The 57,671-nt window shown below is 72.0% G+C and carries 46 protein-coding genes and 1 pseudogene (2 of these 47 only partly in view); 35 read left to right on the forward strand and 12 right to left on the reverse strand.

Annotation, left to right across the window (positions count from 1 at the left end):
- Positions 1-376, reverse strand: the 5' end (the start) of a protein-coding gene (locus PYR91_RS26155) for a nitrate- and nitrite sensing domain-containing protein (RefSeq protein ID WP_279783773.1). Its footprint begins 2,084 nt before the window's first position; 376 of the gene's 2,460 nt are visible here — the first part of the coding sequence; its start codon is at positions 374-376; its stop codon lies off the left edge, out of view.
- Positions 377-597: 221 nt separating this feature from the next.
- Between PYR91_RS26155 and PYR91_RS26160 the strand changes: the two genes are divergently transcribed.
- Genes PYR91_RS26160 through PYR91_RS26170 form a run of 3 tightly spaced genes read left to right on the forward strand, consistent with a single transcriptional unit; the run spans position 598 to position 2,607 of the window.
- Entirely contained in the window at positions 598-1,596 is a 999-nt protein-coding gene (locus PYR91_RS26160) for an EamA family transporter (protein ID WP_279783775.1), read from the forward strand.
- Complete coding sequence (locus tag PYR91_RS26165) at positions 1,593-2,210, forward strand: GntR family transcriptional regulator (protein ID WP_279783777.1); 618 nt, start codon at positions 1,593-1,595, stop codon at positions 2,208-2,210. Before PYR91_RS26160 ends, PYR91_RS26165 begins: the two co-directional genes overlap by 4 nt.
- A 46-nt stretch (positions 2,211-2,256) precedes the next feature.
- Positions 2,257-2,607 carry a hypothetical protein gene (locus tag PYR91_RS26170; RefSeq protein WP_279783779.1) on the forward strand — a complete coding sequence of 117 codons (351 nt, stop codon included), beginning with the start codon at positions 2,257-2,259 and terminating at the stop codon, positions 2,605-2,607.
- Between the two features lie 15 nt (positions 2,608-2,622).
- Here PYR91_RS26170 and PYR91_RS26175 read toward each other — a convergent pair whose 3' ends face one another.
- Positions 2,623-3,414 carry a crotonase/enoyl-CoA hydratase family protein gene (locus PYR91_RS26175; RefSeq protein ID WP_279783781.1) on the reverse strand — a complete coding sequence of 264 codons (792 nt, stop codon included), beginning with the start codon at positions 3,412-3,414 and terminating at the stop codon, positions 2,623-2,625.
- A gap of 237 nt (positions 3,415-3,651) precedes the next feature.
- On the opposite strand from PYR91_RS26175, the gene PYR91_RS26180 reads away from it, so the two are divergent.
- Genes PYR91_RS26180 through rfbD form a run of 4 tightly spaced genes read left to right on the forward strand, consistent with a single transcriptional unit; the run spans position 3,652 to position 8,070 of the window.
- Positions 3,652-5,115, forward strand: coding sequence for a sugar transferase (locus PYR91_RS26180; RefSeq protein WP_279783782.1), 1,464 nt, complete (start codon positions 3,652-3,654; stop codon positions 5,113-5,115).
- Positions 5,115-6,182, forward strand: a complete 1,068-nt coding sequence (locus PYR91_RS26185; protein ID WP_279783784.1) for a glucose-1-phosphate thymidylyltransferase — start codon at positions 5,115-5,117, stop codon at positions 6,180-6,182. Before PYR91_RS26180 ends, PYR91_RS26185 begins: the two co-directional genes overlap by 1 nt.
- Entirely contained in the window at positions 6,179-7,147 is a 969-nt protein-coding gene (rfbB, locus tag PYR91_RS26190) for a dTDP-glucose 4,6-dehydratase (RefSeq protein ID WP_279783786.1), read from the forward strand. The genes PYR91_RS26185 and rfbB overlap by 4 nt, the downstream gene beginning before the upstream one ends.
- Positions 7,144-8,070, forward strand: coding sequence for a dTDP-4-dehydrorhamnose reductase (gene rfbD / locus PYR91_RS26195; RefSeq protein ID WP_279783788.1), 927 nt, complete (start codon positions 7,144-7,146; stop codon positions 8,068-8,070). Before rfbB ends, rfbD begins: the two co-directional genes overlap by 4 nt.
- A gap of 181 nt (positions 8,071-8,251) precedes the next feature.
- Here rfbD and PYR91_RS26200 read toward each other — a convergent pair whose 3' ends face one another.
- Together PYR91_RS26200 and PYR91_RS26205 are read right to left on the reverse strand one after the other, a co-directional pair.
- Positions 8,252-9,499, reverse strand: a complete 1,248-nt coding sequence (locus PYR91_RS26200) for a hypothetical protein (protein WP_279783790.1) — start codon at positions 9,497-9,499, stop codon at positions 8,252-8,254.
- Between the two features lie 119 nt (positions 9,500-9,618).
- Complete coding sequence (locus PYR91_RS26205) at positions 9,619-10,779, reverse strand: glycosyltransferase family 4 protein (protein WP_279783923.1); 1,161 nt, start codon at positions 10,777-10,779, stop codon at positions 9,619-9,621.
- 119 nt (positions 10,780-10,898) lie between these two features.
- Here PYR91_RS26205 and PYR91_RS26210 point away from each other — a divergent pair, with 119 nt between their 5' ends.
- Genes PYR91_RS26210 through PYR91_RS26225 form a run of 4 tightly spaced genes read left to right on the forward strand, consistent with a single transcriptional unit; the run spans position 10,899 to position 15,193 of the window.
- Positions 10,899-11,999: a DUF1972 domain-containing protein gene (locus PYR91_RS26210; RefSeq protein ID WP_279783791.1), complete on the forward strand. Its 1,101-nt coding sequence runs from the start codon at positions 10,899-10,901 to the stop codon at positions 11,997-11,999.
- Complete coding sequence (locus PYR91_RS26215) at positions 11,957-13,288, forward strand: hypothetical protein (RefSeq protein ID WP_279783793.1); 1,332 nt, start codon at positions 11,957-11,959, stop codon at positions 13,286-13,288. Before PYR91_RS26210 ends, PYR91_RS26215 begins: the two co-directional genes overlap by 43 nt.
- Positions 13,266-14,300, forward strand: a complete 1,035-nt coding sequence (locus tag PYR91_RS26220; protein ID WP_279783795.1) for a hypothetical protein — start codon at positions 13,266-13,268, stop codon at positions 14,298-14,300. The genes PYR91_RS26215 and PYR91_RS26220 overlap by 23 nt, the downstream gene beginning before the upstream one ends.
- Positions 14,300-15,193, forward strand: a complete 894-nt coding sequence (locus PYR91_RS26225; protein WP_279783797.1) for a phosphotransferase — start codon at positions 14,300-14,302, stop codon at positions 15,191-15,193. Before PYR91_RS26220 ends, PYR91_RS26225 begins: the two co-directional genes overlap by 1 nt.
- On the opposite strand, the gene PYR91_RS26230 is transcribed toward PYR91_RS26225, so the two are convergent.
- Entirely contained in the window at positions 15,190-16,098 is a 909-nt protein-coding gene (locus PYR91_RS26230) for a sulfotransferase (RefSeq protein WP_279783799.1), read from the reverse strand. The genes PYR91_RS26225 and PYR91_RS26230 overlap by 4 nt on opposite strands.
- A gap of 94 nt (positions 16,099-16,192) precedes the next feature.
- Here PYR91_RS26230 and PYR91_RS26235 point away from each other — a divergent pair, with 94 nt between their 5' ends.
- The 7 genes from PYR91_RS26235 (at position 16,193) to PYR91_RS26265 (ending at position 28,139) form a co-directional block, all read left to right on the forward strand.
- A complete protein-coding gene (locus tag PYR91_RS26235; protein WP_279783800.1) occupies positions 16,193-17,458 on the forward strand; it encodes an O-antigen ligase family protein in 1,266 nt (421 codons plus the stop codon).
- Positions 17,459-17,531: 73 nt separating this feature from the next.
- Positions 17,532-19,166, forward strand: a complete 1,635-nt coding sequence (locus PYR91_RS26240; protein WP_279783802.1) for a hypothetical protein — start codon at positions 17,532-17,534, stop codon at positions 19,164-19,166.
- Positions 19,167-19,172: 6 nt separating this feature from the next.
- Positions 19,173-20,915: a right-handed parallel beta-helix repeat-containing protein gene (locus PYR91_RS26245; protein ID WP_279783803.1), complete on the forward strand. Its 1,743-nt coding sequence runs from the start codon at positions 19,173-19,175 to the stop codon at positions 20,913-20,915.
- 204 nt (positions 20,916-21,119) lie between these two features.
- Positions 21,120-25,328: a LamG-like jellyroll fold domain-containing protein gene (locus tag PYR91_RS26250; protein WP_279783805.1), complete on the forward strand. Its 4,209-nt coding sequence runs from the start codon at positions 21,120-21,122 to the stop codon at positions 25,326-25,328.
- 107 nt (positions 25,329-25,435) lie between these two features.
- The gene (rfbC, locus tag PYR91_RS26255) at positions 25,436-26,044 is read left to right on the forward strand and encodes a dTDP-4-dehydrorhamnose 3,5-epimerase (protein WP_279783806.1); all 609 of its coding nucleotides are present in this window, start codon (positions 25,436-25,438) and stop codon (positions 26,042-26,044) included.
- Positions 26,045-26,190: 146 nt separating this feature from the next.
- Positions 26,191-27,408 carry a class I SAM-dependent methyltransferase gene (locus tag PYR91_RS26260; protein WP_279783808.1) on the forward strand — a complete coding sequence of 406 codons (1,218 nt, stop codon included), beginning with the start codon at positions 26,191-26,193 and terminating at the stop codon, positions 27,406-27,408.
- Positions 27,409-27,410: 2 nt separating this feature from the next.
- Entirely contained in the window at positions 27,411-28,139 is a 729-nt protein-coding gene (locus tag PYR91_RS26265) for a class I SAM-dependent methyltransferase (protein ID WP_279783810.1), read from the forward strand.
- Positions 28,140-28,467: 328 nt separating this feature from the next.
- Here PYR91_RS26265 and PYR91_RS26270 read toward each other — a convergent pair whose 3' ends face one another.
- Together PYR91_RS26270 and PYR91_RS26275 are read right to left on the reverse strand one after the other, a co-directional pair.
- Positions 28,468-29,577, reverse strand: a complete 1,110-nt coding sequence (locus PYR91_RS26270; protein WP_279783812.1) for a DegT/DnrJ/EryC1/StrS family aminotransferase — start codon at positions 29,575-29,577, stop codon at positions 28,468-28,470.
- 33 nt (positions 29,578-29,610) lie between these two features.
- Entirely contained in the window at positions 29,611-31,029 is a 1,419-nt protein-coding gene (locus tag PYR91_RS26275) for an NDP-hexose 2,3-dehydratase family protein (protein WP_279783814.1), read from the reverse strand.
- A 217-nt stretch (positions 31,030-31,246) separates the two neighbouring features.
- Here PYR91_RS26275 and PYR91_RS26280 point away from each other — a divergent pair, with 217 nt between their 5' ends.
- Positions 31,247-32,596 carry a nucleotide sugar dehydrogenase gene (locus PYR91_RS26280; RefSeq protein WP_279783816.1) on the forward strand — a complete coding sequence of 450 codons (1,350 nt, stop codon included), beginning with the start codon at positions 31,247-31,249 and terminating at the stop codon, positions 32,594-32,596.
- A gap of 5 nt (positions 32,597-32,601) precedes the next feature.
- A complete protein-coding gene (locus PYR91_RS26285; RefSeq protein ID WP_279783817.1) occupies positions 32,602-33,615 on the forward strand; it encodes an NAD-dependent epimerase/dehydratase family protein in 1,014 nt (337 codons plus the stop codon).
- A gap of 169 nt (positions 33,616-33,784) precedes the next feature.
- On the opposite strand, the gene PYR91_RS26290 is transcribed toward PYR91_RS26285, so the two are convergent.
- Complete coding sequence (locus tag PYR91_RS26290; RefSeq protein WP_279783819.1) at positions 33,785-34,501, reverse strand: class I SAM-dependent methyltransferase; 717 nt, start codon at positions 34,499-34,501, stop codon at positions 33,785-33,787.
- 400 nt (positions 34,502-34,901) lie between these two features.
- Between PYR91_RS26290 and PYR91_RS26295 the strand changes: the two genes are divergently transcribed.
- From PYR91_RS26295 to PYR91_RS26310, 4 genes are all read left to right on the forward strand, one after another.
- Positions 34,902-36,188, forward strand: coding sequence for a nucleotide disphospho-sugar-binding domain-containing protein (locus PYR91_RS26295; RefSeq protein ID WP_279783821.1), 1,287 nt, complete (start codon positions 34,902-34,904; stop codon positions 36,186-36,188).
- Between the two features lie 105 nt (positions 36,189-36,293).
- Positions 36,294-37,166 carry a glucose-1-phosphate thymidylyltransferase RfbA gene (gene rfbA / locus PYR91_RS26300; protein ID WP_279783823.1) on the forward strand — a complete coding sequence of 291 codons (873 nt, stop codon included), beginning with the start codon at positions 36,294-36,296 and terminating at the stop codon, positions 37,164-37,166.
- A 60-nt stretch (positions 37,167-37,226) separates the two neighbouring features.
- Positions 37,227-38,354 carry an NADH:flavin oxidoreductase/NADH oxidase gene (locus PYR91_RS26305; protein WP_279783825.1) on the forward strand — a complete coding sequence of 376 codons (1,128 nt, stop codon included), beginning with the start codon at positions 37,227-37,229 and terminating at the stop codon, positions 38,352-38,354.
- Between the two features lie 420 nt (positions 38,355-38,774).
- Positions 38,775-39,953, forward strand: coding sequence for an acyl-CoA/acyl-ACP dehydrogenase (locus PYR91_RS26310; RefSeq protein ID WP_279783827.1), 1,179 nt, complete (start codon positions 38,775-38,777; stop codon positions 39,951-39,953).
- 104 nt (positions 39,954-40,057) lie between these two features.
- Here PYR91_RS26310 and PYR91_RS26315 read toward each other — a convergent pair whose 3' ends face one another.
- From PYR91_RS26315 to PYR91_RS26325, 3 genes are all read right to left on the reverse strand, one after another.
- Positions 40,058-41,104 (reverse strand): 2-oxoacid:ferredoxin oxidoreductase subunit beta, encoded by a 1,047-nt coding sequence (locus PYR91_RS26315; RefSeq protein WP_279783829.1) that lies wholly within the window; start codon positions 41,102-41,104, stop codon positions 40,058-40,060.
- 4 nt (positions 41,105-41,108) lie between these two features.
- The gene (locus PYR91_RS26320) at positions 41,109-42,962 is read right to left on the reverse strand and encodes a 2-oxoacid:acceptor oxidoreductase subunit alpha (RefSeq protein ID WP_279783831.1); all 1,854 of its coding nucleotides are present in this window, start codon (positions 42,960-42,962) and stop codon (positions 41,109-41,111) included.
- A gap of 467 nt (positions 42,963-43,429) precedes the next feature.
- A complete protein-coding gene (locus PYR91_RS26325) occupies positions 43,430-44,926 on the reverse strand; it encodes a polysaccharide deacetylase family protein (protein ID WP_279783833.1) in 1,497 nt (498 codons plus the stop codon).
- Positions 44,927-45,144: 218 nt separating this feature from the next.
- Here PYR91_RS26325 and ndhC point away from each other — a divergent pair, with 218 nt between their 5' ends.
- The 4 genes from ndhC (at position 45,145) to nuoH (ending at position 47,671) form a co-directional block, all read left to right on the forward strand.
- Positions 45,145-45,516, forward strand: coding sequence for an NADH-quinone oxidoreductase subunit A (gene ndhC / locus PYR91_RS26330; protein ID WP_279783835.1), 372 nt, complete (start codon positions 45,145-45,147; stop codon positions 45,514-45,516).
- Between the two features lie 85 nt (positions 45,517-45,601).
- A complete protein-coding gene (locus tag PYR91_RS26335) occupies positions 45,602-46,117 on the forward strand; it encodes an NADH-quinone oxidoreductase subunit B (RefSeq protein WP_279783925.1) in 516 nt (171 codons plus the stop codon).
- On the forward strand, positions 46,114-46,725 hold the full coding sequence (locus tag PYR91_RS26340; protein ID WP_279783837.1) for an NADH-quinone oxidoreductase subunit C: 612 nt from the start codon (positions 46,114-46,116) through the stop codon (positions 46,723-46,725). The genes PYR91_RS26335 and PYR91_RS26340 overlap by 4 nt, the downstream gene beginning before the upstream one ends.
- A complete protein-coding gene (nuoH, locus tag PYR91_RS26345; RefSeq protein WP_279783839.1) occupies positions 46,718-47,671 on the forward strand; it encodes an NADH-quinone oxidoreductase subunit NuoH in 954 nt (317 codons plus the stop codon). The genes PYR91_RS26340 and nuoH overlap by 8 nt, the downstream gene beginning before the upstream one ends.
- Before the next feature lie 39 nt (positions 47,672-47,710).
- Here the strand turns inward: nuoH and PYR91_RS26350 are convergent, their stop codons facing one another.
- Positions 47,711-48,976: a helix-hairpin-helix domain-containing protein gene (locus PYR91_RS26350; protein ID WP_279783841.1), complete on the reverse strand. Its 1,266-nt coding sequence runs from the start codon at positions 48,974-48,976 to the stop codon at positions 47,711-47,713.
- 182 nt (positions 48,977-49,158) lie between these two features.
- Between PYR91_RS26350 and PYR91_RS26355 the strand changes: the two genes are divergently transcribed.
- The 7 genes and pseudogenes from PYR91_RS26355 to htpX form a co-directional block, all read left to right on the forward strand.
- Positions 49,159-50,103, forward strand: a complete 945-nt coding sequence (locus PYR91_RS26355) for an NADH-quinone oxidoreductase subunit I (protein ID WP_279783843.1) — start codon at positions 49,159-49,161, stop codon at positions 50,101-50,103.
- Entirely contained in the window at positions 50,100-50,639 is a 540-nt protein-coding gene (locus tag PYR91_RS26360) for an NADH-quinone oxidoreductase subunit J (protein WP_279783845.1), read from the forward strand. The genes PYR91_RS26355 and PYR91_RS26360 overlap by 4 nt, the downstream gene beginning before the upstream one ends.
- Before the next feature lies 1 nt (position 50,640).
- Positions 50,641-50,973 (forward strand): annotated as a pseudogene (gene nuoK / locus PYR91_RS36425) (NADH-quinone oxidoreductase subunit NuoK); the annotation flags it as partial.
- Positions 50,974-51,197: 224 nt separating this feature from the next.
- Positions 51,198-53,153, forward strand: a complete 1,956-nt coding sequence (locus PYR91_RS26370) for an NADH-quinone oxidoreductase subunit L (protein WP_279783849.1) — start codon at positions 51,198-51,200, stop codon at positions 53,151-53,153.
- Positions 53,150-55,132: an NADH-quinone oxidoreductase subunit M gene (locus PYR91_RS26375; protein WP_279783851.1), complete on the forward strand. Its 1,983-nt coding sequence runs from the start codon at positions 53,150-53,152 to the stop codon at positions 55,130-55,132. The genes PYR91_RS26370 and PYR91_RS26375 overlap by 4 nt, the downstream gene beginning before the upstream one ends.
- A gap of 112 nt (positions 55,133-55,244) precedes the next feature.
- Complete coding sequence (locus PYR91_RS26380; RefSeq protein ID WP_279783853.1) at positions 55,245-56,753, forward strand: NADH-quinone oxidoreductase subunit N; 1,509 nt, start codon at positions 55,245-55,247, stop codon at positions 56,751-56,753.
- 102 nt (positions 56,754-56,855) lie between these two features.
- Positions 56,856-57,671: the 5' portion of a zinc metalloprotease HtpX gene (gene htpX, locus PYR91_RS26385; protein ID WP_279783854.1), read on the forward strand. It continues 39 nt past the right edge of the window; 816 of the gene's 855 nt are visible here — the first part of the coding sequence; the start codon lies at positions 56,856-56,858; its stop codon lies off the right edge, out of view.

A 57,671-nucleotide genomic window follows, 5' to 3' on the forward strand; every position in this document is an offset into this window, starting at 1 on the left:
GCCGGGTGAAGCTGCGGGCGTCGACCCGCGCCCGGATCTCCGGGAGCCTGCGCATGACCGTGACGAACTCCTCGACGCGCCGCACCAGCGGGGCGCTGACGGACTCGCGGACGGCCGGGGTGAGCGCCAGCCTCTCGAGGTTGGCGCGCGCCTGGTCGGTCTTGACGCGCTGCTCCTCAAGGGCGGCGTGGTCGGCGCCGGTGGAGCCGAGGTACAGCAGGGAGAGGTAGCGCTCCTGCTGGATGTGCGTGGTCGCGGCGCGCGCCGGAACGATCATGTCGTCGTACACGGACTTGATCCGCAGCAGCTGGACACCGCTCTGGATCGTGATGGTCGCGGCGAAGGCCCAGATCCCCACGAGGGATACCAGTGGCACCAGTACCAGGGTCAGGATCTTGAACTTGATGGATCTCGTATGCCCGCCCATGAGACCTCGCAGGGGGTACCGCATTGTTACACGCGGGTTATTGGTGGCGAAACAGTACCAACGGTGAAGACGTGTAGGTAGTGCCTGTAAGTAACTAAACAGGTGCAGTTCAGAGTAGGTCCAGCGCTTTTGGGGTGGCGCGGACTGTCTGGTTGTCAGACAATATCTTTATGACAAACGTCATACCTAGTACCAATGGCCGGGGCCCGCTCGCCGTCGTCGCGGCCGCCGTCCTGTGGGGCACGGCCGGAACCGCGGGCACGCTGGCTCTGGCCGGTCCCGGCGATCCGGTCGCGCTCGCCGCGGCCCGGCTGGTCATCGGAGGTCTCGTCCTCCTCGTGGCCGCCGGCCCCGCCGTGCGGCGCCTGCCGGCGCGAGGCCACCGCACGGCGCTGCTCGCCGCCGCGGCCGCGGTCGCCGCGTACCAGCTCTGCTTCTTCGCCGCCGTCGGGCGCACGGGCGTCGCGGTGGGCACGGTGGTCGCCATCGGCAGCGGGCCCGTCTTCACCGGCCTGCTGTCCTGGCTGTACGACCGGCGAAGGCCGGGCCGCCGCTGGACGGTCGCGACCGCCGCCGCCGTGGCCGGCTGCGCCGCCCTGGTCTCCGGCGGCCAGGCCGTCGGCGTCGACCCCGCCGGGGTGCTGCTCGCGCTGGCCGGCGGGCTGCTCTACGCGTTCTACGCGGTCACCGCAGCCCGGGCGATCACCGCGGGGGCGCCGTCGGGCGCGGTCATGGGCGTGCTGTTCGGCGGCGCGGCGGCGCTCATGCTGCCGGTGCTGCTCTGGAGCGGCCCCGCGTGGCTCGCCGAGCCGCGCGGCCTGCTGACCGCCCTGTACCTCGGGTGCGCCACCACCGCGCTGGCCTACCACCTCTACGGTCGCGGTCTTCGCTCGACCCCGGTGGCGCGGGCGGCCACGCTAGCCCTGGCGGAGCCCGCCGTCGCCGCGCTGCTCGGCGTCGCGGTCCTGCACGAGCGGCTGACGGCCGTCTCCTGGGCGGGGCTGCTCCTGCTCGGCGCCGGCCTGGTCGCGGTGGCCGTCCCCGGCCGGCCGCGCCCGGAGTCCTCCCCTCCCGGGCCGCCGCCGGGGGACGGTGCCGGCTCCCCGTCCGAACCCGAGACCGGCCGGGCGCGACGCTCCGTCGCGAAGGGGGCACAATCGTCGGCGTGAAACTGCGTCCCGTCTCCACGGTCGACGCGCTCGCCGGAGAGCTGCGCCGGCGGGTGCTCTCCGGCGAGATCGCCCCCGGCACGGCCCTGCCCGAGCAGGAGCTCTCGGCGCTGTACGGCGTCGCGCGCCCGACCGTGCGCGAGGCCCTGGCCCTGCTCGTGCACGAAGGGCTGCTCCGGCGCGAGCGCAACCGCAGCGCGTACGTGCCCGAGGTCACCATCGCCGACCTGGACGACCTCATGTACGTCCGGCGCCCGCTGGAGGACCTGATGGCGGCCAGGCTCGCCGGCCGCCGGGTGGCGGCCGCCGACGCCGCGCTGGCCCGCATGGCGGCCCTGCCGCCCGAGGCGCCGTGGGCGGACGTCGTGGCCGAGCACATGGCCCTGCACGAGCAGCTCGTCCTCGCCGTGGGCAGCCCCCGGCTGGAGCGGCTGTACGCCGTGCTGGCCGCCGAGACGCGCCTGGGCCTGGTGCGGCTGCGCCGCGTCTACCCCAACAGGGAGACCCTGGTCGGGGAGCACCAAGCCCTGCTGGACGCCATCGCCGAGGGCCCGCCGGAGGCGGCGCGGCTGGCCGTGGCCGGTCATTTGGATCACACATGGGGCGCTGATTAGCGGACTCTCTTGCATGGAGTGCTCGTGAGTCGTCACAATCGCGCCCATGCACGGCAACTCAGTGCCGGATTCATATGTCTACGTCACCGAAGAGGGCGTCACCCGCCACTACGCCGACGGCAGTGTCGAGGCGCTCGCGTGGGAGGACGTCGTCGAGGTCCGCGTCGGCGGTCTCACCGAATCCGACATCCTGATCGTCCTGCTCGACCGCGACGGTGAGGGCTGCGTGGTGCCCCGCTCCGCCACCGACGCGACCTTTCTGACGAGGCTCCGCTACCTGCCGGAGTTCGACCTCGACCGGCTGAGCGAGGCGTTCACGACGGCCAAGCGCAGCTACGTGGTCGTGTGGCGCAGCCCCGACCCGCCGTCGCCGCTGCCCGACCTGGAGTACGACTAGCGGCCCGGCCCGGCGTCACTCCTCGCCCGCCTCCGCGTGCTCCGCGTGCTCCGGAAGCCCGTGGCGGCCGGCCCCCGCGCGGAAGCGCTCCACGTTCCCGGCGACGCCCGCCTGGAGCGAGAGCAGCCCGTGCCGCAGCTCCCCGCGCATGGCCTCCCGCTCGGGCAGCCCTTCCTGTTCCAGGACCGACAGGCGGTCGTTGCGCAGGCACGCCTGCGGCAGCGCGGCCAGCTCGGCCGCCAGCTCCTCGGCGACCCGCCTGGCCTCGCCCGGAGCCGCCACCCGGTCGACCAGGCCCATCCCCAGCGCCTCCGCCGTCCCCACGGGCCGGCCGGTGAGGATCATGTCCATGGCCCGTCCCGCGCCCACCAGCCGCGGCAGCCGCACGGTGCCGCCGTCGACGAGCGGGACGCCCCAGCGGCGGCAGAACACCCCGAACGTGGCGTCCCGCGCCGCCACCCGCAGGTCGCACCAGAGCGCCAGCTCCAGCCCGCCCGCGACGGCGTACCCCTCGACCGCGGCGATCACCGGCTTGGACAGCCGCATGCGGGTGGGGCCCATCGGCCCGTCGCCGTCCTCATCGACGCGGTTGCCGCGCTCGGTGCCGATGGCGTGCAGGTCGGCGCCGGAGCAGAAGGTGCCGCCCTCGCCCCACAGCACCGCGACGGCCGCGTCCGAGGCGTCGAACTCGCGGAAGGCGGCGGCCAGCGCCGCGGCGGTGGGCCCGTCGACCGCGTTGCGCACCGCGGGGCGCGACAGGACGACGGTGGTGACCGGGCCGGATCGTTCGCAGCGAATGCCAAACATGTACCGAATGTAGCTGTGAGGGGCTGCTACACAGGTTTGGACCGTTCCGTCAAGGAGGTGTCCGCAGCTCGATCTAGGCCGATTGTGGCCAATGCCGTTCTATATCGCGCATTAATAAAGATCTTTAGTATGTGAACGAGTTCTTACGTGTGGCGAGGTCCTTCGCGACATGTGTCAACCAAACGGACAGGTTGGCCGTCGTTTAGTTCACACGATCAGTGGGACGGCAGGGGTGGCATGAAGGTGGGGGTGGCGGAGCGCGGTACCGCGCTCCTCGATGCGGGGCCGCTGACCGCGTCGAGCATCTGGACGCGGTCGTACGTGCGGACCCTGCTGGCCGGCGACGTGGCGTGCGCCATGATCGCATGTGAGATCGTCATGGGCTTCCGGCTGTGGCTGGGAGCCTTCATTCCCTGGTCGGAGCTGCTCTTCGGGTTCGGGCTCGCCCTGGTGTGGCCGATGGCCATGGCCCTCGGCGGGGCGTACCGGGAGAAGAGCCACGGTGAGGGGAGCGAGGAGTTCCGCGGCGTATTCAACGGAGGCGTCGGCCTGACGGCCGCCGTCGCGATCGCCGCGTACACGACCCAGACCATGATCGCCCGAAGCTACGTGATGGCGATGCTGCCGCTGGCGACCGGCCTGACGCTGGTCTTCCGCCACCGGATGCGCAAGCGGCTGCACCGCCGCCGCGCCGACGGCGAGTACCTGCGGCGCGTCGTCGCCGTCGGCCACCGCACCGCGGTGCTCGACCTGGTCATGCAGTTCCGCCGCCAGCCGTACCACGGCATGCGGGTCGTCGCGGCGTGCGTGCCGCCCGGCCAGCACCCGGGCAACGGGCTGGACATCGACGGCGTCCCCGTCCTCGGCGACTTCGGCGACGTCGGGGCGGTGGCCGACCGGGCCTACGCGGACGCCGTCGCCGTGCTCGCCTGCCCGGAGCTGGACGGCGCCGCCCTGCGCCGCCTGGCGTGGAGCATCGAGACCAAGGGCACCGAGCTGTTCGTCGCGCCCGCGCTGATGGACGTCGCCGGGCCGCGCACGAGCATCCGCCCGGTGGCGGGCATGCCGCTGCTGCACGTGGAGCACCCCGAGTTCGACGGGGCGCGCCAGGTGGTCAAGAGCCTGTTCGACCGGCTGGTCGCGGCGGCGGCGCTCACCCTTCTCGCGCTCCCGATGACGGTGATCGCCGTGCTGGTGCGCTCCACCAGCGCCGGGCCGGCGCTGTTCACCCAGACCCGCGTGGGGCGCGCCGGGAACGAGTTCCAGGTCTTCAAGTTCCGCACGATGGTGCGCGACGCCGAGCGGCTGAAGGTCGGCCTGCTGGAGGGCAACGAGTTCGACGGCGTGCTCTTCAAGATGAGGAACGATCCACGCGTCACCCGGGTGGGCGGCCTGCTGCGCCGCTACTCGCTGGACGAGCTGCCGCAGCTCCTCAACGTCGTGCGCGGCGAGATGTCGCTGGTGGGCCCGCGCCCGCCGCTGCCCACGGAGGTCGCCCAGTACGGCACCGACGTGCGCAGGCGGCTGGTCGTCAAGCCGGGCATGACCGGCCTGTGGCAGGTCAGCGGCCGCTCCGACCTGTCGTGGGAGGAGTCGGTCCGCCTCGACCTGCGCTACGTCGAGAACTGGTCCCTCATCCTCGACCTGCAGATCCTGTGGAAGACGTGGTCCGCGGTGCTCCGCGGGGGAGGGGCCTACTAGTGAAGGCGCTCGTGCTCGCCGGAGGGTCCGGGACCCGGCTCCGGCCGATCACCCACACCTCCGCCAAGCAACTCGTCCCCGTCGCCAACAAACCGGTGCTGTTCTACGTGCTGGAGGCCATCGCCGCGACCGGCGTCACCGAGGTCGGCATGGTGGTCGGCTCGACCCAGGAGGAGATCGAGCGCGCCGTCGGCGACGGTTCGGCGTTCGGCCTGGAGGTCACCTACCTGCGGCAGGACGCCCCGCTCGGGCTGGCGCACGCGGTGCTGATCTCCCGCGAGTACCTCGGCGACGACGACTTCGTCATGTACCTCGGCGACAACTTCATCGTCGGCGGCATCGACCCCGTCGTGCGGCGCTTCCACGCCGACCGGCCGGCCGCGCAGATCATGCTGACCCGGGTCACCGACCCGCGGCAGTTCGGCGTGGCCGAGCTGGACGCGTCCGGGCGCGTGGTCGGGCTGGAGGAGAAGCCGCCCGCGCCCAAGAGCGACCTCGCCCTCGTCGGCGTCTACATCTTCACCCCGGCCGTGCACGACGCCGTGGCGGCGCTCAAGCCGTCCTGGCGCGGCGAGCTGGAGATCACCGACGCGATCCAGTGGCTCATCGACGCCGGGCGCCGGGTGGAGTCCACGGAGGTCTCCGGCTACTGGAAGGACACCGGGAACGTCACCGACATGCTGGAGGTCAACCGGCTCGTGCTGGAGGGCCTGGAGCAGCGGCTGGACGGCAAGGTCGCCGACGACTGCGAGATCATCGGCAGGGTCGTGGTCGAGGCCGGGGCCGAGGTGGCGGGCTCACGCATCGTCGGCCCGGTCATCGTCGGCGCCGGCGCGGTGATCCGCGACTCCTATGTCGGCCCGTTCACCTCGGTCGCCGAGAACTGCCACATCGCGGAAAGCGAGATCGAGTACTCGATCATGCTGCACCGCGCCTCCATCCACGGGGTCCGCCGCATCGAGGCCTCCCTGATCGGGCGCGACGTCGAGGTCACGCCCGCCCCCAACACCCCGAGGGCCCATCGGCTGGTGCTCGGCGATCACAGCAAGGTGCAGATCAGCTCATGAGGATTCTGGTCACCGGCGGCGCCGGTTTCATCGGATCGCACTATGTCCGCACGCTGCTCGGCGGAGGCTTCCCCGCGTACGCGGGCGCCGAGGTCACCGTGCTCGACCGTCTCACCTACGCGGGCAACCTCGCCAACCTGGAGCCGGTGGACGGCGGCTACACCTTCGTCCACGGCGATGTCTGCGACGCCGAGCTGCTGGCCGAGGTCGTCCCCGGCCACGACGTCGTGCTGAACTTCGCCGCCGAGTCGCACGTCGACCGGTCGATCGAGGGCCCCTCGGCCTTCGTGCGTACCAACGTGCTCGGCACCCAGACGGTCCTGCAGGCCTGCCTGGAGGCAGCCGTGCCCCGGGTCGTCCAGGTGTCGACCGACGAGGTGTACGGGTCGATCGAGCAGGGCTCCTGGGCCGAGGACGCCCCGCTGCTGCCCCGATCGCCGTACTCCGCCGCCAAGGCCGGGGGCGACCTGCTCGCCCGCGCCTACGCGGTGACCCACGGCCTGCCCGTCTCGATCACCCGCTGCGGCAACAACTACGGCCCGTACCAGTTCCCGGAGAAGGCCGTCCCGCTCTTCGTCACCAACATCCTCGAAGGGCGCGCGATCCCGATGTACGGGGACGGCGAGAACGTCCGCGACTGGGTGCACGTCGACGACCACTGCCGCGGCATCCAGCTCGTCGCCGAGCGCGGGGAGCCCGGCGAGGTCTACCACATCGCCGGCACGGCCGAGATGACCAACCTGGAGCTGATCGGGCACATCCTGGCCGAGCTGGACGCCGACTGGAGCACCGTCGAGCGGGTGCCCGACCGCAAGGGCCACGACCGGCGCTACTCCCTGGACGACTCCAAGCTGCGCGGCATGGGCTACGCCCCGGCGACCGGCTTCGAGGAGGGCATCGCCGCCACCGTGCGGTGGTACGCCGACAACCCCTCCTGGTGGAAGCCCCTCAAGGACGCCCCGTGACCCGCATCCTCGTCACCGGCGCCCGGGGCATGCTCGGCACGGCCCTGGTGGCCGCGCTGGAGGCCGAACGCGACGCCGAGGCGCCGTCCCCGGCCGCCGGCGACGGGTCCGCGGTGCGCATCTCACCCGACTGGCGCGGCTGCGACATCCTCGCCTTCGGCCGCGACCGGCTCGACCTCGGCGACCCGCAGGCCGTCGTCGAGACCGTGCACCGGGAGAAGCCCGACGTCGTCTTCAACTGCGCAGCCTGGACGGCCGTGGACGACGCCGAGGCCCGCGAGGGGGAGGCGCTGGCGGTCAACGGCACGGGCGCCCGCGCCCTGGCGTCGGCCTGCGCCGACCTGGGCACCCGCCTGGTGCACGTCTCCACCGACTACGTCTTCGACGGCACCACGCCCGCCCCGTACCCCGAGGACGCGCCGACCGCCCCGGTGAACGCCTACGGCCGCACCAAGCTCGCCGGCGAGCGCGCGGTGCTGGAACTGCTGCCGGACACCGGCTATGTCGTGCGCACCGCCTGGTTGTACGGCGGCGGCCCCGGGAGCGACTTCGTCCGCACGATGGTCAAGCTGGCCGGGGTGCGCGAGACGGTGAACGTCGTCGACGACCAGCGGGGCCAGCCCACCTGCACCCACGACCTGGCAGCCCAGCTCGTGCGCCTGGCCCGCGCGGAGGCGCCCCCCGGCGTCTACCACGGCACCAGCTCCGGCCAGACCACCTGGTACCACCTGGCCAGGGAGGTCTTCACGCTGCTGGGCGCCGACCCGGCCCGCGTACGCCCCACGACCTCGGCCGACTTCCCCCGCCCCGCCGCGCGCCCGGCCAACAGCGTCCTGGCCCACACCCGGTGGCACGAGGCGGGCCTGCCGGCGATGCGCGACTGGCGCGCCGCCCTGCGCGCCGCCTGGCCGCGGCTCACCTAGCGGTCGCCGCCCCGCCCGTCACGTCCGCCTGGCCGTAGCTCGCCTGGCGGTCACCGCCCCGCCCGTCACCGCCCGCCCTCCGGCGGGTGCCCGGCGGGCCGGGGCACCTCGCCCTGCTCGGCCGGCGGGCGGCTACCCGGCCGCTCCTGGCGCGGCGCCGGGCGGGCCGGCCGGGGGCAGGTCACCAGGTGTTGGTGCGGGACTCGATCACCACGATGTCCTCGTCGACGCGGTCGTCCTTGCGCCAGTCGGACGGGGCGCCCTCGCGGGCCTTGCCGTTGGGCGCGGGTTCCCGGGTGATCCCGTTGGAGGAGGGTGCCCCGGCGCCTCCGTTGGCCGACGGCTGCCTCGCGCTCCCGTTGGGGACGGTGTCGCGCCCGTTCGCCTTGGCGGACTCCCCGCCGGCCGTCTTCGCGGCGTTCTCCCGGCTCGTCGTGGCGACGCCCTGCCGGGGCGCGCCGTTCGCCACCGGGCCGGGCGCGCCCGCCCCGGGCGGGCGGGCGCCGGGCTTGGCCGCGCCCAGCAGCTCGCTGCGGTTGTAGACCGCGGTGGGTTCGTCGGGGTCGTCGTCCATCGCGACGAGCGGCCTCGGGCGGCGCCCCCGGTGGCGCTGGCCGGTGCCGGATGTGACCCGCTGCACGGTGGCGATGGGGTTGGTGGCCCGCAGGAAGGCGACCACCAGGGCCAGCAGGCTGCCCACGGCCAGGCCGATCGCGATGTTCCTCGGCAGCTTGCTCGGGGTCAGGCGGGCGGGGTTGGCCTCGTCGACGAACCGGACACCGCCGCCGTACTGGGTGAGGTCGATCTGGGCGTCGCTCTCCTTGAGCTGGAGCTGGACCACGACCTCGGCCAGCGAGTCGGCGAGCGCGCTGCCGGTGGCGGCCTGCTTGAGGTTCTTCTCGATGCCGGCGCGGGTGGCGCGGATGCTCTTGACGAGCTGCTCCTGCTCGCGCTTGGCCGCCGCGGAGGTGAGGTCCTGGTAGGCGGCGACCACCGAGTTGGCGATGCGCGCCGCGGTGGCGTCGGTGCGGGCGCTGGCGGTGACCTCCACGATGCCGCCGCTGGAGGCCGCCGACGCCTCCACCCCCTCGCGCAGCGTCTCGATGTCGACGGCCTGCCGGTACTTGGTCGCCAGGATCTCCTGGGCGCGCTCCAGGACGGGCGCCGACTGGGCGAACGCGGCCCGCTGGGAGGTGTAGGCGATGTAGCTGCTGTCGGACGAGACGCCCTGTCGCAGGAAGGAGGTGCTGCGCGGGTCGGTGACCGCGAACCGCGCGGTGGCGCTCACGCCGGCGAGGACCAGCACGGTCGCCATGCCCGCGACCACGCCGCACATCAGGATCACCAGGATCGATGACCAGCGGTAGCGCCAGACAGCCTCGATGAGCCCGACCTCGGGCCCGGCGTCCTCGTCCTTGACCTCCGCCACCAGCCTCGCTCCTCGCATAATGCCCGGCGAAGAGGATTCACCGTGCCTTTGCCTAGCATTTTAGTGCCGTAAGTGTGCTTGGGAACGGTCTCGGGGCCGGGTGATGACGAACCTTCACCTCACCTGCCGCCTTCGGCGACCGCCCCCGCGTCACCATGTGAATACGGTGTGTTCGGGGTATTTCCGAGGACCACCTGCAGGATTTCGGCGCGGTATCGCTCCAGCGTGAACCTGGCCTCGGCGTCGGCCCGGCCGCGCTCCGCCATGGCGACCGCTTCCGGCCAGTCGCGCAGCAGCGCCTCGACCGCGCCGGCCAGCGCGCCGGGGTCGCCGGGCGGGACGAGCACGCCGTTCACCCCGGGCTCGACGATCTCGCGCAACCCCTGCACCCCGCTCGCCACCACCGGGCGCCGCGCCAGCATGCCCTCCACCGCGACGTTGCCGAAGGGCTCCTCAAGGGAGGGCACCAGCACGATGTCGGCGTCGTCCATGAAAGGGGACACGGGATCCTGGAACCCCGCGAACACCACCCCCTCGGTCTCGGCGGCGAGCCCGCGCAGCTCGTCCTCGTACCACTCGTAGCCGGGGAAGACCGCGCCGACCAGCGTGAGCGTCACGTCGTGCCCCCGCCGCCGCAGCTCGGCCACCGCGCGGATCGCCACGTCGCCGCCCTTGCGCGGCGAGAGCCGCCCGACGAGCACCAGCCTCCCGGCGGGCTCGGCGCGCGCGGGGGAGGGGGTCTCCGGCGCCGGAACCCCGTTGTAGACGACCGTGCCGCGCCGCGCGGGAACGCCGCCGTCGGTCAGCGTGGCAAGGCAGGCGCCGCTGTTGGCGATGGTGTGGTGCGCGAACCGCGCCGGCAGCACGAGCAGCCGCCGCAGCAGCCGGGGGCCGCCCTGCTCGGCCTCGTGCGCGTGGCAGACCACCCGCACCCGCGCCAGCCGGGCCGCCGCGATCCAGAAGGGGATGGTGATGGTGTTGACGTACACGGCCGACGGGCGCGCCCGGCGCAGCCAGGCGACCATCCTCGGCAGCGTGACCACGACCGCGCCGGCGAGCCGCACCAGGCCCGCCGGGCGCAGGAGGGCCTTGCGCAGCACCGGTGTCGGCATGATCACGACCTCGGCGCCCAGCGGCCGCAGCCGCTCGGTCAGCGGCCCGTCCGCGGGCAGCACCACCGTGACCTCGGCCGTCTCCGTCAACGCCCGCACCGACTCGATCAACATCCGGTCGGAACCGTAGAGATCTGGTGACGGATGGGCGATGACCACCCGCTGCACGCTCAAGTAAGGCCGCCTTTCGATATTCTTACTGCGAATATGGCCGTTAGTTGTGTTCCGGAGGATTCGGTAATGTTACAGAAACACGCCGTGCATAGGAGACCCGCGTGCGTATCGCGATGATTGGCACCAGAGGCGTCCCGGCACGTTATGGGGGCTTCGAAACGGCGGTCGAGGAAATCGGCGCGCGCTTGGTAGACGCGGGACACCGCGTTCAGGTTTACTGCCGCGGCGCGGAAGAACCGCTCCGTGAATACAAGGGCATGCGGCTGGTGCACCTTCCGGCCGTGCGGCACAAGGCGCTGGAGACGCTCAGCCACACCGCGCTCTCGGTGGGTCACCTGCTCGCCCGCCGCACCGACGTCGCCCTGGTCTTCAACGCGGCCAACTCCCCCCTGCTGCCGGTGATCCGCGCGGCGCGCATCCCGGTGGCCACCCACGTCGACGGGCTGGAGTGGAAGCGGGACAAGTGGAACGGCGCCGGCCGCCGCTACTACCTCGCCGCCGAGAGGTTCTCGGTGCGGTGGTCACAGGCGATCATCGCCGACGCCGTCGCCATCCAGGACTACTACCGGGAACGTTACAAAACCGGAAGCGTGATGATCCCGTACGGGGCGCCCATCCAGGAGGCGGCCGACACCGCGCTTCTGGAGCGGTCCGGGTACGAGCCCGGCCGCTTCCACCTGGTGGTGGCCCGCTTCGAGCCGGAGAACCACGTCGCCGAGATCGTCGCCGGGTACGCGAGGAGCCGGGCCGAGTACCCGCTGGTCGTGGTGGGCTCGGCCCCCTACGCCGCCGAGTACACCCGGCGGATCCGGGAGATCGCCGACGCCGACCCGCGCATCACGCTGGCCGGAGCCGTGTGGGACCAGGCCCTGCTCGACGCGCTGTACGCCGGGTGCGCCTCCTACCTGCACGGGCACTCGGTCGGCGGCACCAACCCGTCCCTGCTGCGCGCGATGGGCGCGGGCGCCCCGGTGATCTCCTACGACGTCGTGTTCACCCGCGAGGTCCTCGGCGGCACCGGCCTGTTCTTCGAGGACGAGGCGGGGCTCGCCGAGATCCTGGAGATGGCCGAGAAGCGACGCGAGGAGGAGACCGCCCGCGGCGCGGCGGCCCGGGAGCGTGCCAGGACCGCCTACACCTGGGACGACGTCGCCGCCCGGTACGAACGCCTGTGCCACGACCTGGCCGCCGGGCGCTCCCCGGCCCAGGGCTGACGCCGGTGTCCGGCCGGGCGGGACGCCTGCGCGCAATCCTCACCTCGGCCGGCGGTTCGGTCGCGACCCAGCTCGTCACCGCGCTCGCCAGCCTCCTGCTGCAGCTCGTCGCGGCCAGGGAGCTGGGCGCGGACGGCTTCGCCGGGTTCACCCTGCTGCTGGCCACCCTCGTCGTGGTGACCACGCTGCACACCGCCTGGGTGGGCGACTCGCTGACCGTTCTCGACCGCTTCGACCCCCGCGTCCGATCCGCGCTCGGCGTCTCGCTGCTGTCCAGCCTGGCGCTGGGCGCGGTCGCCGGCACGGTGCTGGCCGTGGCGTTCGGCGCGGCCGGCGGGCCCGGCGCCCTGCTGTTCGGGGCGCTGGTCGTGGTGTGGCTGGTGGAGGACACCTGCCGGCGCGTCCTGGCCGCGCGCATGGAGTTCGGGCGGCTCGCCGCGAACGCCACCCTCGACATGGCGGTGGCGTTCGCCGTGCTGGGCGGGTTCTGGCTCACGGGCCCGCCCCGCCTGGAGACGATGCTCGCCGCCATGTGCGCGGGCTCGCTCGCCGGGGTCGCGCACGCCGTCGCCCTGCTGCCCCGCGAGGAGCTGGCCTGGCCGGGGCTGCGCGGCGCCGACGTGCGCGGGGTCGCCTCGTTCGCCACCTGGAGGGCGGCGCAGGCCGGGCTGCGCCCGTTGACGCTGATGCTGGCCCGGGTCGCGATCGCCGCCATGGTGTCCGGCGCGGCCCTGGCCGCGACCGAGGGCGCCCGCCTGCTGCTCGCGCCGGTGCTCACCCTGGTCAACGGGGTAGGGGCGTTCCTGCTGCCGCGCATGGTGCGCGCCCGCGAGAGCGGCCTGCCGCTGCGGCTGCGCCCGGCGCTGGCGGCCTCGGTCACGTTGACCGCGGTGACCGCGTTCGGCGGGGCGGTGGCGGTGGTGGCGGCCGATCCACTCGAACCCTTCGTGACAGGCGGGAACTTCACGATCGCCCCGGTCACGGTCGCGGGCTGGGCCGCCTACGCGGTCAGCCTGGCGGTGACGCTGCCGATCAGCATGCTCGCCACGGCTTACCGCCACTCCCGGCTGGTGTTCACGGTACGACTGATCGAATCACTGGTGGGCATGGGAGCTCTGCTCGTGTTGCTCGCGTTGCGGCCGGATCTGTGGGAACTGGCACCGTTCTGCATCGGCGCGGGTGGTGTGGTGACATCTGTGATCCTGGTCCTGCGGCTGCGCGTCCTCCGAGGACGTGCTTCCCCTTCAACGCCGGAAAGAGTGAGCCATGCGGCCCAGATTGATGGTTAGCGTCCTAGTCGTAGCGGGGCTCAGCACCATGGGCGCGGCCAGGGCCCCGTCCGAGCAGCCCACCCCGCCGGCGTCCGCCGCCACGCCCTCGGCGATGCCCGTGTCGTCCTGGCGGCAGGCGTTCACCTTCGCCGACCAGCGGGTGGACGAGTCCAGCGGCCTCGTGGCCAGTCGCGCGCATCCTGGCGCCGTCTGGACGGTGAACGACGGCCAGGGCCCGGTGCGGCTCTTCGCGGTCGATTCGGGCGGGCGCACGCGGGCGGTGGTGACCCTCGACGGCGTCGAGGGCGTCGACCCCGAGGCGCTGGGCGGCGCCGTGGGGCAGGACGGTAAGAGCTATCTGTACGTGGGCGACATCGGGGGCAACCCCGTGCCCCGGCCCGACGGCGTGGTCGTGTACCGGCTGGCAGAACCCGCCACGCTGGCGGATGCCAGGGTCAAGGCGACCGCGTACCGCCTGACCTACCCCGACGGGCAGCACGACGCCGAGAGCCTTCTGGTGAACCCGCGCAGCGGCCAGCTCTTCGTGATGACGAAGACGGCCAAGGGGGGCGCACTCTACCGTGCTCCCGCACGGCTGTCCGAGAGCCGGCCCAACATGCTGACCCTCGTGCGTGACTCGCCCTACGTGATCAGCGACGGGCTGATTCTGCCCGACGGCCGCCTGCTGCTGCGGGGGTACAACAAGGCGCGCGTCTGGAAGGACCTCGACGCGGCGGCGCCCGAGCTGACGCTCGACCTTCCCCAGCAGCGGCAGGGAGAGGGCGTCGCCGTCACGGCCGACGGCCGCGGGCTGTTGATCTCCAGTGAGGGTGCGCTGTCGCCGGTGTGGCGGATGGATCTCCCCGCGACGCGGGACGAGGTCCGAGAGGAACGTCCGGCGGTCACCGCGGTGGCGGAGACGGACTCCTTCCCGACGACGGGCATGCTGTGGGGAGTGGGAGGAGGGCTCGCCCTGACGCTGCTGGCCGCCGGCCTGGTCGTCGCGGTGCGGGCCGAGGGCCGCACCTGATGGCCGGTCGCTACCTGGCCTATCCGCCGGGGCGGGGCAACGTCCTGATCCCCGCGGGCGACCGCAGGTCCGCCGCCGCCGGGCTGTCGCTGGTGACGCTGTCCAAGCCGCTGCCGCTGGCGGCACAGCTCGTCCTGCACGCCGCCACGCGCGCGCTCGGGCCACGGGTGCTGCCCGGACGGCGCAGAGAATGGCGTCCACCGGTGGAGGAAGGGGCCTGGGCGGCGATCAGCGCGCGGGTCGCCGCGCTCACCGGCCCTTTCGACGGCACGGCGGGCTACCTGCGTCCCCAGGCCTCCCGGGCCGGCGGGGCGGCCCTGCTGCTCCTTCGCGCCGGCCGTCCCATCGGGTTCCTGAAGGTGCGCGAGTCGCCGGCCGAGCTGGAGCGGGAGGCCGCGGCTCTGGCGGCCTTCGAGCCCGGGGACGACGTCGGGTTTCGCGTGCCCGGCGTGCTGGGCTCGGGCTCGGTGGGGCAGCTGTGGTGGCTGCTGCTGTCGCCGATGGAGCCGGTGCCCGCCAGGCCGGTGCGTGAGGTCGCGGTGGAGAGGCTCGCCGCGAACATCGGCTCCCGCCTGGCGCGCCGCCTGGCGCGCCCGCCCGGTGTGCCCGAGCACTGGCAGCCCATGCACGGCGACCTCACCCCGTGGAACCTCCGGCACACCCGCGGCCGGGTGCCCTGGCTGATCGACTGGGAGGACGCCGGTTACGCGCCGCCACACGCCGACGAGGTGTACTACCTGGCCACCCGCCTCGCCGTGTACGGCGGCCGCCCGCCGGCGCGGGCCTACGGGGAGGCCGCGGGCTACTGGCACGAGCGGGTGAGCCGCCGGGCGTCCGAGGACCGGGAGCTCACCCGGCGGCTGCTCGCGGCCCTTGCCGCGCTGGAGGGCTAGGGCTTCGCCCAGTCGGGGAACGAGCGGCCGAGCAGGGCCTCCAGGTCGGCGTTGTGCGACGCGAAGTGCTCGGTCAGCCGCCGCCTGACCTCCGGGGACAGCTCCGCCTTGGGGGCCGGGTTCCACACCTTGCCCGCGGCGGGCAGCGGCGCGGGCGGCAGCCCGAGGAACGTCGCCACCGAGTCACACACCCGCTGTTGGTCGCTGTAGAACTCCTCGCTCGTGACGACGTGGAACCGCTCGGCGGGGAAGTGGTCGAGCCAGCGCCGCAGGCCCACGGCGTACTCGCTCTGCGCCACGTACGACTGGTGCTCGTGGGCATAGCTGTAGTAGCCGGGGTCGGTGACCAGGCGTGCCTCTTCCCCCCGGGTGCGCTGGGGCTCGGCGTCCAACGCCTCCTCGAACGACAGCGTCTCGGCGCCGCCGCGCACCCGCTCACGGTAGTGCGAGAAGGTCCGCTCCACCGGATCCCGAAGAATCAGCAGGATGCGAGCGTTTGGCACGTTCTCATAAGCGCGCCGCGCGGCAAGCGGGTGGTGCAGGTAGTACGGGGAGCCCTCGCCGACGACCACGGAACCGCCGGCGCGGCGGGCGGCCCGTGACCGGGTGACCCGGCTGGGCAGGTGCGACCGGTACCACCGCATGCCCCGGGTGTAGTTGCTGTCGAAGAAGTGCACCCCCTTGGTGTGGTTCGCCTTGGGGAGCAGCCCGGCCGCGGGGAACAGGGGAATGATTCTCGGATGGTCGAGCAGCGCGTAGTACAGCGACGTCGACCCGCCGCGCTTGGCGCCGATGAGCAGGAAATCCGGATCGGGCCGCACACCGGCCGTCGCCATTCCGTACGTGCGGAACGCCCGGCGGCCCACTTCCAGAACCTGTCCCGGTAAGACGTCTCGTGCGCTCATATGTGCCTGCTCCTCATTGCAAGGTCGGTGATGTGCACTGCTTGGCCGTATTCTGATGGCGGCCGGGGTGGGTATGTCTAGCGAGGGGGCCGGAATGGTCAAAGCTCGCCACCGCCGGGCGATCATCGCGTGGTGGCCCATCCTCCTGCCGATCGGCCTCATCCTCGCCAGCGAGTACAAACTCCGCTCCCGGGCCGGCGACCAGTCCATCGGCGGCTCCGTCGACGCCACCATCCTGCTGGAGATCGGCGTCTACGGCGTCGTCGCGCTCTACATGTACCGGAAGTTCGGGCTGAGGCCGCCGCGCCGCCGCGCGCCCTACGTCCTGCTGCTGGCCTGGGGGTTCGCCTGCTACTCCACGCTCAGCGCGCTGTGGACGCTCTACCCGACCTTCGCGCTCGTGCGCGGCACGCAGATGCTGACGGTCGCGGCGGTCTGCCACGTGATCGCCACCCGGGCCGGCATCGCCGATCTACGGCGCCTGGCGCACGTGTTCATCCTGCTGGTCCTGGGCTCGGTGGCGATCGGCGTCGCCATGCCCTTCCCCCGGACACCGCAGACCGTCGACCGCTTCAACTGGCTCTACGTGCACCCCGTCTCCGCGGGCATCTTCCTCGGCGTCGCGGTCCTGCTGGTGGCGGGCTTCGCGCTTCCCGGCGGGCTGCCGCGGAAGTGGCCGCTTCCGGCCTACCTGGCGGCGGGGGTGGTGCTGTCGGGCGCCCTGGTGGCGACCGGCACGCGCGGCGCGGCGGGCGGGTGCGTCGCCGGGCTCGTGGTGATGCTGCTCCTCGCCCGGGGGGCGCGCGGCCGGGCGGAGTTCCTCATGGTCGCGGTCCCCTCGGCGACCGTGATCGGGCTGGGGTTCAGCGAACAGATCATCGCCTTCGCCACGCGCGGCGAGACGGTGGAGCAGTTGGAGAGCCTCAACGCCCGCACCGACCTGTGGACGCTCGCGTTCGACGCCGTCGCGGCCCAGCCGCTGTTCGGCAACGGCCTTTCCTCCGCCCGTGGCCTCTTCCTGGAGGAGATCGGCCTGGGCGGCGGCCACAACGCGTTCGTCAACGTCCTGGTGGAGGGCGGCGCCTTCGGCTTCATCCTCTTCTGCACGCTTATGCTGGTGATCATCACCACCCTGCTGGGGCTGACCCGCACCAGAGAGACCCGTCCGGAAGCCGCCATGCTGATCGGAATGATGGTCTTCTTCATCGTCGACGGGTTCACCACCGAGATGGTGGCCGCGCCGGCCAACGTCGCGTCGGTGTGGCTTTATCTGGTCGTGGCCTGGACATACCTGCTGGCGCGTAAACCAGCCGAGGCGAAAGCGCGTCTTGTAGACGGTCGACTCTCGAGAGCCACCTGACTCCACCTTTTTCTTCCATCCCTCCTGCCGCCTTCAGCGGTATGCACATCAGAGGTACACCTTGAGGAAGTTCATGTCCGCCTTGGCGGCGGGCGCGAGCATGCTCGCCGTCATCACCATGTCGCCGGACGTCTCCGCCGACACCCTTCCGATCGCCGGCGAACTGGAGACGGTCACCGCCGACGCCCTCCCGACCTGGCAGACCGACGGCGTGGTGCTCGCCACCAAGGTCGTCGGCGACACCGTCTACGTCGGCGGCAACTTCGACAACGTCCGCCCGCCGGGGGTGGCGCGCGGCGGCGCGGGGGAGGTGCCGAGGTCCAACCTCGCCGCCTTCGACGTCGCCACCGGCGCCCTGCTGCCGTGGGCTCCCACCGTGTGGGGGGACACCTTCTCCGACGGCGACAGCCACACCGAGTGCGACAACCTGGGCGGAGGTCAGTGGCGTTGTGACACCGTCTACGACATCGCCGCCTCGCCCGACGGCTCGACCCTCTACGTCGCGGGCGACTTCGACAAGGTGGACGGCGAGTGGCGCACCCGCCTCGCGGCCTTCGACGCGGCCACCGGCGCCCTGACCCCGTTCCGGCACACCATCACCAACCGGGTCCGGGCGATGGCGGTGTCGGACTCGACGCTCTACATCGGCGGCCACTTCACCACGGTGGACGACGAGAGCAGGATCCGCCTGGCGGCGTTCGACCGCGCCGACGGCTCCCTGCTGCCCTGGACACCCAGCGCCGACCGGCGCGTCCACGCGATGGTGCTGTCGCCCAGCGGCACCCGGCTGATCATCGGCGGTGACTTCGACCGGGTGAACGGGGTCTTCCAGCACGGGCTGTCGGCCGTCCACACCGCCGACGGCACCAAGGCGCCGTTCGCGAGCAACGACATCACCTACCTCACCAGCACGCGGCGCTCGTGGGTCACCGACCTGGTCAGCGACGGCACCCGGGTGTACGTCAGCGCCAACGGCGAGGGCGGCGGCGTGTTCGACGGGCGCCTCGCGGTGAACCCCGAGACCGGCGCCCGTATCTGGATCGACAACTGCCTCGGCGCGACGCAGGCTATAACGGTCATGAATGGTGTTCTGTACAGCGGGTCACATGCGCATTACTGTGGCTCGCAGGATTACTACGGTGTCGCCGGTTTTCCCGAAACCCGGCCGCACCGGCGCTTTCTCGCGGAGCCCGCCGGCACCGCGGCGGGTGCCAAGCAGTCGATCCTGCATTGGTTCCCCAATGCGCAGGCCGGTACGAGCTATCCATGGGTCCAGGGCCCGTGGACCATGGACAACAACGGCACCTACCTGTGGATCGGCGGTGACTTCACCGAGGTGGACAATGTGCCTCAGGAGGGTCTCACCCGATTCACCTTCCATTCCGTCGCCCCGGACGCCAACGGCGCCGAGCAGAGCGTGCTGACCAAGCCGGTCGCCACCGCCAACGGGAACGGCAAGGTCACGATCCGTTTCGCGTCCACCTGGGACGAGGACAATCGTGTACTCGACTACGAGCTGCTGCGCGCGGACGGCAGTGTGGTCTGCACCAAGAGTCAGGTCGCCTCGGTCTTCTGGATACTTCCGCCGCAGTCGTGCGTCGATCTGGATACGCCGGTCGACTCGGTGGTCAAATACCGGGTGAGGGCGATCGATCCGTGGAACAACCGCATTTCCTCCTCTTATTCGGCTGATGTCACGGTGAGGTGACCCCCCATGCCCAGGCCGTTCCGCACCCGAGCGCAGGCCATCGCGGCCGTTTTAGCCATCGCCGGTACAACCGGCGCGTGGACCACGCTCGACACCAACGCGGCACCCGCGCGTGAGACGTGGGGAACGGCCGGGCCCCTGAAACTGGGGACCGCCAGGTATCCGGTGCCGGCGGCGGCGAAGTTCGTCGCCACCACCGGAAACGACAAGAACGACGGCTCGCGGCAGAAGCCGTGGCGCACACTCGGCCACGCGGTCAAGACCGCCAAGAGCGGCGCCACGATCGTCGTCCGCGGCGGCATCTACCACGAGTACGTCCAGGTGTACGGCAAGCGCCTCACCATCCAGAACCAGCCGGGGGAGGCGGTGTGGTTCGACGGCACCGTCCCGGTGACCGGCTGGGTCGCGCAGCGTGTCGAGCACGAGGACGGCGGCACCCGCACGGTGTGGCGCCGTGACGGGTGGACCACCCGCTTCGACAACACCGACCCCACCGCGGGCGGAGGCGACGACTGGCACATGGTGGGCGAGCAGAACCCGGTCGCCAACTGGCCCGACCAGATGTTCGTCAACGGGCAGCAGCAGGTGCAGGTGGAGTCCCTCGACAAGGTGAAGAGCGGCACGTTCTTCGTCGACTACAAGACCTCCCGGCTGTACGTCGGTTACGACCCGGCCGGCCGTGACGTGCGGGCGGCCACGCTCGCCGAGGCGCTGTACGTCAACAAGGCGCACGGCACGACGGTGCGGGGCCTCGGCTTCCGCCGCTACGCCACGCCGCTCAAGCGCATGGGAGCCGTCAAGGGCTACGCCGACAACCTGCTGTTCGAGAACAACGTGTTCGCCGACACCGCGGTGGCGGGGCTGAGCATCACCGGGTCGGGGATCACGGTCCGGCACAACTCCTTCCTGCGCAACGGCCAGCTCGGCCTGCACGGCCACCGGGCCGGCGGCGCCTCGATCGTCGGCAACCTGGCCTCCGGCAACAACTGGGAGTCGTTCATGATGGCCCCGGTCTCCGGCGGCATCAAGATCACTACTTCGGTGGGGATGAACGTCACCGGCAACCGGGCCGACCGCAACCGCGGCCCGGGGATCTGGCTGGACGAGTCGGTCGCCGACACCACGGTGAGCGGCAACCTGGCCTACGCCAACGCCGGGCACGGCATCCACTACGAGATCTCGGCGCGCGGGCTCATCGTCGGGAACGTCGCGGCCGACAACAAGGGCCACGGCATCTACGTGAACGAGGCCAGCGACGTGCGCATCTGGCACAACAACGCCCTCAGGAACGCGCGCTCGCAGATCGACGTGGTGGACGGCGGGCGGCAGACGTCCGACCCCGACATGCCGTGGAACGTCTCGGGTGTGGAGGTCCGCAACAACGTCCTGGCCGGGCCCGCGCCGCTGCTGTCGGTGCAGGACCTGACCGGCCGCAGGACCGCGCCGAAGATGGCGTCGCTCAACGGCAACCTGTACTACCGAACCTCCGGCTCCGACCTGCTGCGCTGGGTCGACTCCTCGGCCCGGCTGCGGGTGCTGGCCGACGTGCCCACGGCGCGCGAGCGGGCCAGGCAGGAGGCCGCCGGCGACGAGGCGAACGGCGCGCCGCGGTACTCCGACTCGGCGTCCCTGCTGCCGGCCCCGACCGGGCTGCGCGGCCTCCCCGTCCCGGCCGTCGTGGCCGAGCTCATGGGCTGGCGTACCGGTGAAAAGCATCCGGTAGGCGTCCCGGCCTCTTCCCTGCAGTAAATCCCTGGTTCACCTCGGCTTTTATCTACTGTCCGCCATTTCGTGACTATTCTGCAATTACGGCGTCAAGCCACCTCTCTCTGTGCTGTGCGCAGAAATCGCATGTATTATCGTTTTTGCTCTGTCCAGAAGTGGACCGTTCCAATAGCATCGCCAATGGTGCGACCCACGCTGGTGGGGTGCAAGTTCGAAATGTAGGTATTCATGAGTATGAAATCAGGCGCCCTGCGGCGCCGTCTGGTCGTCGGCGCCTTAGCCGCGATCGTCACCGCATTCACGGTGGCCTCCCCCGACACCGCCCTGGCCGACGTCGACCCGCTGCCCGGCGTCCCCGAAACCGTCACCGCCGACGACCTGCCCACCTGGCAGGTCAACGGCGTGGTCTGGAAGATGGCCACGGTCGGCACCACGGTGTACGCCGTCGGCGGCTTCTCCAAGGCACGCCCGCCCGGCACGAACCCCGGCTCGCCCCAGGAGGTGAACCGGGCCAACATCCTGGCCTTCGACATCACCACCGGGAACCTGCTGCCGTTCAACCACACCCTCAACGCCCAGGCCCGCACCGTCGTCGCCTCCCCCGACGGGTCGAAGATCTACGTCGGCGGCGACTTCACCTCCGTCGACGGGCAGACCCGCAACCGCCTGGCCGCCTTCGACACCGCCACCGGCGCCCTGGACCCCGCCTTCGCCCCCTCGGTGGGCAACATCGTGCGCGGCATCACCGTCTCCGACGACACGGTCTACTTCGGCGGCAACTTCTTCAGCGTGAACGGCCAGTCCCGCTCGCGGCTGGGCGCCGTCGCCCGCAGCAACGGCGCGAACCGCAGCTGGGCCCCCACCACCGACGACGAGGTCTACGCGCTGCTGATGTCCCCGGACGACAGCCGCGTCATCGTCGGCGGCAAGTTCCAGTCGCTCAACGGCGCCACCCGCGTCGGCGTCGGCGCGGTCGACCCGGTGACGGGCGCTTCCCTTCCCTGGAGCAGCAACCCGATCCCCGCGCGCGTCGGCACGAGCTGGTCGGCCACCTTCGACCTCACCACCGACGGCACCAACGTGTACGCCGCCGCCAACGGCGAGGGCGGGCACTGGTTCGACGGCAGGTACGCGGTCGAGCCCAACACCGGCGACCTCATCTGGCTCGACAACTGCTACGGGGCGAGCTACGGCGTCTTCACCACCGGGGGCGTGCTGTACAGCGTGAGCCACGCGCACGACTGCTCATCCCTGGGCGCCTTCCCGGAGACCAGCCCGACCACCTGGCACCGGGCCCTGGCGACCACGACCGCCGCCACCGGCACCGACCCTGCGCCGCCGGGCAGCAACAGCCTGTACAGCGGACAGCCGATCCCCAGCCTGCTGCACTGGTACCCCACGATCAACGCCGGCACCTACACCGGCCAGTACCAGGGTGCGTGGTCGGTCACGGGCAACTCCCAGTACGTCGTCATGGGCGGTGAGTTCACCCAGGTCAACGGGGGCGCCCAGCAGGGCCTGACCCGCTTCGCCACCAAGAACATCGCGCCCCAGGACATGGGCCCGCGGCCGGCCGCGTCGCTCACCCCGTCCGCGGTCTCCTTCGCCGCCGGCACCGCCCGCGTCACCTGGCAGTCCACCTGGGACGAGGACAACGAGGAGTTGACCTACGAGGTGCTCCGCGACGGCGGCTCCACGCCGATCGGCACGGTCACCGCCAGGTCCAGCTTCTGGAAGCTGCCGACCCTGGGCTACATCGACACCGGCGTCGCGCCGGACACCTCGCACACCTACCGGGTGCGAGTGAAGGACCCCTCGGGGAACCAGATCGGCAGCGGTACCTCCGCCTCGGTCACCATCGCCTCCGGCACGACGGGCGGCGACTACACCGAGGCCGTGGCCGGCGACGACCCCGCGCACTTCTGGCGGCTCGGCGAGGCGAGCGGCACCGCCGTCTACGACCACACCGCGTTCTACGACATGACCGCCAACGCCGGCGTGACCCGCGGCGCCTCCGGCGCGATCGGCGGCGACACCGACGGCGCCTCCACCTTCGCGGGCGACGGCACCGGCTTCGCGGCCCCCGCCGGCACCGAGCCGCCGCCGCCCAACCTCACCATCGAGGCGTGGGTGCGCACCACCAGCACTAGCGGCGGCAAGATCGTCGGATACGGCGGCTCCAGCACCGGCAACAGCAGCAACTACGACCGGCACATCTACATGGACAACGCCGGCCGCATCTGGTTCGGGCTGTACCCCAACGCCGTCCGCACGGTGAACAGCTCGGCGTCCTTCAACGACGGCCAGTACCACCACGTGGTGGCGACGCTCAGCGCGACGGCGGGCATGGCGCTGTTCGTCGACGGCAAGAAGGTCGGCCAGAACGCGAGCACCGTCAGCGCCCAGAACTACTCGGGCTACTGGCGCATCGGCGGCGACAACCTGAACGGCTGGCCCAACCAGCCCTCCAGCATGTACCTCGCCGGCGACATCGACGACGTGGCGATCTACCCGGCCGCGCTCCCGCAGGCCAAGGTGATCGACCACTACGTCGCCAGCGGCCGCACCAGCCCCATCCCGCCGGCCCCGGCCGACGTCTACGGCAAGGCCGTCTACAACGACGACCCCACCTTCTACTACCGCCTGGGCGAGTCGAGCGGCACGGTCGCCGCCGACGCGGGCAAGAACGTCGTCCCGGGCACCTACACCGGGAGCGGCGTCACCTACGGCACGGCGGGCGCCGTCGTCGGCACCGCCGACACGGCCGTCACCCTGGCCGGCGGCCGGGTCGCTTCCACCGCCTCGTACTCCAACCCGAGCAGCTTCGCCCAGGAGCTGTGGTTCAAGACCACCACGACCGCCGGCGGCAAGCTCATCGGGTTCGGCAACGTCGCGAGCGGCACGAGCGGCAACTACGACCGGCACGTCTACATGCGCAACGACGGCAAGCTCGTCTTCGGCACCTACACCGGCGCGTTCAACCTCATCACCTCGGCGAACAGCTACAACGACGGCACCTGGCACCACATGGTGGCCAGCCAGGGCCCCGGAGGCATGAAGCTGCACGTCGACGGCGCGCTGCTCGGCACCAACCCGCAGACCAGCGCGGAGGGGTACACCGGGTACTGGCGCATCGGCGGCGACAACCTCAACGCCTGGCCGAACCGGCCGTCGAGTGACAACTTCGCCGGCTCGATCGACGAGGTCGCCGTCTACCCGGTGCCGCTCACCGACGCCGAGGTCACCGACCACTGGCAGAAGGGCAGCGGCACGGGACCGCCCAACCAGGTGCCGGTCGCGTCGTTCACCTCGTCCTGCACCGCGCTCGGCTGCTCGTTCGACGCCTCCGCGTCCAGCGACGCCGACGGCACGATCGCCGGCTACGCGTGGGACTTCGGCGACGGCGGCACCGCCACCGGCGCCACGGCCACCCACCCCTATCCGGCGGCCGGGGACTACACGGTCACCCTCACCGTCACCGACGACCTCGGGGGAACCGACACCGAGACGGAGGTCGTCGTGCCCAGGCCGCCGGCCAACCCGTCGGCCACGCTCGTGACCGACGCCTTCGGCCGCACCGTCGCGGGCGGTCTCGGCTCGGCGCAGACCGGCGGGGCTTACACCCTGTCCGGGGCGGCGGGCAGCTTCTCGGTGGACGGCTCCGCGGCCAAGCTCGGCCTGCCGTCGACCGGCGCCAACCGGCGCGCGTACCTCAACAGCGTGTCGAGCACGAGGACCGACGGCACGTTCACCTTCTCCAGCGACAAGGCGGCCACCGGCAACGGCGTCTACGTCTGGAACGTCGGCCGCGCCGTCAGCGGGGCGGGCGACTACCGGGCGCGGGTGCGGCTGCTGGCCGGCGGCGGGGTGGGGCTGCTCGTCAGCCGCACCGACGCGGCCAACACCGAGACCGCGCTGGTCGGTGAGCAGACGGTGTCCGGCCTGACCTACACGGCCGGCACCGCGCTGAAGCTGCGCCTCGCGGTGACCGGCACCTCGCCGACCACCGTGGCGGCCAAGGTCTGGGCGGCCGCGGGCGCGGAGCCCGCGAGCTGGCAGGTGTCCGCCACCGACTCGACCGCCGACCTCCAGGTCGCGGGCGGGGCCGGGTTCGGCACCTTCCTGTCCGGCAGCGCCACCAACGCCCCGGTCACCGTGACCGTGGACGACTACGGCGTCACCGACACCGCGACCGCGCCGGTCGCGTCGTTCACCACCGGCTGCACGGCGCTCGTGTGCGACGTGGACGCCTCCGGCTCGACCGCCGGGTCCGCGGCCATCGGCTCCCACACCTGGAGCTACGGCGACGGGGCCACCGGCGCCGGCGCGACCGCCCAGCACACCTACGCGCAGGCCGGCACTTATACGATCACCTTGACGGTGACCGGCGCCGACGGCCGGACCGACGTCACCACTCGCCAGGTGACGGTCCCGTAGGCAGGTTCCACCAGCCGCCGAGCCGGGGGAGACGTGATCTCCCCCGGCGCGGCGGCTTCCCCTTTGCGGCACGTGGCCGGCCGCACCCGGTGAAGGAATGAGGTCAGATGGAACGTTTGACGATCGACGGCGCCTACACGCACACCCCCGCGCTCTACGACGACGAGCGCGGCACCTTCCTGGAGTGGTTCCGGGCCGGGCGGCTCAGCGAGGTCGCCGGCCGGAGCATGGCCCTGGCCCAGGCCAACGCCTCGGTCTCCCGCAGGGGGGTCGTGCGCGGCGTCCACTTCGCCGACGTCCCGCCGTCGCAGGCCAAGTACGTCACCTGCGTCAGCGGCGCGGTGCTGGACGTGGTGGTCGACATCAGGGTCGGCTCGCCGACCTTCGGCCGCTGGGAGGCTGTGGAGCTCGACGAGCACTCGCGCAGGAGCATCTACGTCGCGGAGGGCCTGGGCCACGCCTTCATGGCCCTGACCGAGCCGGCCACGGTCATCTACCTGTGCTCCGAGCCCTACACCCCCGGCAGGGAGCACGGGGTACACCCCTTGGACCCCGACCTCGGCATCGCGTGGCCGAAGGACGTCACCCCGATCCTGTCCCCCAAGGACCAGGAGGCCCCCACCCTGGCCGAAGCCCTGGAGAAGGGCATCCTGCCGGACTACAAGGAGTGTCTGGCGTTCTACGACACCCTGCGCGCGCGGGACGGGCACGCCTGACCTCTACGGGGACCCCGCCGGGCGGGGTCCCGGCGCACGCTGGGAGATGCGCCGTCGCCTGTGCGGGGACATGCTGGCCATGAGCCCGAGGACATCCCGTTTCACGAGCGGCCGCGAGCGGCCGGTGAAGAAAGGTGGCGGCGCCGGTGACCGAATGCCGAATCTGCGGCGGTGGGGTCGAGGAGTTCCTGGACCTCGGACGCCAGCCGCTGTCAGACGCGTTTCTTCTCCCGGCCGACGTCGACACGGAGTTCTTCTACCGGCTCGCCGTCGGACGCTGCGAGGCGTGCACGATGGTGCAGCTCACCGAGGAGGTTCCGCGCGAGCGGATGTTCCACCACGACTACCCGTACTACTCCTCCGGGTCTTCGGTCATGCGGGAGCACTTCACCAAGACCGCGCTGAACTTCATCGACACCGAGCTCACCGGCGAGAACCCGTTCTTCGTCGAGATCGGCTGTAACGACGGAGTCCTGCTGCGGACCATCGCGGAGTCCGGAATCCGCCACCTGGGCTTCGAGCCCTCCGTGGGGGTGGCGAAGGTCGCGCAGTCGCGCGGCGTGCGCGTGCGCACCGACTTCTTCGAGGAGTCGACGGCCAGGGAGGTCCGCGAGAGCGACGGGCCGGTGGACGTGATCTTCTCGGCGAACACCATCTGCCACATCCCGTACCTCGACTCGCTGCTGCGCGGCGTGGACGCGCTCCTCGGCCCCAACGGCATCTTCGTCTGGGAGGACCCCTACCTCGGGGACATCGTGGAGAAGACGTCGTTCGACCAGATCTACGACGAGCACTTCTACCTGTTCTCGGTGCGCTCCGTGCAGGCCATGGCCGCGCGGTTCGGGTTCGAGCTGGTGAACGTGGAGCGCTTCCCGGTGCACGGCGGCGAGGTCCGCTACACGATCGCCCGCACCGGCGCCCGGCAGCCCTCCCCGGCGGTGGCCGAGCTGCTGGCCGAGGAGGACGCCCGCGACGTCGTCGAGCTGGAGACGCTCAAGGGCTTCGCCACCTCGGTCGCCCGCATCCGCGACGAGCTGGTCGCCCTGCTGCGCTCGCTGAAGGCGCAGGGCAAGACCGTCGCCGCCTACGGCGCGACGGCCAAGAGCGCGACCGTCACGAACTACGCCGGCATCGGGCCCGACCTCATCTCCTACGTGTCGGACGCGACCCCGGCCAAGCAGCACCGGCTCACCCCCGGCGTGCATATCCCGGTCAACCCGCCGGAGGTCTTCACCGCCTCCTACCCCGACTACGCGCTTCTTTTCGCGTGGAACCACGCCGAGGAGATCATGGCCAAGGAACAGGGCTTCCGCGACGCCGGCGGCCAGTGGATCCTGTACGTGCCCGAAGTGCGGGTGGTCTGACCATGGAAGACCTCTCGCCGATCTACCGCAACGCCGAGATCTACGACGCCCTCTACGAGGGGCGCGACCGGACGTACGAGGCCGACTCCCAGAGGCTGGTCGAGTACGTCAAGGAGCGCAACCCCTCGGCGTCCTCGCTGCTGGACGTGTGCTGCGGCACCGGCAGGAACCTGCGCTCCTTCGCCGACGGGTTCGAGCACGTCGAGGGCGTCGACCTGTCCGGCGACATGCTGGAGGTCGCACGCAAGAGGCTGCCGGACGTCCCGCTGCACCAGGGCGACATGAAGGACTTCAGCCTCGACCGCCGGTTCGACGCGGTGACCTGCCTGTTCAGCTCGATCGGCTACCTGGAGGACCCCGGGCAGCTGAACGCCGCGCTGCGCTGCTTCGGCCGGCACCTCAACCCGGGCGGCGTCATCGTCGTCGAGCCCTGGTGGTTCCCGGAGAACGCGCTGTCCGGCACCGTCATGGGCGACGTCGTGAAGGTCGACGGGCGCACCATCGCCCGGCTCTCGCACACGGTGGTGGTGGGCCGGGCCCACCGCATGTCGGCGCAGTACCTGGTGGCCGACGCCGACTCCGGGATCCGGCACTTCACCGACCTGCACATGCTGTCGCTGTTCACCCGCCAGGAGTACGAGGCGGCCTTCGCCGAGGCGGGCGTCACCTCCGTCGACTTCATCGAGACCGGCCGCGACCGCCCGGGCCTGCTGGTCGGCGTCAAGTCCTGACAACCCGGCCGGCACCGGAAGGTGCCCGGCTGAGCACCTCATAGCAAGCGAGAGCGCCCCCCGATCCGGTGGGAAGCCCCCGAGGCTTCCGGCCGGACCGGGGGGCGCTTTCGTCCGCACCCGTTCCCGCCCTTTCCGCCCGTTCCGCACGTCTTCCGCCCGGGGACGCGCCGCGCGAGGAGCCGTAGGCGGAAGAAGCCGCGCGGGGGGAGCCGCGCGCGAGGAACCGTGCGCGCGAACGCCGCCGGACGCGACGACGCGCCGGCCCCGGCACGGATGCGGTGGATGCCGCTTCGTACCGGGGCCGGCGCGTCCGGATGCCGCCCGCTCAGCCGCGGGCCAGGATGTCGCGGAGCACGGTGATGACCTTGTCCTGCAGGTCCTCCGGCAGCGTCGGGTACATCGGCAGGGAGAAGATCTCGTCGGCCGCGAGCTCGGTCACCGGCAGGGTGCCGGTGGTGTAGCCCAGGTGCGCGAACCCGGTCATGGTGTGCACCGGCCACGGGTAGCTGACGCGGAAGTTGAAGTCGAACTCCCGCAGCGCCTTGAGGATCTCGTCCCGCGCGGGGTGGCGCACCACGTAGAGGTAGTAGACGTGGTCGTTGCCCGGGGCGATCTTCGGCAGGAGCAGCTCGGTGTCCTTGAGCCCTTCGGCGTAGCGGTCGGCGATGGTGCGGCGGGCCGCGATGTAGTCGTCCAGCCGGCGCAGCTTGCGGCGCAGGATCTCGGCGTGCACCTCGTCGAGCCGCGCGTTGTGCCCCGGGGTCTGGACGACGTAGTAGCGGTCCTCCATGCCGTAGTAGCGCAGGCGGCGCAGGTTCGCCTCGGTCTCGGCGTCGTCGGTGATGATGCCGCCGGCGTCGCCGTACGCGCCCAGGACCTTGGTGGGGTAGAAGGAGAAGGCCCCCACCTCGCCGGTCGTGCCGGCCAGCCGGCCGTTCTGCCGGGCCCCGTGCGACTGGGCGCAGTCCTCCAGGATCTTCAGGCCGTGCCGCGCCGCCAGCTCCTGGAGCGGGGCGAGGTCCACGCACTGGCCGTAGAGGTGCACCGGGACCAGGGCCTTGGTGCGCTCGGTGATGGCGCCGGCCACCTGGTCGGTGTCCATGAGGTAGGTGTCGGGGCGCACGTCGACGAAGACGGGCGTGGCGCCCGTCCCGTCGATGGCCAGCACGGTCGGCGCCGCGGTGTTGGCCACGGTGATGACCTCGTCGCCGGGGCCGACGCCGATGGCCTGCAGGCCCAGCTTGACGGCGTTGGTGCCGTTGTCGACGCCGACGCAGTGCGACACTCCGTGATAGGCGGCGAACTCCTCCTCGAAGCCCCGCACGCTCTCGCCGAGAATGAGCTGGTCCGAGCGGAACACGGTGTCGACCGCGTCGAGGATGTCCTCGCGCTCGTTCTCGTACTCCCGCCGGTGGTCCCATACGTAAATGGCCATCGGTGACGAACTCCTTCGGGATGGGGGTGTCTGTCAGAGGTTGTTCAGGCACAAGAGCAGAGTTCTGGCCTCGATGCCGAGGTAGTAGCTGTGCCGCTGCAGCGCCAGGAGCTGCTCGATCGTGATCCACGCGAAGTCCCGCGGCACCCGGAGCGGGAAGTCGTCACCGGCCTCGACCACCAGGTAGCGGGTCTCGGCGTGGTGGAAACGCCCGCCCTCCTCCGACTGCACGACGTCGTAGCGGACGCTCTCGCGCGCCGACAGCACGTAGTCGAGGAACTCCGGGCGGCGCTCCGCCGGGGTGTGGGGCAGGTCCTCCAGCATGAACCGCACGGTGGGGCCCAGCTCGACCGTGTCCCGGTAGCCGGGCATGGCCTCCGCGCGCACCAGCGCGTGCAGGCGGCCGGCGATGCGCCGGATCACCAGCCCCGCCAGGCCGAGGCCGTGCGGCGCCAGCAGCGGCTGCTTCCAGCTGTGCACCTCGCGGGTCTGGGCGTGCACCCGGACGCCCACGATGCTGAAGTTCCGGCCGTCGTCGCGGACGATCCTGCCGGCCTCCCGCCGCCACCCCACCACGGAGTTCAGCGGGATCAGGCGGGCGTTCACCTCCAGCTCGCTCTTGCGGCCGGTGAACCAGCTCAGGATGTCGGTCAGCGTGTGCATGCCGCCGGGCTCGGGGGAGTGCCTCGGGGCGCTGTCGAACACGTTACCGAGGTCGGGCCCGTTCGCCGGGGCCGCGATGGGCAGGCAGCCCAGGACCGTGCGGGCGTCCATGTTCATGACGTTGGGCCGCTGGAGCAGCCGGCTGATCTGCCCGAGGGTGAGCCAGCAGAAGTCCTGGTGCAGGGGCACGTCGTCGGTGACCTCGACCACGACGTTCCGGTTGCGCTTCAGGTGGAACCAGGCGCCCTGCTCCGACTGCAGGATGTCGACCAGGACGCGGCCCCTGCCCGGCTCGGTGAAGTACTCGACGTAGGCGGCGCGCTTGCCCTCGTGCACCTGGGTGTAGTTGCTCGACGTCGCCTGGACCGTGGGCGAGAGCTGCACCATGTCGACGTTGCCGGGCTCCATCTTGGCCTGGAGCAGGAAGTGCAGGACGCCGTCGAACTCCTTGGCGATGATTCCCAGGATGGCGATGTCCCGCTGCACGAGAATGGGCTGCGACCACTCTCGGACGTGACCGTGGTTCGCCGTTACGTGCATTCCCTCGACGCTGAAGAACCGGCCGCTGTGGTGTTCCAGATTCCCCGTGCCGGCGAAGAGCCATCCCCGCGGTTCCGTGAGTTCTTCGAGCGGAATAAGGGTGTTCTCGAACGGCTGCCTTCTCTTGTTGTCAAGCCAGTCGTCGATGTCGGGGCTCATCGATGACTCGGTCGTTCTGGCCGAGGCCGTCACGCGGGCCGCGAAGCCGACGGGCCTGCTCCTGTCGAGCTGATTGAGTCGCGCGGTCATCGAAGACTCCCAAGAGGTCGTATGACCCCTGCATCGTCGTACGGCCGAGTTGGGCGACGCATCTCCTGGAGTGCGGTGCGGGCCCTCGGGGAGGGGGGGACGGGGAAATGTACGGGCACCACTAAAAAGGGCACGGCATCACAGGAGATGCGTCGCCGACGGGCCGGTTGACACGCTGGTCGTGTGCCGACCGGCACTTCCTGAGAGTGGGTGACCCATGAAATTCTTGTCTGATCAGGGGAATACCTCCGCCGCGGTTATCGGAATGGGTTATGTGGGCTCTACCGTCGCCGCCGTCCTCGCCGGCGAAGGCGTGGACGTCGTGGGAATCGACGTCAATCCGGCGCTGATCTCTCAGCTTGAGCAGCGCAGCTGCTGGTTCAGCGAGCCGGGGCTGCCCGAGCTGCTGTACAGCGGCCTCGACTCGGGCAGGCTGCGGGTCAGCACCGGGTACGACCTGGTCTCGGAAGTGGACGTCGTGGTCGTCGCGGTGGGCACGCCGGTCGTGGACAAGGAGCTCGTCGACGTCTACCTGCGCGAGGCCTGCACCGAGCTGTCCAGGCACCTGCGCAAGGGGCAGCTCGTCATCCTCAAGAGCACCCTGCCTCCGGGAGTGTCCAGCAACGTCGTCGCCCCGCTGCTGGAGGGCGGCGGCCTGAAGGTCGGCGAGGACTTCGGGCTGGCCTTCTGCCCCGAGCGCCTCTCGGAGGGGCAGGCCCTTCAGGAGCTGCGGACGTTCCCCATCGCGATCGGCGGCTGGTGCCCCGACAGCGTGGCGGCCGCGGCCGAGTTCTGGCGGCAGACGATCGGCACCGAGATCATCCCCTGCACGTCGATGGAAAGCGCCGAGATGGTGAAGCTGGCGAGCAACTGGTGGATCGACCACAACATCGCCATGGCCAACGAACTGGCCAAGCTCTGCGGCGAGCTGGACGTCGACGTGCTGGAGGTGATCGCCGCGGCCAACACGATCCGCAAGGGCTCGGGGAACGTGAACATCCTGCTGCCGAGCGTCGGCGTGGGCGGGTCGTGCCTGACCAAGGACCCGTGGATGGTGTGGAAGGCGGGTCAGGACCACGACATCGACCTGGACACGATCCCGGTCGCGCGCGAGGTCAACGACTCCATGCCGGCGTACACCGTCGGCCTGATCGTCGAGGAGCTGAACAGGCTCGGCAGGCCGCTGCAGGGCGCGAAGGTCGCGGTGCTCGGCGTGTCGTTCAAGAACAACAGCGGCGACCTGCGCGCCACCCCGGCGCTGCCGGTCGTGGCCAGGCTGCAGCAGGGCGGTGCCGACGTCGCCATCTTCGACCCGGTCGCCGACCCCGGCGAGGTCAAGAGGCTCTTCGGGCTCGCCCCGGCCGAGACGGTCGCCGAGGCGCTGTCCGGCGCCGACTGCGTCGCCGTCCTGGCCCGGCATGACAAGCTCGCCGACGTGGATTTGGTCGCGTCCCGTGACTCGGTGGCGCAGTCGTGCGTCATCGTCGACGGCCGCGCCTACTACTCCCGCGAGACCATCGACCGGTTCCGGCGGCATGGATTCGCCTACCGGGGAATCGGAAGGTAACGCTCATGGCGCGGGTCGTGGTAACCGGAGGATGCGGGTTCCTGGGCAGTCACCTGGTCGACGAGCTGGTCCGGAGGGGCGATGAGGTCACCGTGTTCGACGGTGGCGCGCCGCCGCCCGACCAGTCGCCGCCGCCCTCGGTCAGATACGTGCCCGGTGACATCCGGGACGCGGAGCAGCTCGCCGAGGCGGTGAAGGACGGCGTCGACACCGTCTACCACTTCGCCGCCGTCGTCGGGGTAGACCGTTATCTCGACCGCCCGCTCGACGTCATCGACATCAACCTGCTCGGCACCCGCAACGTCCTGGACCTTTCCACCAGGGTGGGCGCGAAGGTCGTCGTCGCCAGCACCAGCGAGGTGTTCGGCAAGAACCCCGCGGTCCCGTGGCGGGAGGACGACGACCGGGTGGTGGGCAGCACCGCCGTGGACCGGTGGTGCTACTCCTCCAGCAAGGCGCTGGGCGAGCATCTCGCCTTCGCCTTCGCCCGCGAGCGCGGGCTCAGAACCGCCATCGTGCGGTACTTCAACGTGTACGGCCCGCGGCAGCGGCCGGCGTTCGTCGTCAGCAGGAGCCTGCACCGGGCGCTGAACGGTGAGCCGCCGGTGGTGTACGACGGCGGCGGCCAGACGCGGTGCTTCACCTACGTCCAGGACGCGGTCGACGCGACGATCACCGTCGGCACGAACGAGGACGCCATAGGGGAGTGCTTCAACGTCGGCAGCTCCGTGGAGAACACCGTCGCCGAGCTGGGCGCCCTGGTGGCCGAGCTGACCGGCGAGCGGGCCAGCGTGCCCATCGAGACGCGCGAGCGGCTCGGCAGCCAGTACCAGGACCTGCGCAGGCGCGTCCCGGACACCAGCAAGATCGCAAGAGTGCTCGGGTGGCGGAGCACGACGGACCTGCGCGAGGGACTCACCCGGACGATCGCGTGGGCGCGGGAGAACCCGTGGTGGCTCGCCCTGCCCGACAGCGGCGCGGCGCCGGACCCCGAACTGGCGACGACCGCGCGCGGCTGACCCCACGGGGGGAGAGCCCCCGGCGCCGCGGGGACGTCCGGGTGGGGGACGTCTCCGTGAGCGAGCAGGCCGTCCGGTGGGAACGCACCCGGGCGGCCTACGCCTTCGGCCCGCCGGGCTCGTGCCTCGGCCGCGCGGCGGCCCGCCGGGCCGGCCGGGCGCGGCGGGGTCAGCGGCGCACGGAGACGTACAGCCCTCTGCCGCACAGCCCGTCCGCGAAGTACTCCGGCGGCTCGCAGCCCGCCTCGGCGAACGCGGCCGTGTACTGGTCGTGCCCGTAGACGCCGAGCACCTGGACGTCGGCGACGTGGCGGATGCCGTCGGCGTCGGCCACGAGGAAGTGCGTCTCCAGGTCGTGCTTGTCGTCGCGGCGGACGCCGTGTGAGACCCGCGCGATGGTCACGCCGCCGTCCGCGTGCACCACGTGGCCGACCACCCGGCGGTCGGTGATCTTCTCCGGCGCGTACCAGGGCTCGACGACGAGCACGCCCCCGGGGTTGAGATGCCGCGCCATGCAGGTGATCGCCGTGCCCAGCTGTTCGGCGGGCACGAAGGCGACCGAGCTGTGCAGGCAGACCACCGCGTCGAAGGTGCGGCCGAGCGCGAAGTCGGTCATGTCGGCGACCTGGATCGGCACGCCCGGCAGCTTGCTCTGCGCCAGCTCGCACATGGTGGGGGTGAGGTCGATCCCCGCCACGTCGGGGAACGCGTCCTTCAGCGAGCGCAGGTGCTCTCCGGTGCCGCAGCCGACGTCCAGCAGGGAGCGCGCGTCGGGCTTGTGCCTGCGGATGTGCTCCACTACGGCCGCGGACTCGGTGGCGTAGTTCTTGCCCTTGGCGGTGTACACCAGGTCGAAAAGCTGGGCGTGTTCGGTGTCGAAGAGCATGACCGGCCCTCCCGTCATGCCGGTTCACCGGCGTCTGTCGATGGTTTCCCCATCATCGGCCGGTGCGCGCCGGGGGCGCATCCTCGTACATGCGCACCGGGTGATCCGCGCGCCGGCCGGTGAGAATCGGCGCGTGAAGGCATAGGGGTGACGGCCAACCACGCAATTCAGAAGACGCTCGCGGCGGCCCCCGAAGCCATACTGGGTACGAACGTCGACTCTGGTAAGCGGGCCCTGACGGTACGAGAAAGGCCGGCTGGAACCCCCGATAGACGCGGCGACCGTCCGCATGCGCGCCATTTTCCGGGCGTGTGCGAGGGGGCGCCAACCGGTTTTCCGCCGCTAATGCGCGTCACCTGGCACAAGCGCTTTCGCGCATCACCTAGGAGGAAGGACTCCGATGCGGATTCTCTTCGTCACCAATCCCTTCAGGTCGCATCTGTTCGTGCAGGTGCCGTTGGCGTGGGCGCTCCGCAACGCAGGGCACGAGGTGTGCATCGCCGGTCCGCCGGACATGGCCGACGACATCGCGCACACGGGAATTCCCGGTGTGTCGATCGGTGAGATGCTGAAGCTCGAAGAGAAGGTGGCGACGGTCGCGCCGATCCCGGGGGCCGACGGGGTCGCCGACCCGCGGGGGCATCGCACCGGCAAGTCGGTGCAGAGCGACTTCGGCTGGGGCGACCCGTACATCGAGCTCAAGGACCTCACCTCGGGCGTGCGCGGCGTGTTCTACCCGGACTCCACGGTCGAGGACCTGATCAGCTTCTCCCGCCTGTGGAAGCCCGACCTGGTGATCTCCGACCCGACCGCCGTCCCCGGCTCGATCGCCGCCCGGGTCGTCGGCGCGGCGCACGCCCGCATGCTGTTCACCGTGGACCGCCTGGCGCAGCTGCGCTCGGCCACCCGCGACCGGCTGCACACCGACGGCGACCCGATGCGCGAGTGGCTGGAGCCGATCCTGAACCGGCACGACCGCCCCTTCGACGAGGAGGCCGTGCTCGGGCAGTGGACCATCTCGCCCATGCCGCTGTGGGTCTGGCGGCCCGAGGGCGTGCACTACGTCCCGATGCGCAACGTGCCGTTCAACGGCCCCTTCACGACGCCGAAGTGGGTGTACGAGCCGCCGGCGCGCAGGCGTGTCTGCATCACGCTCGGCATCTCGCACCGCGACGCCAACATCGAGGGCACCTCGGCCTCGGCCAGCGAGCTCTTCGACGCGGTGTCCGACCTCGACATCGAGGTGGTCGCGACGTTCAACGCCAAGCAGATCGGGTCGGTCCGGGTGCCGGACAACGTGCGCACCGTCGACTTCATCCCGTTGAACGTGCTGCTGCCGTCGTGCGAGGCGATCGTCCACGAGGGCGGCTGCGGCACCTTCGCGTCGGCGAACGAGGCCGGCGTCCCGCAGGTCATCGTGCCCAACGACTACAAGGTCGAGAAGTGGTGGGGCTCGGTCGCCATGGCGAACGCGACGGAGGCCCGCGGCGCCGGGGTGTACTCGGTCAACGCCGGCAACATGACGGCCGAGGTGCTGCGCGAGAGCCTCAAGCAGGTGCTGGAGGACCCGACGTTCACGGCCAACGCCCGCCGGGTGCGTACCGAGGTGCAGGCGATGCCGACCCCGAACGCCATGGTGCCGGTGCTGGAGAAGCTGACCGCCGAGTACCGCGCCTCGCGTTCCTGACCGGCTCTTCTACCGTGAGGCGGAAGGGCGTCGTCGTGGCCGGACGAACCAGCCGCTGACCCGCGAATCCCGGCCACCGACTACGAACGAGGAACGGACCGGAAGATGAAGGGGATCGTTCTCGCCGGCGGCAGTGGTACACGGCTGTTCCCGCTCACCTTGGCGACGTCCAAGCAGCTGCTCGCCGTCTACAACAAGCCGATGGTCTACTACCCGATCTCCGTGCTGATGCTGGCGGGGATCCGGGACATCCTGATCATCTCGACGCCGTCCGCCGTCCCGGTCATGCGCGGCCTGCTCGGCGACGGCTCCAAGCTCGGCCTGAACCTGTCGTACGCGCTGCAGGACGAGCCGCGCGGCATCGCCGAGGCGTTCCTGATCGGCGCCGACCACATCGGCGGCGACAGCTCGGCGCTGATCCTCGGCGACAACCTCTTCCACGGCTCCGGGCTCCGGGAGCTGCTGCGCAGCTCCCGGAGGTCGCTCGACGGCTGCACCCTGTTCGGCTACCCGGTGGCCGACCCGGAGCGGTACGGCATCGGGGAGGTCGACTCCGAGGGCATGCTGGTCTCGATCGAGGAGAAGCCCCGCCACCCCCGCTCCAACAACGCGATCACGGGGCTGTACCTCTACGACGAGCAGGCCGTCGACCTCGCCAGGGGGCTCGCCCCCTCGGCGCGCGGCGAGCTGGAGATCACCGACCTCAACCGCGAGTACCTGCGGCAGGGCCGGGCGAAGCTGGTCGAGCTCGACCGCGACTACACCTGGTACGACTGCGGCACCCACGACTCCCTGCTGACCGCCAGCCAGTACGTCCAGTACACCGAGAAGTACCTGGGCGAACGGGTGGGCTACCTGGAGGAGATCGCCCTGCGCATGGGCTTCATCGACGCCGAGGCCTGCTACCAGCTCGGCGCCGGGATGCGGGAGTCGAACTACGGGCGGTACCTCACCGAGATCGCCTATGCGCTGGACTGAGCCGTCCCACCCGGCCCGGGCGGCGCGGACGCACCGGCCCGGGGCCGGACGAGGAGATCCATGCTTTTCGCGCCCATCACCCTGCGGTCGCTGACCATCCCGAACCGCGTCTGGATGGCGCCGATGTGCCAGTACTCGGCCGCCGCCGAGGGCCCGGAGACCGGGGTGCCGCACGACTGGCACCTCACCCACCTCGCGTCCCGGGCGGTGGGCGGCGCCGGGCTGATCCTCACCGAGGCCACCGCCGTCTCCCCGGAGGGGCGGATCAGCCCCGGCGACCTCGGGCTGTGGAACGACCGCCAGCAGGCGGGCTTCGCCCGGATCGCCGAGTTCCTGGCCGGGCACGGCACCGTGCCCGGCGTCCAGCTCTCGCACGCCGGCCGCAAGGCGTCCGCCGAGCGGCCCTGGCGCGGCGGCGCCCCGCTCGGCGCCGGGCAGGGCGGGTGGCGGCCGGTCGCGCCCAGCGCGGTCCGCTTCGCCGACCGCTACCCGGTCCCGGAGGAGCTGACGGCCGGCGAGATCCGCCGCGTCGTGGCCGACTTCGCCGCCGCGGCCGAGCGCGCGCTCCGGGCGGGCTTCCGGGTCGTGGAGATCCACGGCGCGCACGGCTACCTGATCGGGGAGTTCCTCTCCCCGCACAGCAACCACCGCACCGACGCCTACGGCGGCCCGTTCGAGAACCGTGTCCGGTTCGCCCTGGAGGTGGTCGACGCCGTCCGCGCCGTGTGGCCCGGCGACCTGCCGGTGTTCTTCCGGATCTCGGCCACCGACTGGCTGCCCGACGGCCTCGGCTGGGACGTGGACGACACCGTGCGCCTGGCCAAGGAGCTGTCCGCCCGCGGCGTCGACCTGCTGGACGTCTCCAGCGGCGGCAACGCCTCGGGGGTGCGGATCCCGACCGGCCCCGGATACCAGGTGCCGTTCGCCGCCCGGGTGCGCGCCGAGACCGGCGGGCCGGTGGCCGCGGTGGGCCTGATCACCGACCCGCACCAGGCCGAGGAGATCGTCGCCTCCGGCAAGGCCGACGCCGTGCTGCTCGGCCGCGAGCTGCTGCGCGACCCGTACTGGCCGCACCGGGCGGCCGCCGCGCTCGGCGTGCCGCCCCGCCTGCCCGACCAGTACCTTCGCGCGGCCACGCCCCAGGCTCCCCCGCGGGGCGCCCCGCCCGCGCCGGCGGTGTCCGCCTAGGCCGCGCGCCGATCACGGGCCCCGGCGCCCGCGGGAGGTGGCTCGGCGTGGAACCGGACGGTGCCGTGAACCGGCTCGCGCACGCCTCCGCCGGGCGCTCTCCGGCGGTCGAGTTCGATTATCGGCCCATTATTAAACGACGGGCGACAACTTCTTACTTGCGTTTCTCGTTCCGTCCCGCGGTCGTTTTTTCTTCCGCGTTGCGCACTTATCAATGGTCTGTCGCGCGCCGGTCGGATACCTCTTTGACGATGTTACGCTCGAATTCGAGCCGCCGGTCCGCTTGTCCGCTGACCTCGAAGGTCGTCGCCGCCCCCAGACATCTTGGAGTGTTCATTGTCGACTTGGAGCGCCAATCGCGTGCCCGCGGGACGGTTCGACACGCCCATCACGCAGAATGGCCGAGCCCTGCTTGCCCTGGTGGATCAGGACGTCGCCCGTATCCGGGAGGGCGCGGCCGACCACGACCGGTTCGGCGAGTTTCCCGCGGAGAGCTTCGAGCGGTTCCTCGACAACCGCGTCATGGCGGGAACCGTCCCGGAAGAGCTGGGCGGCATGGGGGTCTCGTGCCTGTCGGACGTCGCCACGGTGCTGGCCGCCGTCGCCGAGGCCGACGCGTCCACCGCGCTCGCCCTGCACGTGCAGTTCAGCCGCGGCCTGACCCTGAACTACGAGTGGCGGCACGGCTCGCCGCCGGTGCGGGCGCTGGCGGAGCGGCTGCTGAGGGGCATGGCGTCCGACCGGCTGGTGATCTGCGGCGCCGCCAAGGACCACCACACGGCGGTGACCCGGCTCACGCCCGACGGGCGCGGCGGCTGGCTGCTGTCCGGCCGCAAGACGCTGGTCACCCTCGCGCCGATCGCCACCCACTTCCTCGTTCACACCCAGAAGATCGTCGAGGACGAGCCGGTCACCCTGGCCGCCACCGTCCTCGGCCGTGACACCCCCGGCCTGTCGGTGCTGCCCGGGTGGGAGGGCCTGGGCATGCGGGCGTCCGGCACGTGCGAGATCGTGTTCGACAACTGCCCGGTGGCCGAGGAGGACGTGCTGGAGCGTGGGGTGATCGGCGAGACGAGAGACAGCGCGCTGGCCGGGCAGACCGTCAGCTCCATCACCATGCTGGGCATCTACGCCGGCGTCGCGCGCGCGGCGCGCGACCTGGCCATCGGGGCCGCCGCGCGCCGGTCGAGCGCCCCGCCGGCGGCCGTGCGGGGCCTGGTCTCCGACATCGAGGCCAACCTCTACACGCTGCGGGCCACCGCCGCGGCGGCGCTCGCCAACGCCGACGCGCTCAACGACGACCTCACCGGCGACCTGGACGAGCGCGGCAGGAGCATGATGGTGCCGTTCCAGTGCGCCAAGCTGGCGGTGAACCGGCTGGCCCTGGCGGTGGTCAACGACTGCCTGACCGTCGTCGGCGGCGCGGCCTACGGGGCGGCGCACCCGCTGTCGCGGCTCTACCGCGACGTGCGGGCCGGATGGTTCATGCAGCCGTACACCTACATCGACGCGGTCGACTTCCTCAGCGGCCAGGCGCTCGGCATCGACCGCGACAACAACTACCTGAGCTACCGCGTGAGCGCGACCGCCGGACGCTGAACGGCGGCGTCCGCCCGCCGCGGGCCGCATGACGAAGGGGCGCACGGTGTGCCGTGCGCCCCTTCGTCATGCGCCCGGGGGACCGGGCTCGCCGCCTCTGGCGGTCAGCCCACCCGCCAGGTGTCGCCGCCGGTCAGGAGGTCGGACAGCTGGCCGGGGCCGCGCTCGGCGATGGCCTCGTCGAGCTGGCGGGCCATCAGGGTGTCGTACGCGGGACGCTCGACGGCCCGGAAGACGCCGATCGGGACGTGGTCGAAGGCAGGCTCGTCCAGGCGGGACAGGGCGAACGCCACCGAGGGGTCGGGGTTGCGGGCGTCGTGCACGAGGATCTCCTCCTCGGCCAGGCCGGCCCGATCGACGACCTCGATGCCGCCGGAGGCCGCCCGCCGCACCGCCTTGGACGCCGACACGATCGGCTGCCCGTGCTCCAGGCGCAGCGTGATGTCGTCCCGCAATTCCGGGTCCTTCAGGGCGTCGAAGGCGCCGTCGTTGAAGATGTTGCAGTTCTGGTAGATCTCCACCAGGCTCGTGCCGCGGTGCGCCGTGGCCTCGCGCAGCACCGACTGCAGGTGCTTGCGGTCGGAGTCGATCGTGCGGGCCACGAAGCCGGCCTCGGCGCCGAGGGCCAGCGAGATGGGGTTGAAGGGCTTGTCGAGCGAGCCCATCGGCGTCGACTTGGTGATCTTCCCGACCTCGGAGGTGGGGGAGTACTGGCCCTTGGTCAGCCCGTAGATGCGGTTGTTGAACAGCAGGATGTTCAGGTTGACGTTGCGGCGCAGCGCGTGGATCAGGTGGTTGCCGCCGATCGACAGCGCGTCGCCGTCGCCGGTGATCACCCAGACCGACAGGTCGGGGCGGGACGCGGCCAGGCCGGTGGCGATCGCCGGGGCGCGGCCGTGGATCGAGTGGAACCCGTAGGTGTTGAGGTAGTACGGGAACCGGGACGAGCAGCCGATGCCCGAGACGAACACGATGTTCTCGCGCTTGAGCCCCAGCTCAGGCAGGAAGCTCTGCACCGCGGCCAGGATGGCGTAGTCACCGCAGCCGGGGCACCAGCGCACCTCCTGGTCGCTCTTGAAGTCCTTCAGGGTCTGCTTGGCGGTGGCGCGGGGGATCAGCGCGAGGCCGGTCCTGCCGTTGCCGTTCGTCATTCCGTCACTCACTGTCGATCACGTCCTGGATCACTCCGGCCAGCTCCTCGGCCTTGAACGGAAGCCCGCGCACGCGGTTGTAACTGATGACGTCGACCAGGAAACGCGCACGGAGCAGCAGCGCGAGCTGGCCGAGGTTGATCTCCGGCAGCAGCACGCGGTCGTACGCGCGCAGCACGTCGCCGGTGTTGACCGGCAGCGGGTTCAGGTGGCGCAGGTGGGCCTGCGCGATCTTGCCGCCGCTCTTCCTGACCCGGCGCACCGCGGCCGCGATCGGCCCGTACGTCGAGCCCCAGCCGAGGACCAGCACCCGGGCGTCGCCCTCGGGGTCGTCGACCTCCAGCGCGGGGATGTCGTTCGCGATGCCGTCGATCTTCGCCTGGCGCACGCGGACCATGTGGTCGTGGTTGTTGGGGTCGTAGGAGATGTTGCCCGTGCCCTCGGCCTTCTCGATGCCGCCGATGCGGTGCTCCAGGCCGGGCGTCCCTGGGACGGCCCAGGGGCGGGCCAGCGTCTGCGGATCGCGCTTGAACGGCAGGTAGGTCTCGCCGTCGTCGGCGTTCGGCTCCACCGTGAAGTCGACCGTCAGGTCGGGCAGTTCGAGGACCTCCGGCAGCCGCCACGGCTCGGAGCCGTTGGCCAGGTAGCCGTCGGACAGCAGCATGACCGGCGTTCGGTACTTCAGCGCCAGGCGCGCCGCCTCCAGCGTCGCGTCGAAGCAGTCGGACGGCGTCGCGGGGGCGACGATCGGCAGCGGAGACTCGCCGTTGCGGCCGAACATGGCCATCAGCAGGTCGGTCTGCTCGGTCTTGGTCGGCATGCCGGTCGAGGGACCGGCCCGCTGGACGTCGATCACGAGAAGCGGCAGCTCGGTGGCCACCGCCAGGCCGACGGTCTCGGCCTTCAGCGCCACCCCGGGCCCGGACGTCGTCGTGACGCCCAGGGCCCCGCCGAACGCGGCGCCCAGCGCGGCGCCCACGCCCGCGATCTCGTCCTCCGCCTGGAAGGTGCGGATGCCGAACCGCTTGTGCTTGGACAGCTCGTGCAGGATGTCGGAGGCCGGCGTGATCGGGTAGGACCCGAGGAACAGCGGCAGCTTCGACTGCACCGAGGCCGCGATCAGGCCGTACGCCAGGGCCTGGTTGCCGGAGATGTTGCGGTACAGGCCGGGGGTGAGCCTGGCCGGCTTGACCTCGTACGACACCGAGAACGACTCGGTGGTCTCTCCGAAGTTCCACCCCGCCTGGAAGGCCGCGATGTTGGCGTTGGCGATGTCGGGCTTCTTGGCGAACTTGGCCCGCAGGAACTTGACGGTCGCCTCGGTCGGCCGGTGGTAGAGCCACGACAGCAGCCCGAGGGCGAACATGTTCTTGGCCCGCTCGGCGTCCTTCTTGGAGATGTCGAAGCCCTCAAGGGACTTGACCGTCAAGGAGGTCAGCGGGACGGCGTGCACGCGCCACGCCTCCATCGAGCCGTCCTCCACCGGGCTGGCGGCGTAGCCGACCTTCTGCAGGTTGCGCTTGGTGAACTCGTCGGTGTTGACGATCACGTCGGCGCCGGGCGGAAGGTCGCCCAGGTTGGCCTTGAGCGCGGCGGGGTTCATCGCGACCAGGACGTTCGGGGCGTCGCCGGGGGTGAGGATGTCGTGGTCGGCGAAGTGGAGCTGGAAGCTGGACACCCCGGGGAGGGTGCCGGCGGGGGCGCGGATCTCGGCGGGGAAGTTGGGGAGGGTGGAGATGTCGTTGCCGAACTCGGCCGTCTCAGCCGTGAATCGATCACCGGTGAGCTGCATGCCGTCGCCGGAGTCGCCCGCGAAGCGGATGATCACGCGGTCGAGTTGCTGCACCTGCTTGGTCACAGCTCGGACCTCCTGGACGCGCCTGGGCGCCGTCGCTCGTCACACGTTGTCATTTCCATGCTAGATCCCTTGGGGCTGCGCGGGCTTCTTTACGCATGCGCGTCGATCAGGGGCCTGACCTGTGGCCCCGCGACCGCAGCGATCTTCGGACCGGTGCGCCGGGCATCGCGACGATGCCTCGCGGCGCTCCGCGTGTTCTCGGCCGGCGGCGGCTCAGGTGGCGCGAGGGGATGGGGGTACGACCGCCTTGGCCTCCTCACGACCGGGAACGGCTCTGGTACACAGCCCCGCGGCAAGCCTGCCTAGATCAACGTGCAAGCGGGAGTAGAGCAACTTCCGGGTCACGGTCACCAACTATATGTCCACTCCCCCGATGGCCCCCAAGCGTGCGTCAGCCAAAGGTCAGGCCCGTGACGTGTGCCTCGGCGTGACGAGGATCACCTTCGGCGGCTCCCGGCGGCCGTCTCCTAGTCGGGTTCGGGGACGTCCGCGCCGGTCCGCTGCGGTACGGCGGGCAGGGGCTTCGGCCGCTCGGGGACCGTTCCGGGGGCCCTGCCGGATGAGTCCGGCAGCTCCGTGAGGGTCACGCAGGTGTAGCCGCGGGCCTCCAGCCCCTTCAGCACCAGGGGGAGGGCGGCGACGGTCGCCGGGCCCGTGTCGTGCATGAGGATGATCGAGCCGGGGCGGGCCCCGGCGACGGCGCGGCGGGCGACGGCGGCCGGGTCGCGGTCGCGCCAGTCGGAGGTGTCGACGTTCCATCCCGCGATCGCCAGGCCCAGCCGGTGGGCCACGGTGAGCACCCGGGCGCTGACGTGGCCGTACGGCGCCCGCAGCAGGGGGGGCGTACGCCGGGTGGCCGTGGCGATCGCCATCTGGGCGCGGCCGAGGCCGTCGGAGATCTGGTGGTCGTCCAGGGTGGTCAGGTCGCGGTGGGACCAGGAGTGGTTGCCCACCAGGTTCCCCGCGGCGCTGATCCGCTCCACCATGCCGGGCTGGGCCCGGGCGCTCTCGCCCGTGGCGAAGAAGGTGGCGTGGGCGCCGAACTGCGACAGGATGGCCAGCAGGCTCCCGGTGGCGGGGCCGGGCCCGTCGTCGAAGGTCAGCGCCACGCACTTGGCGACGGCGCAGCCGCCCGGCGGGCTCTCGCGGGTCTCGCCGTCGTCGACGGGGACGGACGGCGGGGTGCGCGGCATGGAGGACGGGGTGGCGGCGTCCACGGCGTCCCGGGTGCGGCGCCCGAAGTCCGACAGCAGGGCGGCGGCCCTGTCGCGCGGCACCGCGACCGCGATCCGTCCCATGCGGGCCGGGCCCACCTGGCCGTCGTCGAACTCGGCCACCAGGTCGCCGTGCGGGTTGAAGTTCAGCGAGTCGAACAGGGCGCGCCGGGGCAGCACCGCCTCGGTGCGCACGGCGGGGGCCAGGCGCCGCAGGCGGTCCTTCACGAGCGCGGACAGCGAGGCGAGCGCCGCGTCGTCCTTCAGGAGCCCCGCCGAGTCGTGCACGCGGCGCGCGGCGGCGTCGTACCAGTAGGTGGTGAGGGAGTTGCGCCAGCTCTTCCCGTCGTAGCGGCCGGTGCGCACGCGCACGCCGTACACGCTCGCGGAGGCGGCGGTGAGCTGCCCGTCGATGTTGAGCTCGCCGGCGCGCTCGGCGGCCTTGGCCCCGGCCTTCGGCGCGAGATAGCCGCGGACGGCCGCCGAGGTGGCCCGCTCGACGGCGGCGTTCAGCTCGGGGGCCGCGGCGAGCACCGGGTGGCTCACGTACAGGTGCGGGACGCGGGACTCGCCCGACACCGTCCGCACCGACAGACCGGTGACCGTCGAGGGGTCCACGAAGTTGATCGTGGTCGGCTGCGCGGGAAGGGTCGCGGGCTCTCGCGGGCGCGAGGAGGGCAGCGAGATGCCGCAGGCGGCCGAGACCGCGACCAGCAGCGCGATACCCCCGGAGAGGCGCGAGCGGGACATGAGTGCCAGATTACGCAGCCGCCCTACTCATTTACTGACATATGGGGTGAAAGGCGACACGATTTTGACCGCACCGGGTAGTGGGGGGATGACGCAAGGCGAACTCCCGGCCGGTGTCCGAAGCTTCCCCCGCCTCGCCAGGGACGGGCGAGGAAGACGGGGTTACGATCGGTGCTCAGGCCGTGCCCCGGGGCCCGCGCTGCCAGGCAGGAGGCTAGATGAGCGGATATTTCAGCTCTTACGCCATCGTGGCGGTGCTGATCGCGATCGGCGTGGCCATCTTCGCCGCGGGCCTGCTGGTCAGCCGGCTGCTGCGCCCCGACCATCCCACGCGCGAGAAGCTGACCACCTACGAGTGCGGGGTCGACCCCGTGGGCGAGGGCTGGGCCCAGTCGCAGATCAGGTACTACGTGTTCACCTACCTCTACGTCGTCTTCGCGGTCGACGCGGTGTTCCTGTTCCCGTGGGCCACGGTCTTCGCGGCGCCCGGCTTCGGCCTGGCCACGCTCGTCGAGATGTTCGTGTTCCTGGCCTTCATCGCGCTCGGCATCCTGTACGCCTGGCGCAAACGCGTGCTCGCCTGGACCTGACGAAGAGGGGAGAATGCCGCTCATGGTCGCCCGCGATCTGCCCATGCCCAGCGTCGGGCCGGTGTCCCGGCTCGCCCCCAAGCCCATGCGCTTCATCCTGAACTGGGGACGCCGCTACTCGCTGTGGGTCTTCAACTTCGGCCTGGCCTGCTGCGCCATCGAGTTCATCGCCACCTCGATGAGCCGTCACGACTTCATCCGCTTCGGGGTGATCCCGTTCGCCAACGGGCCGAGGCAGGCCGACCTGATGATCGTCTCCGGCACGGTCACCGACAAGATGGCCCCGGCCGTCAAGCGGCTCTACGAGCAGATGCCCGACCCCAAGTACGTCATCTCGTTCGGCGCCTGCTCCAACTCCGGCGGCCCCTACTGGGACTCCTACTGCGTCACCAAGGGCGTCGACCAGATCATCCCGGTCGACGTCTACGTCCCCGGCTGCCCGCCCCGGCCCGAGGCGCTGCTGTACGGCATCATGAAGCTCCAGGAGAAGATCGCCGGGGAGTCCCTCGGCGACCGCTACGCCGCGCGCCGGCCGGCGCTCGGCGCGGGGGCCACGACGGCGCCGCCCGCGGGGGCCGTGCCGGGGGACGGCGACCGGTGAGGGCCGCCGTCGAGCGGCGCTTCGGGCAGCGCGCCGAGATCAGCGAGTCGTTCGGTGAGATCACCGTCGACGTCGCCCCCGCCGACTGGATCGAGCTGCTCACCTTCGCCCGCGACGAGCTCGGATGCGTCTTCTTCGACTGGCTGACCGGCGTGGACGACCCTCCCGAGGGCTACACCGTGGTCGCCCACCTCTACGACCCCGTCGAGCACGCCCACCTGCTGCCGCGCACCCGGGTGCCGCGCGCCGACCCGCGCCTGCCGACCTGCACGGGGGTCTTCCGGGGCGCCGACTGGCACGAGCGCGAGACGTTCGAGATGTTCGGGGTGGTCTTCGACGGCCACCCGTACCTGGTGCCGCTGCTGCTGCCCGACGGCTTCGAGGGCCACCCGCTGCGCAAGGAGTTCATCCTGGCCTCGCGGGTCGCCAAGCCGTGGCCGGGTGCCAAGGAGCCGGGGGAGTCCGGGCAGGGCTCGCCCAGCCGCCGCAAGACCCTGCCGCCGGGCGTCCCGGCCGACTGGGGCCCGGCGGCCGCGGTGCCGCCGCCGGTCCGCGGTCCGCGCGCCGTCCGCCGGGAGGCCGAGACGGGGGAGGCCGGCGATGGCTGAGGTGCTCGACGTCGCGCTGCGCCTGGCGGTGATCGTCGTCGCGTTCCTGACACTGCCGCTGATCGTCGGGCAGATGGAGCACAAGGCGATGGCGCACATGCAGTCGCGCCTCGGCCCGATGTACGCCGGCGGGTTCCACGGGTGGGCCCAGCTCATCGCCGACGGGGTGAAGTTCGTCCAGAAGGAGGACGTCATCCCGGCGGCGGCCGACCGGCGGGTGTTCTCGCTCGCCCCGGCCGTGGCGCTGGTGCCCTATCTGGTGGTGATGGTCGTCATCCCGGTGGGCCCCGGCCTGTACGGCGCAGACCTCGAAGCGGGCCTGTTCTTCGTGCTCGCGGTGATGGGCGTGGGCGTGCTCGGCTCGATCATGGCCGGGTGGTCGTCGGCCAACAAGTACTCCGTGCTCGGCGGCATACGCTCGGCGGCCCAGCTCATGTCGTACGAGCTGCCGCTGGTGCTCGCCGCCTCGTCGGTGGCCATGGCCGCCGGCACGCTGTCGCTGCCGGGCATCGTCGAGGCGTGGCAGTGGTGGTGGCTGCCGTGGCAGGCCGTCGGCGGCGTCGTGTTCTTCGTCGCGGGCATGGCCGAGCTGCGCCGGCCGCCCTTCGACATGCCGATCGCCGAGTCCGAGATCATCATGGGCCCGATGACCGAGTACACCGGCATCCGGTTCGCGCTGTTCATGCTGACGGAGTACGTCGGCATCGTGGTCCTGTCGGCGCTCACGACCGTGCTGTTCCTCGGCGGCTGGCAGGGCCCGCTGCTGCCCGGCCCGGTGTGGACGCTCATCAAGATCTTCGTGCTGGCGTTCGTGGTGATCTGGGCCCGCGTGTCCTTCCCCCGCCTGCGGGCCGACCAGCTCCAGAAGCTCGCGTGGATCGGCCTGGTGCCGCTCGCCCTGGCGCAGCTCGCGCTGACCGGCGTGGTGAAGGTGCTCATCGGCTGAGCGGCGTCCCCGGCCCGGCGGCCCTCGGGCCGCCGGGGATCACGACAGGTAGACCGTGAGCTCCACCAGGTCGGGGGTGAGGTGCGGCGGCAGGTCGAGGGCGAGCGACATCTCCTCGGCCGAGACGAACCCGCCGACGCCGTCACGGGCGTCGACCACGCGCCGCGCCAGCTCGGGTGTCATCCCGGGCAGGTCGGCGATCACCCGGGCGGGGGCGTGGTTGACGTCGACCAGCCCGCCGTCGTCGTACCGCCGCGGGAGGTCGGGGCGGCCGATGCGCAGCTCGCGGGCGAGCAGGGGATCGCGGGCCGCCAGCTCGCGCGCCTCCTGCCGCAGCTCGCGGCGCCGCTGGGCGAACGCCACGGCGTGGTCGTTGAGGTCGGGCTGCTCGAACACCCTGCGCCGGATGATCAGCGAGTGGACGGTGCCGCCGAGCCAGTTGCCCATCGCCCCCAGGAACGCGCCGACCTCCAGCCAGTCGGGGTCGGGAAGGTCGCTGGCCACGCCGACGAAGAACGTCACCCAGCCGATCGCGTAGATCGCCGCCGACAGGGCCAGCATCCTGCTCTTCAGCTTCGCCGCGGCGGCTCCGATGGTGAACGGCGTGGCGGCGCCGCAGGTGAGCAGTGGCGCGATGGCCCAGAAGACGCTGGCGGCGCCGGTGGACGACGGCGTGCCGGGCGGGGGGAACGGCGGCGGCGGGACGTGCCCGCCCGGATGGCCGGGGGCGCCGTAGGGGCCGGGGCCGGGATGGTGGCGCGGCGCGAGGCCGTACTGGCCGGACGGCGGGAGAGGGAACGGCGTGCCGCCGTGCTGCGGGCCCGCCTGCGGGGGCCGGAACGGCAGGTCACCGCGCCGGAGCCCGGGCTGCCCTGGCCGGTAGGGCGTGTCGGCGGGGCGGGGGCCCGGCTGCGGCGGGCGGAAGGCCGGGTCGCCGTGCCGGGGGCCGGGCTGCGGCGCGCGCGAGGGCGCCTCGCCGTGCCGGGGACCCGGCTGCGGGGGACGGCGGTACGGAGCCTCCGGCCGGCCCGGCTGCGGGGGACGGGCGAAGGTGTCTCGCGGGCCGGGAGCGTCCTGCGGGCCGGGCCTCGGGCCCGGCGGCGGGGCGTCCCGCGGGCCCGGCTGCGAGGCGCCCGGGGCCGGGCCGGCGTGCCGCGGGCCGGGCCACGCGGGGCGGTCGTCGCGCCGCGGCGCGGGGCGGCCCGTCTGGCGGGGATGCGGAGCGGTCGGGCCGTCCGGATCGCCGGACCGGGAGGGCTCCGGCGGCCCCGAGCCTGGTCCCCCATGGCCGTTGGTCGGGTGCATAACGCGAGAATACGACCTTCCTCGGTGGCCCGCATCGGTCTGTGGGATCACATAGTCCGCCGGAAAATTCCCCCAAAAGCCTGATGATTTAGGAAAAGGGTGAGGTGGTAGGGGGCCACGCATTCACGAGAACGCCCATGTGCGTCATGATGTTGACCGTGGCCCGTATACCAGGAGAAGGGTTGGCGAAGGGGCTGGCCGTGACCTTCCGCCACATGATCAACAGGGCGGACACCCGGCAGTACCCCGAAGTACAACCCGAACTGCCGCCTCGCAGCCGCGGAGTCATCGCGCTGGTCGAGGAGAACTGCACGGTCTGCATGCTCTGTGCCAGGGAGTGTCCCGACTGGTGCATCTACATCGACTCCCACAAGGAGACCACGCCGGCGCCCGAAGGAGGGCGGCCCCGCGCCCACAACCAGCTCGACCGGTTCGCGATCGACTTCTCCCTGTGCATGTACTGCGGCATCTGCATCGAGGTCTGCCCGTTCGACGCCCTCTTCTGGTCGCCCGAGTTCGAGTACGCCGAGGGCGACATCCGCAACCTGCTGCACGAGAAGGACCGGCTCGCCGAGTGGGCGGCCACCGTCCCGCCCCCGCCCCCGCAGGAGCCGAACGCCGCCCCGCCCAAGGAGATCGCCGCCGCCGCCCAGGGCGCCGCCCGCCCCACCCGCGACCGCCCCGCCCGCGCGGGCGCCCCGGCGTCGAGCGCCCCGCCCGGGACCCCGGGCACCCCGCCCTCCGCCTCGGCCCCCTCGGCGGCGAACCCGGCCGACCCGGCCTCCGGCCCCGCCGCGCCGCCCGCGGCCGAACGCCCGGCGACCAGCCACGCCGCCGTCCGCGCCATCCGCCCCCCCGGCGCCCTGCCCAAGAAACCGGCCCCACCCGCCGCCTCCCCACCCCCCGCCCCACCGGCGGACGCCCCCGAGCCGTCAGAGCGCCCCGGCCCGCCCGCTCACGCCGGCGAGGCGGACGCGCCCGGAGCGCCGGAGCCGTCCCCGGCGCCGCCCACGTCCGGAGGGACGCCGGGCTCGGAGCCCTCGCCTGAGCCGCGCGCCGAGGGCGCGCCCCCAGAACCGCGACGGGGGGAGCCGCCGGAGCCGTCCGGGCCGGTGGAGGGGTCGTGACCTTCGCGCCGCCGGGCCTGTGGCCGCCCAGCGCGCAGGAGGTGGTCTTCCTCCTGCTTGGAGTGGTTGCCGCCGGGTCGGCACTGCTGGTCGTCACCACCCGCCAGATCTTCCACGCCGCCCTGTGGCTGGTCCTGTCGTTCGGCGCGCTCGCCGGGTGCTACCTGGTGCTCACGGCCGAGTTCGTGGCCTGGGTGCAGGTGCTGATCTACGTGGGCGCCGTGGTCGTGCTGCTGCTGTTCGGCATCATGCTCACCCGCGCCCCCATCGGGCGCTCCGCCGACCTCGACTCGGGGAACCGCGTGGCGGCCCTCGTGGTCGCCGTGGCGACCGCAGCAGTCCTGGTCACCACGGTCGTCGACGGCTTCCGCACGGCGTACGCGCCGCTGGAGCCGGGCCGGGGCGGGGCCGAGGCGCTCGGGACGAGCATCTTCCGCAACTGGGTGCTGCCCTTCGAGGCGCTGTCGGTGCTGCTCCTGGCCGCGCTGATCGGCGCCATCGTGCTCTCCCGCACCGACATCGGCGGAAAGGACTGACGTGCACGTCGTCTACCCCGCCGTCCTCGCCGCCCTGCTGTTCTCCATAGGCGTGTACGGCGTGCTCGCCCGGCGCAACACGATCCTGGTGCTGATGTCGGTGGAGCTCATGCTCAACGCCGTCAACCTCAACCTGGTCGCCTTCGACGTGTGGCTGCGCGACGCCCTGCACGGCGGCCAGGTGCTCACGCTCTTCGTCATCGTGATCGCCGCCGCCGAACTGGGCGTCGGCCTCGCCATCGTGCTGGCCGTCTTCCGCAACCGGAGCACCGTGGAGATCGACCACCTCCGCGACCTCGCGGAACTCCCCGACCAGGGCCCGGACGACCCCGAGGGCCCCGGCGGGCCCCGCGGCCCGGACGACGGCGGCCCGCACGACCCGCCCGCCCCCGGCGACCCCGGCCCGCACGACCACACGGCCCTCACCCCGCCCCCGGCACCCTCGCCGCCCGGCGCCCCCGTCCCGACCGGCGGCCCCCGAACCGCCGCCGGGCCCGTGACGACCGCCGGAGACGCCCCCCGCCCCTCCGGGGCCGCGCCGGCGGCGGGCGGCGCCCGATGATCGCCATGGCCGCCGCCGTCGTCCTGCTGCCGTTCCTCGCGGCGATCGGCGGCCTGCTCGGCACCCGGCGGCTCGGACGGGACGGGCCGCCCGGCTCGATCGACCAGGCGGTCTACCGGCGCGCGGCCTGGGTCGCCATCCTGCCCGCCGCGGTGTCGGCCGCGCTCGCCGTCTGGCTGCCGGCCCGCCTGTGGGCGGGGGACGCCGCGTCGTCCGGCCCGCCCGCGACCGGCCAGGCCGGGTTCTGGGACGGATGGCTGCCCGGCGCCGTCGAGGGCACCCTGACCACCGTCGAGACCGGCGCCGTCCCCGTCACCGCGGGCCTGCGGGTGGACGGCCTGGCCGCGATGATCGCCGTCCTGGTGACCGTCGTGGCGCTGGCCGTGCAGATCTACTCGGCCGGGTACATGCGCCACGAGCCGCGCTACCCCTCCTACAGCGCGTTCATCAGCCTGTTCACCAGCGCCATGCTCCTGGTCGTGTACGCGGGGGACCTGCTGGTCCTCTACGTGGGCTGGGAGGTCATGGGGCTGTGCTCCTACCTGCTGATCGGCCACTGGTGGGAGGACCGGGCGAACTCCGGGGCGGCGGTCAAGGCGTTCCTGGTCACCCGCATCGGCGACGTCGGCTTCCTGTTCGGCGTCTTCACGCTCGGCATCGCCGCCGGCAGCTTCCGCATCGACGACGTGCTGGCCGAGGTCCCCGAGATGTCCACGGGCACGCTCGTCGCCGCGACCATGCTGCTGCTGCTCGGGGTGGCCGGCAAGAGCGCGCAGGTGCCGCTGCACACCTGGCTCCCGGACGCCATGGCCGGCCCCACGCCGATCAGCGCCCTCATCCACGCCGCCACCATGGTCGCCGCGGGCATCTTCCTCGTCGCCCGGCTCTACCCCGCCTTCCTCGGCGCCCGCCCCACGCTCGACGCGCTCGCGGTGATGGCGTCGCTGGGCATGCTCGGCGCCGCGCTGGCCGCCCTGGCGCAGGACGACCTCAAACGCGTGCTCGCGTACTCGACCGTCAGCCAGCTCGCCTACATGGCCGGCGGCCTGGCCGCGGGCTCCGACCAGGCGGCGATCTTCCACCTGATCACCCACGGGGCGTTCAAGGCGCTGCTGTTCCTGTGCGCCGGAGCCCTCATCCACGTCGTCGGCTCCAACCTGATGAGCGACATGGGCGGGCTGCGCCGCACGATGACCGTCACCTTCCCCGCCATGACCATCGGGTTCGCCGCGCTCGCCGGCCTGCCGCCCGCCAGCGGGTTCTTCAGCAAGGACGCCGTGCTCGCCGCCGTCGAGCACGCGGCGACCCACCCGGAGGCGTCGCCGCTCACCGACGCGGCGGCCTGGCTGCTGTTCGCCTGCGCGCTGCTCACCGTCGCCGTGACCGGCGCCTACGCCGCCCGCGCGTGGCTGCGCACCTTCTTCGGCGAGAGCCGGGTGGACAACGTCGCGCTGCCCGAGCCGCCGCCCGGCGTCGCCCACGTCTGGGACGGCCGGGAGGCGCCGCCGTCGATGCTCTGGCCGATCGGCGTGCTGGCCGTGCCGGCGCTGCTGCTCGGGTTCGCCGGGGCCGGGCTGCTCGAATGGTCCAGCGCGGTGCTCAGCGTGCTGGTGGCGCTGCTCGGCGCGGGCGTCGTCTACGCCGCCTGGCGCGCCGACCCCGCCGCCGACCCCGCCCGCGTGCTCGGCCCGCTCCGCGTGCCGGCCGAGCGGGCGTTCCACGTCGACGCCGTGTACACGTGGCTGTTCGTCCGCCCCGTCCTGTGGCTGGCCCGCGTGGTGGCGCGAGCGGACGACGCCGTCGTGGACGGCGCGGTCCGCGGCTCGGGCGGCGTGACCGTCGGCGCCGCGGGCCTGCTCCGCCGCGCCCAGACGGGCAACGCCCAGCTGTACCTGACGGGCGTCCTCGCGGGCCTCCTCATCCTCGTCATCGGGGCGGTGGTGCTCGGATGAGCGTCGTGCTGATCGCGCTGCTGGCCGTGCCGCTCGCCGGCGCGGTCGCGGCCATGGCCCTGCCCCGCCGCTCCGAGGGCGATCATGAGCCCGATCTGCGGTGGTTCGGGGTGGGGGTCTCCGGGCTGACGCTCGCGCTGGCCCTCGTGCTGGCGGCGTCGTTCGACTACGGCCGCGCGGGCCGCATGCAGGGCGAGGTCGACGTCCCGTGGATCCCCGGGCTCGACCTGCGGTTCCACCTGGGCGTGGACGGGATCTCGCTGCCGCTCGTCGTGCTGACCGCGCTGCTGACGTTCCTGTGCTTCCTGTACCTGGTGCGGCACCGCCCGGAGACGGGCCGGTTCCGGGCGCTGGTGTTCACGCTGCTCGTGCTGGAAGTCGGCATGATCGGCACCTTCCTCGCGCTCGACCTGCTGCTGTTCTTCGTCTTCTTCGAGATCGTGCTGATCCCGATGTACTTCGTGATCGCCGTCTGGGGCGGCGCCGACCGCCGGGCCGCGGCGGTGAAGTTCATCCTGTACACGCTGCTGGGCTCGGCCGTGCTGCTCCTCGGCCTGCTGCTGGTGTGGAGCGGCACCGGCACGCTGGACATGGTCCGCCTGGCCGAGGCGCACGGCCAGGGGATGGCGCGGGGCGTGCAGATCGTCGCGTTCCTCGCGATCGGCGCCGGGCTCGCCGTCAAGGCGCCGATGTGGCCGCTGCACACCTGGCTGCCCGCCGCGCACACCGAGGCGCCGACCGTCGGGTCGGTGCTGCTGGCCGGGGTGCTGCTCAAGATGGGCACGTACGGCTTCGCGCGCATCGCGATCCCCGTCCTGCCCGAGGGCGCCGCCGCCGTCGCGCCCTGGCTGGGCGCGTTCGCGGTCGCGGGCATCGTCTACGGCTCGCTGGCGTGCCTGGCCCAGCGCGACCTCAAACGCATGATCGCGTACTCGTCGGTGGGGCACATGGGCTTCGTGCTGCTCGGCCTGGCGACGCTCACGCCGGTCGGGATCAACGCGGCGCTGTTCGGCAACATCGCCCACGGGCTGATCACCGGGCTGCTGTTCTTCGTCGCCGGAGGCGTCAAGGAGCGGTACGGCACGGCCCAGATCGCCCGCCTGGGCGGCGGCATGCTGGGGCGGCTGCCGTACCTGGGCTCGCTGCTGACGTTCGCGTGCGTCGCCTCGCTCGGCCTGCCCGGCCTGGCGGGCTTCTGGGGCGAGATGCTCGCCCTGCTCGCCGCCTTCGACCCCGCCCCCGGCCTGTCCCGGCCGCTCTTCCTCACCTTCATGGTCATCGGCGGCGTCGGCACCGTCCTCACCGCCGCGTACTTCCTGCTCATGCTGTCCCGCGTCACCCACGGCAGGCCCGACGAGCCCACGGCCGCCGGCCCGCCGCCGTCCCGGGCCGCGGAGAGCCTGGAGCCCTGGGGCGAGCCCGCGGAGCCCTGGGACGAGACCTCCGACCCCTGGCACCTCCCGGGCCGGCCGGGCGAGCCCGCCGGCGACCACGCTGACGAGCCGGCCGGTGAACGTGCCGCCGAGCGCGGGGGTGGGCATGCGACCGTACCCGCCGGTCAACATGCTGACGAGCGTGTGGGTGAACGTGTCGGTGGAGCTGCTGACGAGGCCGCCGGAGAACGTCCCGGCGATCGGGTGGACGAACGTGCCGGCGAGCCGCTCGTCGCGACCGCCGAGTCCGGCGAGCAGCCCCGCGTCCGCGTACCGGACGAGCTCACCGCCGGGGCCGTGACCACCGCGGCGGCGACCGGCGCGCCCGTCCCGCAGGCCGCCGAGCTCGCGGGGGTCCCCGTCGAACCCGTGGCCGGCGAGGCCGCGGCCCACCCCGCCCACCCGGCCCGCCTCTGGGACGTCACACCCTACGAGCTGGCCGCCTGGACCCCCCTGGTCGTGCTCACGATCGTCCTCGGCCTGTGGCCCAAGGCCCTGCTCGCCCTCACCGACCCGGCCGTCCGAGCCTTCCTGGGGGCGCCATGATCCCGCCCGTCCACACCACCGGCCCGCGGCCCGTCCCCACGGGTGGCGTGGGCCCCTGGCCGATGGCGCCGGCGCTCACCGGCCGGGCCGTGCGGCCTCTCCTGGGGGCGCCGTGATCCAGTCCATCGACTACGCGGCCATCGCGCCGCCGCTGATCCTCGCGGTGTGGGCCGGGCTGGTGCTGCTGCTCGACGCCTTCCTGCCGCGCGGGCCGCGTACGCCCGCCCTGCTCGGCGCCGTCACGCTCGCCGGGGTGCTGGCGGCACTGGGCGCCGTCGTCGCGCAGGCCGTGCGCGCGACCGACATGGAGACCTTCTGCGTCCCGCCCATCTCGCCCGCGGGGCACCCCTCGTGCTCGTTCGTCGTGGACGGCCTCACGCTGGTCTTCGGCGGCATCGTGCTGGCCACCGGCGTGGTCGTGGTGCTGCTGTCGGCCGCGCAGCTCGCCGACCGGTCGATTCCGGCCGGCGAGTGGTACTTCCTGCTGCTGTGCACGCTGACCGGCGCGATCACCCTACCCGCCTCGCGCGACCTGATCATGCTGGTGGTGGCGCTGGAGTTGGCGTCGCTCCCGGTCTTCGCGCTCGCGGCGCTCAAACGGTACGACGCCCGCGGCTCGGAGGCCGCGCTGAAGCTGTTCCTCGTCTCGGTGATCTCCACGGCCGTGATGCTCTTCGGGGTCTCGCTGCTGTACGGCATCACCGGCTCGGTCCACCTCGACCGCGTCGGCGCCGGCCTGTCCCGGCCCGGGGCGCTCCCGGACTCCGCGTTCGGCCTCGCCGGCTCGGGAGGCGCGCCCGCCGGCGTGCTGACCGTCGCCGTCGTCCTGGTGCTGGCCGGGTTCGCGTTCAAGGTCGCCGCCGTGCCGTTCCACCTGTGGGCCGGGGACGTCTACCAGGGCGCCCCGGTGCCGGTGGCGGCGCTGCTGTCGGTGATCTCCAAGGCCGCCGGATTCGCCGGCCTCATCGTCGTCCTGACCATCGCCCTCGCGGGGCAGGCGCGCCTGTGGGCGCCGATCGTCGCGGTGCTCGCCGCCCTAACCATGACCGCGGGCAACCTGCTAGCCCTGCGGCAGCGCCAGGCCGTGCGGCTGCTCGCCTGGTCGTCGGTCGCCCAGTCCGGGTACGTCCTGGCCCCGCTCGGCGCCGGCAGGGCTTCGGCCGGGGCCGCCATCGCGTACCTGGCCATCTACGCGGCGATGAACACCGGCGCGTTCGCCGTCGTGATGCTGGTCGGCCGCGGCCGCGAGCGCACCACGCTGGACGACTACCGGGGCCTGGCGTTCCGCAGCCCCGCCGCCGCGCTCGCGCTGGCGTTCTTCCTCATCTGCCTCGCCGGGCTGCCGCCGGGCCTCGCCGGCCTGTTCGCCAAGATCGTGGTGTTCCGGGAGATCGTCGACGGCGGCCTCGCCTGGCTGGCCGTCGTCATGGCCGTCAACACCGTGATCGGGCTCTACTACTACATCGCCTGGACCGCCCGCCTGTTCACCCCCGACCCCGTGCCCGCCGCCGCGCCGGGCCGCCTGCCCGCACGGCCGGTGGCGGTCGCCATCGGCGTGGCGCTCGCGGTGTCCGTGGCCTTCTCCGTCGCGCCGCAACTGGTGCTCTCCGCCGTCGGCTGACCCCGCAGCGACCCCGCCCCCGTCCGGCTGACCGGATCCGGGGAACGTTCGACCAGGCCACAAGCGTTGCCAGGGTGGAGCGGACATCGGAAAGGGGGAAGCGTGCACAACAACGGCCTGCGTACCGCCGTCCTGCTCGGCGCCCTGACCGCGGCGATCCTCGCGGTGGGAGCCTGGGTGGGGGGCGGCCGGGGTATGCAGCTGGCCGTCTTCGTCGCGCTGGTGACCAACGGCATCGCCTACTTCTTCTCCGACCGCATCGCCCTGTCGGCCATGCGGGCCCGCCCCGTGGGCGAGGTCGAGCAGCCCGCCCTGTACCGCGTGGTGCGCGAGCTGTCGAACGAGGCCCGGCAGCCGATGCCGCGGCTGTACATCTCGCCGACCGTCCAGCCGAACGCCTTCGCCACCGGGCGCAACCCGCGCCGGGCGTCCATCTGCGTCACCTACGGGCTGCTGCAGATCCTCGACGAGCGCGAGCTGCGGGGGGTCGTCGCCCACGAGCTGTCACACGTCTACAACCGCGACATCCTGCTCTCCTCGGTCGCGGCGGCGCTCGCCACGATGATCACGTACTGCAGTTACGTCGCCGTCTTCTTCGGCGGCTCGGGGGACGACGACGAGGGCCCCGGGTTCCTCGGGGCGCTGCTGATGATGTTCCTCGGCCCCGTGGCCGCCGGGGTGATCCAGATGGCGATCTCCCGCTCCCGCGAGTTCCAGGCCGACGAGTCGGGCGCGCGCCTCACCGGCGACCCGCTCGGCCTCGCCTCGGCGCTGCGCAAGATCGAGATGGGCGCGCGGCGGCTGCCCCTCCCCGAGCAGAGCCGCCTGACCTCCGCCTCCCACCTGATGATCGCCAACCCCTTCCGCGGCACCGGGGTGGGCAGGCTCTTCGCCACCCACCCCTCCACCGCCGCCCGA

Source organism: Sphaerisporangium sp. TRM90804 (genome assembly GCF_029846175.1).
In the GTDB taxonomy this organism is placed as follows: Bacteria; Actinomycetota; Actinomycetes; order Streptosporangiales; family Streptosporangiaceae; genus Sphaerisporangium.

What these genes read in the sequence shown, in the direction of transcription:
- PYR91_RS26290 (WP_279783819.1), bottom strand. Translation starts at nt 34,501, where the DNA reads ATGCTCTTCGACACCGAACACGCCCAGCTTTTCGACCTGGTGTACACC.
- PYR91_RS26350 (WP_279783841.1), bottom strand. Translation starts at nt 48,976, where the DNA reads ATGCACCCGACCAACGGCCATGGGGGACCAGGCTCGGGGCCGCCGGAG.
- rfbB (WP_279783786.1), top strand. Translation starts at nt 6,179, where the DNA reads ATGAGGATTCTGGTCACCGGCGGCGCCGGTTTCATCGGATCGCACTAT.
- PYR91_RS26210 (WP_279783791.1), top strand. Translation starts at nt 10,899, where the DNA reads ATGATTGGCACCAGAGGCGTCCCGGCACGTTATGGGGGCTTCGAAACG.
- PYR91_RS26305 (WP_279783825.1), top strand. Translation starts at nt 37,227, where the DNA reads ATGCTTTTCGCGCCCATCACCCTGCGGTCGCTGACCATCCCGAACCGC.
- PYR91_RS26285 (WP_279783817.1), top strand. Translation starts at nt 32,602, where the DNA reads ATGGCGCGGGTCGTGGTAACCGGAGGATGCGGGTTCCTGGGCAGTCAC.
- PYR91_RS26225 (WP_279783797.1), top strand. Translation starts at nt 14,300, where the DNA reads ATGGCCGGTCGCTACCTGGCCTATCCGCCGGGGCGGGGCAACGTCCTG.
- PYR91_RS26295 (WP_279783821.1), top strand. Translation starts at nt 34,902, where the DNA reads ATGCGGATTCTCTTCGTCACCAATCCCTTCAGGTCGCATCTGTTCGTG.
- PYR91_RS26235 (WP_279783800.1), top strand. Translation starts at nt 16,193, where the DNA reads ATGGTCAAAGCTCGCCACCGCCGGGCGATCATCGCGTGGTGGCCCATC.
- ndhC (WP_279783835.1), top strand. Translation starts at nt 45,145, where the DNA reads ATGAGCGGATATTTCAGCTCTTACGCCATCGTGGCGGTGCTGATCGCG.
- PYR91_RS26160 (WP_279783775.1), top strand. Translation starts at nt 598, where the DNA reads ATGACAAACGTCATACCTAGTACCAATGGCCGGGGCCCGCTCGCCGTC.
- rfbA (WP_279783823.1), top strand. Translation starts at nt 36,294, where the DNA reads ATGAAGGGGATCGTTCTCGCCGGCGGCAGTGGTACACGGCTGTTCCCG.
- PYR91_RS26325 (WP_279783833.1), bottom strand. Translation starts at nt 44,926, where the DNA reads ATGTCCCGCTCGCGCCTCTCCGGGGGTATCGCGCTGCTGGTCGCGGTC.
- PYR91_RS26270 (WP_279783812.1), bottom strand. Translation starts at nt 29,577, where the DNA reads ATGGCCATTTACGTATGGGACCACCGGCGGGAGTACGAGAACGAGCGC.
- PYR91_RS26375 (WP_279783851.1), top strand. Translation starts at nt 53,150, where the DNA reads ATGAGCGTCGTGCTGATCGCGCTGCTGGCCGTGCCGCTCGCCGGCGCG.
- PYR91_RS26170 (WP_279783779.1), top strand. Translation starts at nt 2,257, where the DNA reads ATGCACGGCAACTCAGTGCCGGATTCATATGTCTACGTCACCGAAGAG.
- PYR91_RS26370 (WP_279783849.1), top strand. Translation starts at nt 51,198, where the DNA reads ATGATCGCCATGGCCGCCGCCGTCGTCCTGCTGCCGTTCCTCGCGGCG.
- nuoH (WP_279783839.1), top strand. Translation starts at nt 46,718, where the DNA reads ATGGCTGAGGTGCTCGACGTCGCGCTGCGCCTGGCGGTGATCGTCGTC.
- PYR91_RS26280 (WP_279783816.1), top strand. Translation starts at nt 31,247, where the DNA reads ATGAAATTCTTGTCTGATCAGGGGAATACCTCCGCCGCGGTTATCGGA.
- PYR91_RS26250 (WP_279783805.1), top strand. Translation starts at nt 21,120, where the DNA reads ATGAGTATGAAATCAGGCGCCCTGCGGCGCCGTCTGGTCGTCGGCGCC.
- PYR91_RS26180 (WP_279783782.1), top strand. Translation starts at nt 3,652, where the DNA reads ATGAAGGTGGGGGTGGCGGAGCGCGGTACCGCGCTCCTCGATGCGGGG.
- PYR91_RS26230 (WP_279783799.1), bottom strand. Translation starts at nt 16,098, where the DNA reads ATGAGCGCACGAGACGTCTTACCGGGACAGGTTCTGGAAGTGGGCCGC.
- PYR91_RS26315 (WP_279783829.1), bottom strand. Translation starts at nt 41,104, where the DNA reads ATGACGAACGGCAACGGCAGGACCGGCCTCGCGCTGATCCCCCGCGCC.
- PYR91_RS26175 (WP_279783781.1), bottom strand. Translation starts at nt 3,414, where the DNA reads ATGTTTGGCATTCGCTGCGAACGATCCGGCCCGGTCACCACCGTCGTC.
- rfbC (WP_279783806.1), top strand. Translation starts at nt 25,436, where the DNA reads ATGGAACGTTTGACGATCGACGGCGCCTACACGCACACCCCCGCGCTC.
- PYR91_RS26240 (WP_279783802.1), top strand. Translation starts at nt 17,532, where the DNA reads ATGTCCGCCTTGGCGGCGGGCGCGAGCATGCTCGCCGTCATCACCATG.
- PYR91_RS26335 (WP_279783925.1), top strand. Translation starts at nt 45,602, where the DNA reads ATGCGCTTCATCCTGAACTGGGGACGCCGCTACTCGCTGTGGGTCTTC.
- PYR91_RS26275 (WP_279783814.1), bottom strand. Translation starts at nt 31,029, where the DNA reads ATGACCGCGCGACTCAATCAGCTCGACAGGAGCAGGCCCGTCGGCTTC.
- PYR91_RS26245 (WP_279783803.1), top strand. Translation starts at nt 19,173, where the DNA reads ATGCCCAGGCCGTTCCGCACCCGAGCGCAGGCCATCGCGGCCGTTTTA.
- PYR91_RS26220 (WP_279783795.1), top strand. Translation starts at nt 13,266, where the DNA reads ATGCGGCCCAGATTGATGGTTAGCGTCCTAGTCGTAGCGGGGCTCAGC.
- PYR91_RS26265 (WP_279783810.1), top strand. Translation starts at nt 27,411, where the DNA reads ATGGAAGACCTCTCGCCGATCTACCGCAACGCCGAGATCTACGACGCC.